Source organism: [Limnothrix rosea] IAM M-220, from assembly GCF_001904615.1.
Taxonomy (GTDB): Bacteria; Cyanobacteriota; Cyanobacteriia; order Cyanobacteriales; family MRBY01; genus MRBY01.
This window is the reverse complement of the sequence record NZ_MRBY01000003.1, coordinates 57,672-103,248: the sequence shown is the minus strand read 5'-3', so window position 1 is coordinate 103,248 and position 45,577 is coordinate 57,672. Positions and strand designations below refer to the sequence as shown.

The 45,577-nt window shown below is 45.7% G+C and carries 42 protein-coding genes (1 of these 42 running past the window's edge); 26 read left to right on the top strand and 16 right to left on the bottom strand.

What is annotated here, in order from left to right:
- Positions 1–75 precede the first annotated feature (75 nt).
- Complete coding sequence (locus tag NIES208_RS02420; RefSeq protein ID WP_075889341.1) at positions 76–2,973, bottom strand: P-loop NTPase fold protein; 2,898 nt, start codon at positions 2,971–2,973, stop codon at positions 76–78.
- Positions 2,974–3,129: 156 nt separating this feature from the next.
- Here NIES208_RS02420 and NIES208_RS02415 point away from each other — a divergent pair, with 156 nt between their 5' ends.
- Complete coding sequence (locus tag NIES208_RS02415) at positions 3,130–3,732, top strand: nitroreductase family protein (protein WP_075889339.1); 603 nt, start codon at positions 3,130–3,132, stop codon at positions 3,730–3,732.
- A gap of 102 nt (positions 3,733–3,834) precedes the next feature.
- Here the strand turns inward: NIES208_RS02415 and recR are convergent, their stop codons facing one another.
- Positions 3,835–4,425 carry a recombination mediator RecR gene (gene recR / locus NIES208_RS02410; protein ID WP_075889337.1) on the bottom strand — a complete coding sequence of 197 codons (591 nt, stop codon included), beginning with the start codon at positions 4,423–4,425 and terminating at the stop codon, positions 3,835–3,837.
- Between the two features lie 109 nt (positions 4,426–4,534).
- Positions 4,535–5,887, bottom strand: coding sequence for a hormogonium tapered terminus morphoprotein TftA (gene tftA / locus NIES208_RS02405; RefSeq protein WP_075889335.1), 1,353 nt, complete (start codon positions 5,885–5,887; stop codon positions 4,535–4,537).
- 521 nt (positions 5,888–6,408) lie between these two features.
- Here tftA and NIES208_RS02400 point away from each other — a divergent pair.
- Complete coding sequence (locus NIES208_RS02400) at positions 6,409–6,891, top strand: GNAT family N-acetyltransferase (protein WP_216349343.1); 483 nt, start codon at positions 6,409–6,411, stop codon at positions 6,889–6,891.
- Here NIES208_RS02400 and NIES208_RS02395 read toward each other — a convergent pair.
- Positions 6,848–7,618 (bottom strand): sensor histidine kinase, encoded by a 771-nt coding sequence (locus tag NIES208_RS02395; protein WP_075889333.1) that lies wholly within the window; start codon positions 7,616–7,618, stop codon positions 6,848–6,850. The genes NIES208_RS02400 and NIES208_RS02395 overlap by 44 nt on opposite strands.
- 83 nt (positions 7,619–7,701) lie before the next feature.
- Here NIES208_RS02395 and NIES208_RS02390 point away from each other — a divergent pair, with 83 nt between their 5' ends.
- A complete protein-coding gene (locus NIES208_RS02390; protein ID WP_075889331.1) occupies positions 7,702–8,595 on the top strand; it encodes a CoB--CoM heterodisulfide reductase iron-sulfur subunit B family protein in 894 nt (297 codons plus the stop codon).
- A 279-nt stretch (positions 8,596–8,874) separates the two neighbouring features.
- On the opposite strand, the gene NIES208_RS02385 is transcribed toward NIES208_RS02390, so the two are convergent.
- Positions 8,875–9,618 carry a hypothetical protein gene (locus NIES208_RS02385; protein ID WP_075889329.1) on the bottom strand — a complete coding sequence of 248 codons (744 nt, stop codon included), beginning with the start codon at positions 9,616–9,618 and terminating at the stop codon, positions 8,875–8,877.
- 445 nt (positions 9,619–10,063) lie between these two features.
- Between NIES208_RS02385 and NIES208_RS02380 the strand changes: the two genes are divergently transcribed.
- The gene (locus NIES208_RS02380) at positions 10,064–10,966 is read left to right on the top strand and encodes a phosphoribulokinase (protein ID WP_075889327.1); all 903 of its coding nucleotides are present in this window, start codon (positions 10,064–10,066) and stop codon (positions 10,964–10,966) included.
- Between the two features lie 675 nt (positions 10,967–11,641).
- Here the strand turns inward: NIES208_RS02380 and hmpF are convergent.
- Positions 11,642–13,390 (bottom strand): pilus motility taxis protein HmpF, encoded by a 1,749-nt coding sequence (hmpF, locus tag NIES208_RS02375; protein ID WP_075889325.1) that lies wholly within the window; start codon positions 13,388–13,390, stop codon positions 11,642–11,644.
- Positions 13,391–13,687: 297 nt separating this feature from the next.
- Between hmpF and NIES208_RS18815 the strand changes: the two genes are divergently transcribed.
- From NIES208_RS18815 to modA, 7 genes are all read left to right on the top strand, one after another.
- Positions 13,688–13,840 (top strand): hypothetical protein, encoded by a 153-nt coding sequence (locus NIES208_RS18815; RefSeq protein WP_171971696.1) that lies wholly within the window; start codon positions 13,688–13,690, stop codon positions 13,838–13,840.
- Positions 13,841–14,070: 230 nt separating this feature from the next.
- Positions 14,071–15,312: a response regulator gene (locus tag NIES208_RS02370; RefSeq protein WP_075889323.1), complete on the top strand. Its 1,242-nt coding sequence runs from the start codon at positions 14,071–14,073 to the stop codon at positions 15,310–15,312.
- A gap of 249 nt (positions 15,313–15,561) precedes the next feature.
- Entirely contained in the window at positions 15,562–15,927 is a 366-nt protein-coding gene (locus NIES208_RS02365) for a response regulator transcription factor (protein WP_075889321.1), read from the top strand.
- A gap of 93 nt (positions 15,928–16,020) precedes the next feature.
- Positions 16,021–16,551 carry a chemotaxis protein CheW gene (locus tag NIES208_RS02360; RefSeq protein ID WP_075889319.1) on the top strand — a complete coding sequence of 177 codons (531 nt, stop codon included), beginning with the start codon at positions 16,021–16,023 and terminating at the stop codon, positions 16,549–16,551.
- Between the two features lie 158 nt (positions 16,552–16,709).
- The gene (locus NIES208_RS02355; RefSeq protein ID WP_075889317.1) at positions 16,710–19,799 is read left to right on the top strand and encodes a methyl-accepting chemotaxis protein; all 3,090 of its coding nucleotides are present in this window, start codon (positions 16,710–16,712) and stop codon (positions 19,797–19,799) included.
- Between the two features lie 122 nt (positions 19,800–19,921).
- A complete protein-coding gene (locus NIES208_RS02350) occupies positions 19,922–20,716 on the top strand; it encodes an MlaE family lipid ABC transporter permease subunit (protein WP_075889315.1) in 795 nt (264 codons plus the stop codon).
- A complete protein-coding gene (modA, locus tag NIES208_RS02345) occupies positions 20,709–21,530 on the top strand; it encodes a molybdate ABC transporter substrate-binding protein (RefSeq protein WP_075889313.1) in 822 nt (273 codons plus the stop codon). Before NIES208_RS02350 ends, modA begins: the two co-directional genes overlap by 8 nt.
- On the opposite strand, the gene NIES208_RS02340 is transcribed toward modA, so the two are convergent.
- Both NIES208_RS02340 and NIES208_RS02335 read right to left on the bottom strand, forming a co-directional pair.
- Entirely contained in the window at positions 21,520–22,119 is a 600-nt protein-coding gene (locus tag NIES208_RS02340; protein WP_075889311.1) for an Npun_F5749 family FMN-dependent PPOX-type flavoprotein, read from the bottom strand. The two genes, modA and NIES208_RS02340, sit on opposite strands and share 11 nt — an antisense overlap.
- Before the next feature lie 24 nt (positions 22,120–22,143).
- Positions 22,144–22,464 (bottom strand): DUF2605 domain-containing protein, encoded by a 321-nt coding sequence (locus NIES208_RS02335; protein ID WP_075889309.1) that lies wholly within the window; start codon positions 22,462–22,464, stop codon positions 22,144–22,146.
- Positions 22,465–22,663: 199 nt separating this feature from the next.
- Between NIES208_RS02335 and NIES208_RS02330 the strand changes: the two genes are divergently transcribed.
- The 6 genes from NIES208_RS02330 to NIES208_RS02305 all read left to right on the top strand — a co-directional run bounded on the left by NIES208_RS02330 (position 22,664) and on the right by NIES208_RS02305 (position 28,375).
- Positions 22,664–23,329: a TIGR00266 family protein gene (locus NIES208_RS02330; RefSeq protein WP_075889307.1), complete on the top strand. Its 666-nt coding sequence runs from the start codon at positions 22,664–22,666 to the stop codon at positions 23,327–23,329.
- Between the two features lie 51 nt (positions 23,330–23,380).
- Positions 23,381–24,058 (top strand): TIGR00266 family protein, encoded by a 678-nt coding sequence (locus NIES208_RS02325; protein ID WP_075889305.1) that lies wholly within the window; start codon positions 23,381–23,383, stop codon positions 24,056–24,058.
- A 54-nt stretch (positions 24,059–24,112) separates the two neighbouring features.
- Positions 24,113–24,808, top strand: coding sequence for a TIGR00266 family protein (locus tag NIES208_RS02320; RefSeq protein ID WP_075889303.1), 696 nt, complete (start codon positions 24,113–24,115; stop codon positions 24,806–24,808).
- Between the two features lie 550 nt (positions 24,809–25,358).
- Positions 25,359–26,285: a phosphate ABC transporter substrate-binding protein gene (locus NIES208_RS02315; protein WP_075889301.1), complete on the top strand. Its 927-nt coding sequence runs from the start codon at positions 25,359–25,361 to the stop codon at positions 26,283–26,285.
- A 34-nt stretch (positions 26,286–26,319) separates the two neighbouring features.
- A complete protein-coding gene (locus NIES208_RS02310; protein ID WP_075889419.1) occupies positions 26,320–27,651 on the top strand; it encodes a sensor histidine kinase in 1,332 nt (443 codons plus the stop codon).
- 94 nt (positions 27,652–27,745) lie between these two features.
- Positions 27,746–28,375, top strand: a complete 630-nt coding sequence (locus tag NIES208_RS02305) for a Uma2 family endonuclease (RefSeq protein ID WP_075889299.1) — start codon at positions 27,746–27,748, stop codon at positions 28,373–28,375.
- Between the two features lie 110 nt (positions 28,376–28,485).
- Here the strand turns inward: NIES208_RS02305 and NIES208_RS02300 are convergent, their stop codons facing one another.
- From NIES208_RS02300 to hemL, 6 genes are all read right to left on the bottom strand, one after another.
- Positions 28,486–29,058, bottom strand: a complete 573-nt coding sequence (locus NIES208_RS02300) for a GerMN domain-containing protein (RefSeq protein ID WP_075889297.1) — start codon at positions 29,056–29,058, stop codon at positions 28,486–28,488.
- A 35-nt stretch (positions 29,059–29,093) separates the two neighbouring features.
- The gene (locus NIES208_RS02295; RefSeq protein WP_084176506.1) at positions 29,094–32,234 is read right to left on the bottom strand and encodes an efflux RND transporter permease subunit; all 3,141 of its coding nucleotides are present in this window, start codon (positions 32,232–32,234) and stop codon (positions 29,094–29,096) included.
- Positions 32,235–32,598: 364 nt separating this feature from the next.
- Positions 32,599–32,910: a tetratricopeptide repeat protein gene (locus NIES208_RS18460; protein WP_139324964.1), complete on the bottom strand. Its 312-nt coding sequence runs from the start codon at positions 32,908–32,910 to the stop codon at positions 32,599–32,601.
- A 153-nt stretch (positions 32,911–33,063) separates the two neighbouring features.
- Positions 33,064–33,177: a tetratricopeptide repeat protein gene (locus NIES208_RS02290; RefSeq protein ID WP_084176509.1), complete on the bottom strand. Its 114-nt coding sequence runs from the start codon at positions 33,175–33,177 to the stop codon at positions 33,064–33,066.
- Positions 33,174–34,349, bottom strand: a complete 1,176-nt coding sequence (locus NIES208_RS02285; RefSeq protein WP_411974248.1) for a pentapeptide repeat-containing protein — start codon at positions 34,347–34,349, stop codon at positions 33,174–33,176. The genes NIES208_RS02290 and NIES208_RS02285 overlap by 4 nt, the downstream gene beginning before the upstream one ends.
- Before the next feature lie 193 nt (positions 34,350–34,542).
- The gene (gene hemL, locus NIES208_RS02280) at positions 34,543–35,841 is read right to left on the bottom strand and encodes a glutamate-1-semialdehyde 2,1-aminomutase (RefSeq protein ID WP_075889293.1); all 1,299 of its coding nucleotides are present in this window, start codon (positions 35,839–35,841) and stop codon (positions 34,543–34,545) included.
- Positions 35,842–36,059: 218 nt separating this feature from the next.
- On the opposite strand from hemL, the gene NIES208_RS02275 reads away from it, so the two are divergent.
- The 6 genes from NIES208_RS02275 (at position 36,060) to NIES208_RS02250 (ending at position 41,788) form a co-directional block, all read left to right on the top strand.
- A complete protein-coding gene (locus NIES208_RS02275) occupies positions 36,060–36,302 on the top strand; it encodes a 2Fe-2S iron-sulfur cluster-binding protein (RefSeq protein WP_075889291.1) in 243 nt (80 codons plus the stop codon).
- 443 nt (positions 36,303–36,745) lie between these two features.
- Positions 36,746–38,224 (top strand): ammonium transporter, encoded by a 1,479-nt coding sequence (locus tag NIES208_RS02270; protein ID WP_084176505.1) that lies wholly within the window; start codon positions 36,746–36,748, stop codon positions 38,222–38,224.
- 764 nt (positions 38,225–38,988) lie between these two features.
- On the top strand, positions 38,989–39,516 hold the full coding sequence (locus NIES208_RS02265) for a phycocyanin subunit beta (protein ID WP_075889287.1): 528 nt from the start codon (positions 38,989–38,991) through the stop codon (positions 39,514–39,516).
- Between the two features lie 108 nt (positions 39,517–39,624).
- Entirely contained in the window at positions 39,625–40,113 is a 489-nt protein-coding gene (gene cpcA, locus NIES208_RS02260) for a phycocyanin subunit alpha (protein ID WP_075889285.1), read from the top strand.
- 140 nt (positions 40,114–40,253) lie between these two features.
- Positions 40,254–41,066 (top strand): HEAT repeat domain-containing protein, encoded by an 813-nt coding sequence (locus tag NIES208_RS02255; RefSeq protein WP_075889283.1) that lies wholly within the window; start codon positions 40,254–40,256, stop codon positions 41,064–41,066.
- A 47-nt stretch (positions 41,067–41,113) separates the two neighbouring features.
- Positions 41,114–41,788, top strand: a complete 675-nt coding sequence (locus tag NIES208_RS02250) for a HEAT repeat domain-containing protein (RefSeq protein ID WP_075889417.1) — start codon at positions 41,114–41,116, stop codon at positions 41,786–41,788.
- Here the strand turns inward: NIES208_RS02250 and aroH are convergent.
- Together aroH and sppA are read right to left on the bottom strand one after the other, a co-directional pair.
- Positions 41,765–42,154, bottom strand: a complete 390-nt coding sequence (gene aroH, locus NIES208_RS02245; protein WP_171971697.1) for a chorismate mutase — start codon at positions 42,152–42,154, stop codon at positions 41,765–41,767. The two genes, NIES208_RS02250 and aroH, sit on opposite strands and share 24 nt — an antisense overlap.
- A gap of 49 nt (positions 42,155–42,203) precedes the next feature.
- The gene (sppA, locus tag NIES208_RS02240; protein ID WP_075889279.1) at positions 42,204–43,022 is read right to left on the bottom strand and encodes a signal peptide peptidase SppA; all 819 of its coding nucleotides are present in this window, start codon (positions 43,020–43,022) and stop codon (positions 42,204–42,206) included.
- Between the two features lie 278 nt (positions 43,023–43,300).
- On the opposite strand from sppA, the gene NIES208_RS02235 reads away from it, so the two are divergent.
- From NIES208_RS02235 to apcB, 3 genes are all read left to right on the top strand, one after another.
- Entirely contained in the window at positions 43,301–44,317 is a 1,017-nt protein-coding gene (locus NIES208_RS02235) for a DMT family transporter (protein ID WP_075889277.1), read from the top strand.
- A 594-nt stretch (positions 44,318–44,911) separates the two neighbouring features.
- Entirely contained in the window at positions 44,912–45,118 is a 207-nt protein-coding gene (locus NIES208_RS02225; protein WP_216349342.1) for a hypothetical protein, read from the top strand.
- Positions 45,119–45,195: 77 nt separating this feature from the next.
- Positions 45,196–45,577, top strand: partial view of an allophycocyanin subunit beta gene (apcB, locus tag NIES208_RS02220; protein WP_075889273.1) — the 5' portion only. 128 nt of this gene lie beyond the right edge of the window; the window shows 382 of its 510 coding nt (coding positions 1–382); it begins with the start codon at positions 45,196–45,198; its stop codon lies beyond the right edge, outside the window.

The window sequence follows — 45,577 nt, the reverse complement described above, 5'->3', positions numbered from 1 at the left end:
GATCTCTCGCTCTCCCATTCACCGCGTCGTACTTCCGAGTATGCTTAAGCAAAACTCACGTTAAGTCAGCAATTATTAAGTCGGCATAATGGGGTTTTGGGAAAAATCATCAGGATCATAACCAATATCACCCACAAAACAGAAAGATAAGGCTAATTCGAAATCGTCTTTGCTTAGGATAAAAGGATTAGTGGGCATCATACGGCTGATGTCTGCGGTGAATTTTCGCCATTCGCGTTGGGCATGATAATCAGCTTTGGGAACTTGGGGATGCAGTTTTTCAAGCAAGTAGACATAATCGAACTGATTTGCTGGGTCATCGAGGTTTTCTTGTAGCTCAGTGTCAATTTCCTCAAAGAGATTGCGCATAAAGTCTGGATAACGCCCTGATAAAGCGAGAAAGGAGAACAAAATTTGTTTGGTTTCAGGTGATGGGTCTTGGCGTTTTTGCCAAATGATTTTGAGGATTTTATAGATATTGATCAGCCGTTTGCCTGTGCGGGGCGTGATATCGACGTACTGACAGCATTTGATGATTAGAGCAAGTTCGTCTTGTTCGATGGTGTTGATTTCGTTGATATTGGTGCCTAAATCTGAGGTTTCTGGTTCGGGTTCAATTGGTTCTAATTTTTCTGATTGTATGGTTTGCTGGGCTGGCATAAAGTCTTGCTGTTGGGCGATCGCCCCATTCCCAGCGTCACTTGTTTGTTGCATCGGGGGGGCGGGTTTCTGTGCAGAGATTGGTTGAATGGGTGCTTGCTCTAGGGCTGGCGGTAATGATTTTTGTGGAAGTGTAGCGGCTTCGGGTTCGTCGGATTTTTCCCTTAGAATATTGATTTGAGAGCCGAGATAGCGACTAATCGTGTCAGGGGAGATGGGACGCATCCGGTAGGGGATTTGGATAATCTTTTCGAGATAATCGATGCCAGAGGGTTTGCCGCGACGCTTCAGTACACCGGAATAAACTTCTTCTAATGCCCGGGCAATATAGCGATCATCCACGGCCAACACCACGACAAAAAGCTGGGTCTTTAATAATAACTGGACTGTTTCGAGTACCTCCACAACACGTTTAGGGGGGCAGCGATCTAGGTCATCGATATAGAGAATAACCCTCGGTTCACCACGGGGGAAAAGTTCTTTGATTTTTTCGCCGCGCTTTTCTTTAGGGGGCAATAATTTGTCGCTGAGTGCTTGTAAATCAACTTGGACTTGGTTAATCATGCCCAGATAGTTATTGTAGTTTTCTGGCTTGAGGCGATCGCCCAAAAATTCAGCGAGGGAATCATATTGCAACTCTGGCAATTGTTCACGTTTATGTTCGATGTCTTTTTTGAGTATGGTTAAACGGGCATTTAGTTTTTGCGCTTCTTCGTCTTTTTCAATTTCGGTACGCATCTTTTGCTGTAATTTTTTTTGGGTTTCATGGATGGTTAATTTTGCTTCCTGCGACCACTGATTAAAGCGACCGACTAAATCTCTCAAGTGAATTAGGGCTGGCGTGCCGGGCACTAATAATCCGACCGTCTCAAAAAGATTTTCCCAACCCGTTGAATCGGGTGTAGACGAAACGAGATTTGCCAACCAAGGGGCAACTTTCCAGGGCAATAAAATACATAAAACAACAAAAATCAGAAAGAGTAATAATGGTTGCCATGCTCGCTTTGCCCATCTCCATAGGCTTGGCATGGATAGGACATCGGGTTGGCGATCGCCTAAAAATAAATTTGCACTTTCACCAAAAACTTGGATTAGCTCTTTAACATTCTGTGGATCAAAATTTGGGTCTTTTGTTTGGATTTGCTCGGTGACTTTTAGCTCGATATTTTCACCGAAATATTTATGAATTTGGCTGAGGATTTCTGGGGAAGATTTGAGGACAAGGGTAAGATTATTATCCATGCCTTCAGCAATCTCAAGCTGGCGTTCCCTTAGTGCTTTTTGAGTTTGATCTAATAATTGTTCTTGATTTTCAAGGTCTTTTTGAGCTTGTTTTTGCGATCGCCGCAATGTCATAATCAGCTCGTCATTTAGCTCACTTTTTAGCTCGATTTTACGCAATCGTGCGAGGGTTTCTGGATCAAGATTTTGCTCTAAAAAAAATTGGCGATCGCCCTCATTTAGTTTTTCGAGCGCCTCCCAAATCTTGCCCCCCTGCAGCAAATCTACACCAGCTTTCTGTAACTGTCGCTCGAAGGTAATTTGCTCATTTAGCTCTGCAAAAATCTGCCCCATAAGACTAGCCCATAGGTTCGATTTCGCATAGCTCCAAGCACTAAATTTAATTTGGTAAATATGTCCCACATAGGGGGATAATTTCTTCTCTCGATCCGGATCGTTTTCCTCTAATCCTTCTCCCCAAGCCTCAACAGTCTGCCGATTCCCACAACGAATTTCGTTTACTCGCTGCTGAATCAAATGCATACCAAAGGATTTGCCGCTACCCCATGTCCCTAAAATCCCGACGGCGATCGGGGGTTCTAGTTGTCGTAAAAGTAAAACGTCCGCTATGGCTTGAAGCTCATCTTCAATACTGAGCTGATCATCCCCCTGAGCAAGATCGTTACTAATCCCTTGAGGAACATAATTGATATGAATGTTAGCCTGCTCAATAGGTCGCTGAATACATTGATGAGCCTGCTTAAGTCTTTCAAGTATTTGCTCTCGATTATGCCGGATATGTTCAATATCAGTGGGTAGTTCTAGCTGTCTAGGAGTATATTCTAAAGCATCCAGTTGATAAGAATTTTGTTGATAATATTGCTGGGCTTCTGGATATTTACTCACAATTAAATGAAAGTTTTCAAGTAAATTTCTGTTGAGTTTACTTAATAATAAAAAGTCGAGATTTTCTTGTTGCAAAACATCGATAATTGTTTCAATTTCACCCAAAATTATTTTGAAGGAGCTAACAAGTTCGGGGTGTTTGGCAAAGTCGATAGTTTCAGATTGAGTAAGGTCTGATTTTTGCATGGGGTGAAGATAAAGGCGATCGCCTCAATTATAGAAATAGTCCTAGAAAGCGATCACTTAAACATTTAGATAGACGAAGCATGGGGGTTCCGTTGCTTATGCTTAGTGGAGTAGTCGTCCATCGGGGCGATCGCCACAGTTAGGAGCAAAAATAAAATGGAAACCCTAGAAGCCGTATACCAACGCCGTTCGATTAAGCATTTCGACGCAAAGCACGAGATGCCCGCCGACATTGAGCAAAAAATACTAGATGCCACAATCCAATCACCGACCAGCTTTAATATTCAACACTGGCGACTGGTGGTGATCAAAGACCCAAAACTACGCCAACAAGTGAGAGCCGTCGGTTTTGACCAAGCCCAAATCACCGATGCATCTCTACTCATCATATTCACAGGCGACACAAAAGCTTGGGAGAAAGCCCCCGAACGTTACTGGGTTAATGCGCCAGAAGAGGTTTCAAAAACAATTACAGGGATGATCGCGCCTTTCTACGCAGGCAAGGAATGGTTACAGCGGGATGAAGCCCAACGCTCCATTGGGATGGCGATGCAAACAGCGATGCTGACAGCCAAGGGTTTAGGCTATGATTCTTGCCCGATGATTGGTTTTGAAATTGAGCAGGTCGCAGCACTCATTAATTTGCCGCCCGACTATGTCATGGGGCCCATGGTTGCCATCGGTAAGCGCATCCAAGACCCTTGGGATAAACCCGGTCAACTCTCTCTTTCTGAAATTGTGAAAGAAAATACTTTCTAGGGTTTTTGATCAATAAAAAAATTTGCGGCGATCGCCTCTTTTTCTATCCCAAGATCAAGGCGATCGCCCTGTCGCTAAAACTATGACATTTACAGCACACGACTACAGTTCACGACGACCTTCGAGGGCACGAGCCAACGTCACTTCATCAGCATATTCAAGATCACCCCCCATCGGCAAACCAAAAGCAATACGCGTCACCTTTACAAAAGGTCTAAGGAGCTGAGCAAGGTACAACGTTGTCGTTTCCCCCTCCACACTGGGATTAATCGCGAGAATCACTTCCGTAATCGCTTCATCACTCGCCCGCTGCACCAACGACTGAATCGTTAACTGCTCAGGGCCAATACCATCCATCGGCGAAATCACACCACCAAGCACATGGTATGTACCCCGATATTCTCTAGTTTTTTCGAGGGCAATCACATCCTTCGAATCCGCCACCACACAAATCGTGTCCTGTAGCCGTTTCGGATGACTACAAATATCACAGACCGATGTCGCCGAAAGATGAAAACACGTTTGGCAAACTCCCACCTGTTTTTTCGCATTGAGCAATGCCTGAGCAAAAGCCTCAATGTCCTTTTCAGGGCGCTTGAGAATATACAAAGCAAGACGCTGGGCAGTTTTGGGGCCAATGCCGGGGAGACGCTGAAATTGTTCGATCAGACGGGCAAGGGGCGGCGTATAAATGGTCTATTTCTCCATCTTGGAAATGTCCGAACCCTATCTTAAACGGCGATCGCCCCCATTTTCCAACCAGTTTTTGATTTTAGTTTGACACAGACTTCACTATGGATTTTTAAAGCAATTTTGCCGATTCATAGAGACGACGCACCATCGCCAGCAGGCGATCGCCATACTGTAAATCCGCCGACATCCGACCCGAAAGCTGCTGGATGAGTGGCGCAATACCACGGGTCACAAAACGAAAACGAGGATCAACAATTTCCTGCACCACAGGCTCTAAACTAGCATAGGCCTTCAGATGCTGAATATGGGCACGCACACCAACACGAGCACTAGGGAAAGTCGCCCCAGCCGTACCACCGCCCGCCGAACCAAGATTCGCAAAATTATTCTGGGACGCATCCACATCACCAATAAATTGCAAAAATGACGTTTCCAGACACATTTGCGCAAAAGCAATATCTGCATTAACCCCTTCAATGGCCGCCTCTTCACGGTATAACTTCGGTAACTCAGGAAATTGTTGCAAAGCCGATGGATTATTATTTTTCAGAAAGACAATCATCTGCACCTCAGACGTATTGCCCACCCCCATAATGCGATCCAGTTGCCCCGGACAAACCGCCCGAATCGAAGACAAAATTAAAGTGCGCGTCTCCTTATCCCAGCCCACCGTCACGTTAAAATTTCGCAGCTCGATCGCCTTCACATAGACAATGCCTTGGTACTGCACCAGACGCAGAGATTCCTGCACAAGAACATTCACTCCAAGACGATCCACAAGATCCACAGGCAAATAAGAGTTGCCGTTAATTAAAATCCCTTGCTCTTCATAGGACTGCTTATTAATCAAAATATTGATGGCAGGATAGGTCGTTTCGGGGATATTCGGCACCAAACCATTGAGATCCTGTAGCCATGCCGCCAAACCCTCAGCAATACCAAGGGCAAAATCCTTACGGCGGTTAATCAGTAGCCGGCGATCGCCCGGACTCGTTAAAAAGCCCACATCAAGCAGTAACGACGGAATCATCACCTCCCGACAAAAAGGCAAACGACCTAAACCCGTCTGGGTATCCGGTTTTGCCCCGCGACTTGTCAGTTCCGGCACGCGACGCAATAAAGACTTGAGTAAAAGATTAGCGTGATCTTTGCGATCACTATTATTGGCAATATAGTAAGCCGTAGCACCACTCACACTCGGATCAGTAAAGGCATCCGTTTGCAGCTCAAGGGCAATATCACCAGAACGGGCACGGGCATTAATCCAGCGAATTGTATCCGCTGCACTGAGATCATCCGGCACCGCTAAAACTTCTAGCTTCAAGCGCCGTATTTCTGGCACGAGTTGATCCCGCAAAAGAATCATTTGTTGTGCTTCTGTCGTATTACCTGCAACAGCACCGGGATCGAGAAGACCCCCTTCCATGCCACCGTGCCCTGCGGAAATAAAGATTCTGCCCATTGGATTTATACCGTATCGTGCTCAGAGATTCGTTTAAATTTAAGGTTAACCCCAATTGTTGAATCTACAGTAGTATTTTTGCGAAGTTATTACAGTTTTACTCTTTATAATCCGCGAATTCGTTGTTTTTCCTGTTTTAGGATAATTTTTTCAAGATCTTTATCTTTGCGGGCTAGCGAAAAAAAGGGGAGCTATCACTGGACAAAATCATTTAAAAGTCATTCAACAACCCAAATATTATCGTTTCTTAAAATAAAAGGACAAATTTGCGGTAAAAACACGCCGCAACTCTAAATCTAGTCGCTACAATTGTGGTCAAAAATCAAGGTTAAGTTAAAAAACTTGATACTCTAAAGGTTCTTTGGCGGTGTTTGGTGCATCAGATTTCAGGTTGATGGGAGGCGTAGAGATATATGCGATCGCCATTAGTCGGAAGCAAAGTTGCGACAGATAATCGCGAAAAATCTCGGTAACAACGTCGTTAATTTGTTATTTATTACCCAATTATCCCCCATGTGATTATGGCTAAGACTTTGGATTGCAGCAACATTCTATTTTCCGTGGAAAAAGAACGAGTTGACATACACCAGTTGCGCGAACTGTTTGATATAACGGCGTTTTGGGCGAAGTCTCGTTCCCTAGAAGATCTACGCATAGCAGTTGAGTACAGCGATCCAGTTGTTACGGTATGGGATGGCGATCGCATGATTGGTTTTACTCGCGGCACCTCGGACGGCATTTTCCGCGCCACCATTTGGGATGTGGTGATTCATCCGGATTATCAGGGTTTAGGTCTAGGCCGCAAACTCGTTGAAACCCTCATTAGTCACCCCCGCATGAATCGGGTTGAGCGCATCTATCTCATGACAACGCACCAACAAAAATTCTACGAACGTATTGGTTTCCAAGAAAATCAAACCATCACCATGGTGCTCCATAACCATGACCACCCCGTCAGTGTTATTTCTTGTTCTCTAGAGGAAGCCAGCCCGTTACCTGTATAACCCCCTCAGAGCTATAGTCTTGCTTAATTTGTCCCCCTAGGGTGGTGATCAGTTTTGTGCAGAGTTGCCATTTTAGGGCGGGCGAAAACTCAAAAGCTTCGGCGGCGGCTTGGAGTTCTTGTAGGGTTGGTTTCGCTTTAATTTCTAAGTCTTTGACGCGGGTATCTTGCCAAAAATTGTGGTCACATTGGCAGCGTAGCTGAAAGGCGAGGCGATCGCCCTCTGGTTGTTCGTAGTGAAAGATGATATCTCCCGTCGGCGTTTCATTGATTGTTGTATTGATCAAGGTCATAAAGAATTGATAAATACGTTGGCGATCGCCCACCATAGCCAGTGCAAAATTTTCTGGAACAGTCGGAAACTGAAGATTAAGATTGCGGTTTTTCGCCTTAACGCCCCAAATTGACTCTAGCTCCGCCATCATACCCATGACATCAAAAGGAGTAGACTTTGGTTTAGTTGCGCCATAGTCCAACTTCGACACATCGACGACGAGGTCAAGCAATTGCATAAACTTTTGACTGGCTGCGTAGCACTGGGCAATAAACTCCCGTTCTTCCGCTGGATCTTCACATAGATCTGTCAAAATTAGCTGCTGCAAACTCATAATGTGACTCATCGGCGATCGCAGCTCGTGAGCCGTTTGACCAAGGAAGCCGGCCTGTATTTTCCCTAACTGCAACGCCATTAGTAGAGCCGCATCGGAATGATTTATTGGTTCAGACATAACAAAACGTGACTGTTCGCTGCTTGGGATATAAGCCAACGATAAGATAAAAAAGAATTCACTTCATCCTAGGTTTGGCTTAAATGTTGAGCTACGCGTATTTTCCCGGTTGTGTCGCCCAAGGAGCTTGCCGGGAGCTTCACCTCTCTACAACAGCTCTCGCAAGTGCTCTGGATATTAAACTCATTGAATTAAAAAAAGCAGCCTGTTGCGGTTCTGGCACTTATAAAGAAGAGTCCCAACTCCTCGAAGACACCGTTAATGCCCGCAATATTGCCCTCGCCGAGTCTTTAAATTTACCGCTCCTCACCCATTGCAGCACTTGCCAAGGGGTCATTGGTCATGTGGATGAACGACTTAAGGATGCCAAGCAAAATCGACCAGAATATTTTGAACAGATTAATGGTCTTTTAGAAAAGGAAAGCTGTTCGCCCTACCAAGGGTCAACGGAAGTCAAACATATTCTCTGGGCACTGGTCGGTGATTATGGCCTAGACAAGTTACGGGAAAAGGTACAAAAGCCCCTGAAAAATTTAAAGTGTGCGTCTTTTTACGGCTGCTATTTATTGCGTGCTCAGAAGACGATTCCTTTCGATGATCCAGTCGATCCGCGATCGCTAGAAAATGTGTTTGAAGCGGTTGGCGCAACCTCTGTTGTTTATGAAGGAAGAACCCAATGTTGTGGTTGGCCTTTGTCGAGCTATGCGACAGAACAGTCTTTTCGGATGGCAGGCAAACATCTCAAGGCGGCGATCGCCGCAGGGGCAGATTGTATTGTGACTCCCTGTCCGTTATGTCACCTCAATTTAGATTCACGGCAGCCGGAAGTTGAAAAAGTGATTGGCGAAAAATTAGGCTTACCGATCATTCATCTACCCCAATTGGTCTCCCTCGCCCTCGGTGTGCCGCCAGAAAAATTGGGTCTGGGTAAACATATTGTTTCGACCAAGCCACTCTTAGAAAAATTAGGGTTTTGATTAGGCCTTTATGGATGTGTAATTTGCCGAAAAACCTTGATTCCCCTAAATCCCCCTTTGTAAGAGGGACTTGGTTTTATAGTAGTTTCGAATAAACGCTGGAGTACCTTATGTCCTTCCTTGGGGAAGGTGCTCGAAGAGCGGAAGGGGTTTCAACGAGCTATTGGGCATGTCGAGAAATTCCCCCCAAATCTCTACGGAAAAAATTTCTAGTTCTTATTCGAAATGACTACATTTGCATATCTCAAAGTAGTTCGGGATGACTATCGAGATTAATTTCTAGCGTTTTAAATTCATACGGACTGCGTCGGCAACGTAGAGCGGAAAGTGTTTGTGGGTCAAATTAAAACAAACCCATTCACATTGGCATGCTTCGCTATCCAGCCAAATAATTGCCTTATCAATGTCAGCAGGCATCAGGCGAATATCTGCACCATCGGGATAGAGATTGAGTTTATCCGCCGCGGCGATCGCCTTTTCCGCACTTGTAAAAGCCAGCACCGCCTGAGAAAATCCGCCATTCATTTCAAATTGCAACTGCACTGGGGTTTCTTCGCTATCTGACCTACAGAGAAAAAACCATTCTTCTAGGGCAAACAAATTACGATACAACTCACGAATGGTCTCTGGCGATTGTTCCGCCTCCATTCTCTTAACGATCGCATCAAAAGTATCATTAGCCGAAGTTTGGGTCACATTCGCAATGGTGGCGATCGCCTCAGCTACAGATAATTGAAATACACCGCCCTGCTGTGCCGTCCATGTCGCTAAACCCTCTGTGAAGCTAGAATCTACAGCAACATTCTCCTCCAGCAGATCAGTCACACTATTATTTAGAGCAGCTTCGGCGAAGGGTAAATGACAAATATCCATCGACTCACCGAGACCTGTGAGCATCACCTTTTCGACAATGATGTGAACAATGGCAGGCTCTATTTCTATCGCGCCAATAATTAGCGTCGAATCTTGATCCTCCGCGCGAGCCTGATAAGACCATCGCTGACCGACTTGATATTGCGGCATCTTTCCTAGGGGTGCAGTGCAGTTTCCAGTGTAAAAGCCGATGATCAAACCAGACAAATCCCTAAAATAAAATCCTGCTCACTTTTACGAAGCCTGCGGTAATTTAGCGCCTCTCCAGAGGCCAAGACCAGAAGAAATCTTTTTTGCTCACAACCAGAAAGCCAAGGGCACTTTCTCGCATTTTAGTTAGCCCGAAGACAGGCGATCGCCAAGGCAAAACAAGAACATCGCAAGAGAAATATACGATATCGCTGTTGACTGATATTATCTGTGCTACGGGATACCACTTATATCAAGTAACTATTAAATCTCGCCGCTAGATTACCACGACAATTGCGAGTCCCCTCAGGGGCGATCGCCGAGCCCTAACACAAACCAGTTCGGCAAAATAATTTGTTCAAGTTCTAGCAACCGCCCATTAAACCTAGATTTAACCTTATCCTTCATGTCTAAAAAACATCCGATTATTGCAGTCACAGGCTCTTCCGGTGCCGGAACCTCCACTGTAAAGCGTGCATTTGAACATATTTTCCGTCGCGAAAACATTAACCCCGTCATCGTTGAAGGCGACAGCTACCACAAGTTCAACCGTGCAGAAATGCGTGACATGATGGCAAAAGCCTCAGCAGGGGGCAAAAACCTCAGTCACTTCGGTCTATACTGCAACATCCTCGACAAGCTCGAAGAACTATTCAAAGAATATGGCGAGTCCGGCACAGGCAAAAAACGCTACTATCTCCACAACCCCTCCGAAGCAGACTTCCACAACAAAAGACTAGGTACAGAATGCCAATCCGGCGAATTTACACCTTGGGAAGATATCGCCACAGATAGCGACATTTTATTTTATGAAGGTCTCCACGGTGGCGTAATTGATAAAAATAAAAACGTGAACGTTGCCCAGTACGTTGACCTACTTGTCGGCGTTGTCCCCATCGTGAACCTTGAGTGGATCCAAAAAATTGCCCGTGACAACTCAGAGCGCGGCTACAGTGCCGAGGCGATCGTTGACACAATTTTGCGTCGGATGCCTGACTACGTAAACTACATTACCCCCCAGTTTTCCAACACCCACATCAACTTCCAACGAGTGGCAACCGTTGACACCTCCAACCCCTTCATCGCCCGTGATATTCCCACACCCGATGAGAGCTTCGTTGTCGTCCACACAAACAAGCGTTTTAGAGAAAGATTTGATATCGACTTCCGTTATCTACTCGACATGATTCCAAATTCTTTCATGTCCCGCCATACAACCCTTGTGGTTCCCGGCAGCAAAATGGGTTTCACAATGGAAATCATTCTTGCCCCCCTCATTCACCAGATGATCGAAGAAGCAGGCAACTAAAACCAATCGCGGCGCTAATACGCAAAATATTTTGTGCTCTAAATTGTCGTCATTTCAAATTAAGAGGAGCGCCTTCGATTCTTATTTGAAATGCCCATAAAATCCAAAATTATTTATTAAAATTCCCCTGTGGCTTTGGCTTGATTGGGGAGTTTTTTTTATTGTCATTTTGCTGAAATTGGCAATAGAGATTTTGTGATCATGGTCGTCAAGACTGGCAGGAATTTAACAGGTTAAATCTTGACAGGACAAGGATTTAAAGTCTGTCAGATGTCTTGATTTTGCTGGCGGCTTTGACCATAGCTTTTTTCAGGCAGGCTAGGGGTGGATGATCAGTAGATTGTGTTACCTCTCGCAATCCCTTTCTCCCTTCGCAGGCCTTTCCTCGGTAATGTGAGTTTTGCTTGAGCATGCTCGGAAGTACGACGCGGTGAATGGGAGGGCGAGAGATCGGGAGATGTTTCTATGCAAACAATCCTACTAGCTTTTAAAAAATGCAAATTTTCTTTGCTTCCCCGTGTCTCTCCTTCTCCGTGTCTCCTTTTTTCTAAAGAATTTTGACTACATTCTTATCCATAACTGACGTTAGGTAAGGATATAAAGCATTCTAGAATTTATTTGAAATGTCTATGAAAAACGATTCACTGACATTTTAGTAGTGAGGGTTTTGCTCACTTAGTTCATTAAAGGATCTAGGGTGGATTTTAATTCATTTGCTAGATTTTGCTGTTGCTCGGTGGTGCTAGAAAACTGGTGAGTCAGCTGTTCTAACTCCCGCAGTGGCTGGTTAATGTGGTCTAGGTTGTCTTGTAATGGTTGGAGATAGGCTTCGTATAGTTCGACTTTGACTTTTAAACGTTCGTAGTTTAATTGCTTTTGTTTGTATTCGGTTTGTAGTTGCTCGAAACGTTCTTTTTCTTGTTTTACTTCTGATTCTTGTGTTGATAAAACATCTTTTGTCTGCTGCACAGATTGGTTCATCTGCTCAAGGATTTCGGTGAGTTTTTGGCGTTTTTCTGCGTATTCTTGCTGCTCGTCTTGGATACGGGCAAGGACTGGATTGAGATTAATGTTTGTTTCTACTTCAACTTCGATCACGCCTTGGCGACGCTTTAAAACTTGTAGGTGCTGACGCATGACCGATTGGCGATCGCGGAGGGTTCGTCTTTGTCCCACAAGGGTTTCGTTGAGCATGCCCATACGTTCTTGCTCGTCTTTTAGCTCTTCTTCTAATTCTTGATAGGCCATTACATCGCTGGGATCGGTGGCTTCGATTTTTTCGCGTAGTTCTTTTACCGCATCGTGCTGGAGGGTTAGTTCTTCTTCTTGGTCATTAACGAAGTTAACCAGCTTATCTAATTCACCTTTGAGATTGTTAACGGTGCTTTCTAGTTCGCCAAGGGGCATCGACTCTAGGGTTTCGACATCTACTATCTCGGTTTCGGAATCTCCCAGACCGGCGGCTAGTCCGCTAATGGAGGTGCTTAATTCTTCATGGTTTTGGAGGGCAAGGGTCAAAAATTGGAGGTATTGTTGCTTGGATTGCAATAATTCTTGCTGGACTTGAACTTGGCGTTTTGCTGCTTCTAGTGCGCTCGTTTTTTCGTTCAAAATGCCTTCTTGTTGGTCAAGCTCTGTGGCGATCGCCTGTACATCACTTTCTAGTTTTTGGTACTGACTGCGGTCTTCTTCGAGTCTGTCCCACCCTGTTTTAAGCTGTTGTTGTTGCTGTTCTGAAGCTTCTAGGACATTCGCCAAACGCTCCTGAAAATTATCGGTGGGGGCGATCGCCCCTTGAATTTGTTCAAAAATTGCCTTGAGACGTTCCGTTTGTTCCGGTGCAAGGCTACCGCCACCATTGCTAGAGCCGTTACTCTCGTTTTGCAGCTCTTCTAAACGGGCTTGTTCCCCCCGCAAATGTTCCCAAGCACCTTCTAGTTCAGCTTGTTTACGGTCAAATTCGGCTTTAAGTGCATCGGACTCGGCCTTGAGTTTTTCGACTTCATCTCGCTGAGCGGCTAGGCGCTCTAGTTCTTCTTCTGCTCCTTCTAGCTCTTCTAAACGATTTTCCATTTCTGCCTGACGGCGGTTGAGCTCTTCCGCTTGATAGGTCAGGGATTGTTTCCACTGTTCAATTTCTTCTTCCTGAGCCTTTGTTTTCTCCAACAGCCTTGAGAAGTTCTGGAGAATACTTAAAATTCGGTTACCCGCAGGTTCGGGAGTGCCTTGAATTTGACGGTTGCCACCAAGGTTTACAACGACCAGCGCACCATCGCCAAACTGGCTCAAATCATCGGCGGCGATCGCCTCATCAGCAGGTACGGCACTCCAACTTTTGTCATTTCGTTCACAGGCGAGCAGTTTTACCTCCGTTTTAACGCCCATGAAACCTTTTGTCTTTTTGACTTCTGCAAGATATAGCACGCTGCTAAATTCCCCTTGAAAGCTCTAGTGCTTGAATGCGGTGTGAATGTAAAGATCTCGAAAGAACTAACACTCTATCGAAGTAGAGTATGACAAAATTCGCAATTTTCCGTGAAAAATCAAAGATTTTCGTCTAGTAGCAGTCAGCTCAAAACAAGTCTAGCGACATTGCCACGATTCTAATGGATCATTATAGCTATTGATAATCGTAAGATTCAGAGTTTAATTTTTCGTGATTTTCACGGCCATATACTGTCATACCTCGATCTCGAACCATAGATCCAAAGTTTCACTATTGTGGCTGAATATACAGTCGTTTTTTCTGTCTCAGTTGTTACAGATCCGGAGTCTGATCACCCGGCGATCGCCCCACTATCGAGCACCGATTTTTCCTTCAAGTCGTTGCAGCAGGCACAAAACCGCAAACCTGAATTATTGAGAAATTCATAACCGTAACTGATTGAGAATATCAGTTGTGTATACAATATTGGCAATTAGACATATCCATTAAAATACGGCCAGTAAATTCTTTCGGTGCGTTCGGGTAGAAGCTGCGTTCACTCTCAAATTCATGGCCAAAAGTTAACGGAAGATAGCAGACGTGACTATAAAAAATCGAACCTACCCATTAGCGATCAAGACACATCAGTTAGCGACTAAATTAAGTTGCGAGAATTAGCATGCACGGGACTCTCAACGAAATCGATATTCGCAGCATTTTCCAGCTCGTCGAGTTAGGGCAGCGTACGGGTCAACTAGTAATTGATGCACCCACCGCTTCCTTTGCTTACAACACAAGTTGGCAAGACCCAGCACTTTTTTCCCACCATCAGGCCAAGTCATCTTCAGAGCCTAATTTGGCTTGGTATGTCTTTTTTGTGAATGGTCAGATCGTTTACGCCACCAATAATCGCAGTTCAAATCTCCATCGTTTAAAAGGCTATTTAAGGCACTATCGTCTCGATACAAAACTAGATGAACTGAAAACCCCTCAGGCGATCGCCTCCATGAATATCATCGAGTATGCCTATCTCTGGCTACTCCTAGAACAAAACGTAATCACCACCGAACAAGGGCGTCACATCCTCCAGTGCATGATCCAAGAAACACTATTTGATTTACTAAGCCTCCACCAAGGCTCCTTTAACTTCCGCCTCAGTACACCCCTATCACCCCAACTAGCCAGCTATTCCATTACAACCATCCTCCTCGAAACCACCAAGAAAGTTCAAAAATGGAAACAACTACTACCACTGATCAAATCCCCCCATCAATGCCCCGTCATTACATACGAGCACAAACTCGCCGCCGAACTGCCTCCCAATGCCTACCAAAGACTCATTCACTGGAGCAAAGGAGAGACATCCCTCCGTCAACTCGCCCGCTACCTCAACCGTGACCTTGTTACCCTCTCCAAAGCACTGCACCCCTACGTGGAAAAAGGCTGGATCCAGATGATGAATCCCGAAGAACATTCATCTCCAACAACAGCAAAACCCTCATGGGAAAAAAACCAGACCCTCACAGCACCGAAAATCCTTTGCATCGATGACGATCTCACCATCGGCAAAACCGTCGAAGAAATGTTGCGTCCCTACGGTTATGAAGTGGAATTAGTGCAGGAGCCTTTAAGCACCTTTGAGCGCGCCTTCAATTACGATCCCGATTTAATCCTTTGCGATATTGCCATGCCCACATTAGATGGCAATCAAATCTGTAATATGCTTCGAGCCTCTAACCGTTTTCGCCTCACACCCATTATCATGTTGACCGGCAAAGAAGGTTTTATTGATCGTGTCAAAGCTAATATGGTGGGGTCTTCTGACTATCTCACCAAGCCCTTCGGCTCCCAGGAACTTCTCGCCTTGATTGAAAAATACATTCCGTGGCAAATCCCAGCGGACTCACCTGCAGCTCCATAAAAAAACAACCGGATCGCACATTAATATTGAGGTAAAGAGAGTATCATGGCATAGTGTGAACAAGCGAGCTTTTTTTCGCTGTTTCGTGGCCTTGCCTTTACTCTGTAACAGGGTTATAGCTAAATAAAAGGTTATTTTTTTGAAAAAAATGCCTTTGAAATTAGGAGACGATCTTGTTCATCCATTCACCAACCTGTTTGGTTTTACAGAAGCTACTAATGTCGGCAATTTGTTTCTAGGGAATCCGTAATGAGTAAAATTTTGGTCGTTGAAGACAGCATCTCTCAGAGAGAAATGATTTCAGAGTTGCTTAAGGGCAGTGGTCTGAAAGTCGAAGTAGCAGGGGATGGTGTTGAGGCGCTAGAAAATTTAAAGCATTTCCAGCCAGATTTGATCGTCCTAGATATTGTCATGCCCCGTATGAATGGCTATGAACTCTGTCGCAAGATTAAGTCTAGTCCGACCACTAAAGATGTTCCTGTGGTGATGTGTTCTTCGAAGGGGGAAGAGTTTGATCGCTACTGGGGCATGAAACAGGGTGCTGATGCTTACATTGCTAAGCCTTTCCAGCCTGCGGAATTAATCGGTACGATAAAACAGCTACTCCGGGGTTAGTCGTTGACCTAGAAAAAGATCGACCCCGGCGAAAAAATAGCGGCGATCGCCCGACAAGATCCCCAAAAAACTTTGTAAATATCCAAAAGAGTCATGGTTGGGAACACAGAATTTAGCCAAAATCCATCACCATTTGGCTCAGAAGTACAACAATTAGAAAGCCCCGAAGGAGAACTACATTTACGCTTTATCCTTCCTTCCGGTATGGCCTTTGCCCTTCCCGCTGACGGTATTAGAGAGGTGATGCAACAATCACCAGAACAGATTACGCCCATTCCGAATGTATCCCCCTTACTTCTGGGTACGATAAATCTACGGGGACAGATTATTTGGGTTGCAGATCTTGGTCAATTTCTCGGAGATCCTACACCACTGAGAATTAATCGTCCGGAAATTCCGGTCATTGCTGTCGAGGATCAGGACACATTATTAGGCCTAGCTGTCGGCGATATGCGCGGTATGCGTTGGTTGCCGCCAGAAAACCTCCAACTCCAGCTCAACGGTATTCCAGACAGTATGGCTCCTTTTATCCGAGGCGGCTGGCTACCGGACGAAGACGAAGATGTTATTTGGCATCTTTTAGACCATGTGGCTGTCTTACGCTCAGCACGGTGGGCGACCTAGCTACTATTTTCGTTTAGATGTATTGAGAGATGCATTACTTACCGAATAAACGAAAGTAAATTAGATTGAGACAGGAACGCAATTTGTCCAGAATTACAGCCCACAATTCAGTACGATTACCTTAGAGCTCGTGGAGCCGAAGTCGAGGAGAGAAACGAATGCCACTCAGCACTGATTACATGAAAGAATACAGCGAGGCGCAAAATGCTTATTTCCAAAACGATTTGGGCAAAGCAGAAAGCATCACAAATCAGCTGCTGAACGCACATCCCGACGACCCTAATCTCTTGCTTTTAAGTGGGCATATTTATCTTGGTTTACAGGATTTTGAAACGGCATCGCAGCAATACAATCAAGTTTTAGAGGTGACTCAGCAAGAGGATTTTCACGAATACGCTCGACAGGGCCTAGAGCAGGCCAATGCGTCTATGGGTGGTGGTGAGTACACAGAAGACCATGCTGCTGAGCATTTAGATTTTGATGAGCCTGACGATGATTATGGCACTCTCACCCAAGATGAAAGTGGTTTGTATGGTGATCATATCGACTTTGGAGAACCGGCATCGGAAGGAACCTTGAGCGGGCAACTTGTCGAGGAAGAGGATTTTTCTAATCCCTTTGCTTCCGATGAATCCTTAAGTTCCGGTGCGTCCAGCTTTGCCGACAGTGGTGAGGATAACAACTTCAGTTCGCCTTTTAGTGATGCATTTGAGTCGGATGATGAGGATTTCAACGACGGTTTTGAGGAAGATTTTCCTTTTGTAGATGCGTCTTCTAGTCTTGGGGATATGGAAATCTCTAGCTTTGATGACCAGCTGAGTAATCTAATCTCAGAGTCTGGAAACCAGACAGAACAGACGTTTGTTTTGCCTTCTAGTGGTGGCGATCGCCAAAACCTAGATATTTTTTCCAGCGACGAATTTGCCCAAGCAGCAGCACCCGCAGATGATTTCGGCGAAGACCTTAGCGAATCATCAGACTTCGTTGACTTTAATCCAGACGCTCTCAGCGACTTTAGCGATGGCGACGCAGGAGACCCAGACCTAGACGAATTCCAAGGGCTAATGGAAGAAGACAATCAAGATTCTCCCCGAACCCTAGGGACCCTTGCCGTTGACTCACCACCAGAAGACTTCGAAGCAGATAATGATTTTGACGATTTTGACTTCGACAATAATTTTGACGAACCTCCAGCAAACCCAGGGAATTTCCAAGAAACACTACTGATGGGAACTGACAATGGCATGGACCTTTCCGGTAGTGCTGTTTCAGAAGACCAATCCTTTGCACCAGACGAATTTGTCCAGCCAGACAATTACGCCCCAGACTCCTACATTGACGATGGCTTCGCAGACAATATGAGTTCGAGCGATCTTAATTTTCAAGAGTTAGAGCTCGATGACACCGATAACGAACCCTTCTACGACGAAGAAATGAGTCTTGGAGGACTAGGAGAAGAACTACTAAACGACCGCGATCTCGCACCAGAAGACGACGAAAACGAAGAAGGTTTCCTAGAAGAGTTTCACGTTTTCAATGACGAAGATCTTGATCATTTACCGAACCTTGATATGGATGTCGATGATGTCGATGCTGACATGCCAGACACCAATCTCTTTGACTCTAGCCTAGGCAATGTCGACAGCATTTCCTTCGCCGACTCAGGGGAACTAACCATCGACGAAGACGATAGTGTTTTTTCAACATTTGGCGGCGATCAATCATCGGAAGAAGTCGTCACCAGTTTTGCCCAAACAACAGACAAACCAGCAATTGAAACAACGTCCGATGTTGAACAAGGTTACTTCGCGTGGTTTGAAAATGCAGGTCTCCAGCAAAAACAATGGTTTACCGCCGCAGGCGCGGGCGTTGCCTCTTGTCTAGCATCTGCATTTGTCACTTACTGTGTCCTGAGCGCTACTCCAGAAGATAAACGAACAAGTGACTTCGTTAACTCCATTGCCATCTTCGGCACCTTGACCACCCTCGTTACAGGTTCAGCCAGCTTTGGAGCAACATTACTTCTCAGCCAAATTACAACAAAGCAAATTAAGCGCAGCACCGACAACCTACAGACACAATTTGATGCTGTGTCTAACGGCAACCTAAATGTAAAAGCCACTGTTTTTTCGGAAGATGAATTTGGGGAACTAGCGACAGGCTTTAACCAAATGGCGCGGGTTATTTTGACAACCACGAGCGAAGCCCAACGCCGTGCAGAAGAAACTGAACAATCGAAAGAAGACTTGCAGCGCCAGGTAATTCGACTCCTAGATGATGTAGAAGGCGCAGCTCGTGGTGATTTAACAGTGCAAGCAGAAGTTACTGCGGATGTACTAGGTGCAGTTGCTGATGCCTTTAACTTAACCATTCAAAACCTGCGGGAAATTGTCCAACAGGTAAAACAAGCGGCACGACAGGTAAACCAAAACTCCGCCGATAGTGAGTCATTTGCACGGGGTTTATCTAGTGACGCATTGCGACAGGCAGAGGAGCTGGCCGTCACTTTAAACTCGGTACAGATGATGACGGACTCGATTCAGCGTGTGGCAGAAAATGCCCGTGAGGCAGAGGAAGTTGCCCGTACCGCATCGGCAACAGCTCTCAAAGGTGGTGAGTCGGTAGAACATACGGTTGCTGGTATTTTACAGATTCGAGAAACGGTGGCAGAAACGGCTCGAAAGGTAAAACGCTTAGCAGAATCTTCCCAAGAAATTTCCAAGATTGTGGCAGTGATTTCCCAGATTGCATCTCGTACAAATTTACTTGCACTGAACGCTTCCATTGAGGCGGCGCGCGCGGGTGAGTCCGGCAAGGGTTTTGCGATCGTTGCGGATGAAGTCCGACAGTTGGCAGACCGTTCGGCGAAAGCATTAAAGGAAATCGAGCAAATCGTATTACAGATTCAGTCTGAGACAAGTCTGGTAATGACGGCGATGGAAGAAGGTACGCAGCAGGTTATTGATGGTACGAAACGGGCAGAACAAGCCAAGCAATCTCTGGAAGATATTATTCAGGTATCTAACCGTATTGACGCACTGGTACGTTCTATCACTGCGGATACTGTCGAGCAGCGGGAAAATTCCAGAGCGGTGGCGCAGGTTATGCAATCGGTAGAATTAACTGCCCAGGAAACGTCTCAAGAATCTCAACGGGTTGCGGGTTCGCTCCAAAATCTTGTGGGCATTGCACGGGATCTGTTGTCTTCTGTGGAAAGATTCCGTGTTGAATCTGGTGACGATAAGTAATTAATCTACTCGGCTGGGCAAGTCCGACTCCCACAGAAGTCAGCTAGTGATTCGATAATCTTGGCGTTTTTCTTAGGAGGGAGTTGGTATGATTTGTTCAGTCATTATTCTCGCGTCCCAATATGCTCGGCAAAACAAAGACAGACAGTGCTTTAGGAAAATGGTTGCAGCGGTTAACTGCGGCTATTTTTTTGGGAGGACAAGTCATTGTTCACCTTTTTCGGGGGCGTTTTAATCGTCGTATTACTGTTGAGCAGATGTCGGCTGTGGGTCCGGATTCTTTACTCATTGCTTTGGTAACGGCTGGCTTTGTGGGTATGGTTTTCACGATTCAGGTCGCCCGTGAATTTATTTATTTTGGTGCGGGTACTGCGGTTGGTGGTGTGCTGGGGTTGTCTTTGACAAGGGAATTGGCTCCTGTTTTGACAGCAGTTGTTTTGGCTGGTCGTGTGGGGTCGGCGTTTGCGGCGGAAATTGGGACGATGCGAGTGACTGAGCAGATTGATGCGCTACATATTCTGAAAACTGATCCCATTGACTATTTGGTTGTGCCTCGCTTCTTGGCTTGCTGTTTAATGCTACCAATCTTGACGATTTTGTCGCTTTTGACTGGTATGGCTGGTGGCTTAATTATTGCGGTGAGTTTATATCAGATTCCGCAGTCGGTTTTTATCAATTCTATTCAATCTTTTTTGCAATACTGGGATATTATTAGTGCCTTAATTAAGTCTGTTGTTTTTGGTGGCTTGATTTCTGTGATTGGTTGTAGCTGGGGGTTGACTACTTCTGGTGGTGCGAAGGGGGTTGGACAGTCTACAACGACAGCGGTTGTAACTTCTTTGTTGGCAATTTTTATTGTGAATTTTTTCCTATCGTGGGTGATGTTCCAAGGTTTAGGTAGTGCATTAGTTGGTTAGGTTTAGTTCTTTTAAGTATTTTGTTTTAATTATTCTATTTTTATTTTTTGCGCTCTGTATTTATGGCTGTAATTTTAATCGGTTTCGCCTTCATGATCAGCGGGTAGTTGTGGTGGCGATCGCCTCGTCTTTGGGCGATGTTATGGCTGAGATAAAAACAGAATTTTTGGCAAAATACCCAGAGGTTAATCTTGTTTTTAATGTTGCAAGTTCTGGAGTTTTAGCTCAGCAAATTCGGCAAAATGCTCCCGTTGATATTTTTGCTAGTGCGGATTTGAGTTTAATACAAAGGCTCATTGATGAGAAGAAAATCAGTTCAAAGGATAATAAGATTTTTGCTCATAATCGACTGGTTTTAGCAGCCTCGACTCAGTCTGAAATCAAGCTTAGCAGTTTAGATAGTCTAGTCAAGACAGATATTCAAAAAATTGCGCTAGGTAATCCAAACTCAGTCCCAGCAGGAAGATACGCAAAAAATGCCTTGGGGCGATCGCCATCGATGCCAAACTTATACGAGAGTTTACAAAAACAGCAAAAATTAGTTTTTGGAGAAAATGTACGGCAGGTTTTAGCTTACTTAGAAAATCAAGTTGCCGATGTTGGATTTATTTATCAAACAGATTTACGACCAACATCAAAAGCGCGTTCACTGCTCATACTAGATCCTAAATTAACCGGAGAGATTAGTTATGGGATAGCCCCAATTCAGCAAGGGCTAAAAAAAGTAGGGACTCAAAACTTTATTGATTTTGTCCTTAGTCCCCAAGGCCAACAAATTATCAAAGAATATGGGTTTCTAGCCCTTAGGGATTAACCGCGACTTTCTCCCATGTGTGGGATGGCAAAAATTTATAAATAAAGCGATTTTGAGGCTCACCGCGTAGCTCCAAATGATCCACTTTATGAGGTTGAAACACTAATAGAACAAAACTATCTAACGGAACTTTGGCATCAAGTTCCCCATGATTAAAATCCTCTGGATTATCACTTCGAGGCCCTGCCGGTAATGGCCAAGCAAATTGTGCCCTAGCATTTGCTGAAATAGCTTCCCATGTTCGTTGCCGCTCCTGAAAAAAATCAGACTCAGGATCATCAGCTGTAACCGTTTCCACAGTGCCCGACAACCGAAACTGTTCACGAGTTTTAATGAAATACCACACGATTTCAGCTTGGTTACGAATAGCTAAATCCCCAACCTTACGACTACGGCGGTCTGTAATCATCTTCAAAGCATTCGTTTGGTTAACAAACCCGCGAAAAACAACCGTACGATTTGTCGGCAATCCATCGGGAGTCACCGTCGCAATTTGAAAAAAACGGTGGTGAGGTTGACTACGATTACGATACAAAGCACGGGAAAGGGGCGATCGCCACAGTGCCAGCTCAAAGGAATTTGTGCTCATATTTTCAAATAAATATCCAAGAACTTATGAGGCCTTCGATTCACGATTTTTCTTAGCAATACCCCAACATTCTTGCACCAGTTGATGCCACGGCATGAGAACTTTCATCTCAATCCCTGCACTGCCACCAGTCGCATTAAACAAAGATTTTGCAACACTCACTTCAGCCTGAGCCTGTTTAATTCTTGCCATAAAAGCCTCCTGCTCCTGAACAGTCATGAAAGAAACCTGCTCCTTCTCCAACGCAGAAAGAGATCGCTCAAACCAATAGGAAAAATCATCCAGCAAAGGCGCGAGAATTGTTTTAAGCATTTCCTGATCATTAGGCAAATCATTAGGAAACATATAACCTCTTTTTGTAAATCTTTCTTTACGTATTTTAACGTTGCTGCAAGATTCGGGTTTCCGCATAGTCACCATGCAAAATATTAAACAACATTAATATTCAGCTCAAGGGCATCGTTAGCACTGCTAAAACTGTGGAGTAACAAGCCCCTAGGCGATTTAAATTTAAATACAAACTTTTCACTTACGGTAACAAAACGTGAAATATGAAATTCGGTACAAGCCTGCCTTCGCTTGTCTTTTCGTAACCCTAGAACCCGGTGAGCAAGTCACCGCTGAAGCAGGTGCAATGGTCAGTATGGATGGCGGCATCACAATGAAAACAGAATTCTCAGGGGGATTCCTGCCAGCACTCATGCGGCACTTTTTTGGGGGGGAGTCACTATTTGTCAACGTCTACCGTAATACAAGCAACAAACGTCAAACCGTAATTTTGACCCAGTCCATGATTGGAGATATTCACCGCATTGACCTATCCCAAGGTCCCATTTGTTTTCAGCCCGGCGCTTATATCGCCCATACTCCCGGCGCGAACATGGGGGTTAAATGGGCAGGTTTTGCCAGTTGGTTTGCCGGAGAAGGTCTATTTAAGCTGGAATTTACAGGGAAAGGGCGAGTATTCTATGGCTGTTACGGCGGCATTATGGAAAAACAAATTGCAGGTGAATACATTGTAGACAATAGTCATTTAGTGGCCTATACACCCGGTATCACCATGAATATTCGGATGTCTGGCGGTCTGTTTGGTTCCCTTACCTCTGGAGAAGGTTTGGTCAACAAGCTAAAGGGACGCGGCAAAGTGTATCTCCAATCCCGTAGTGTCGATGGTTTAGTCGGTTTCCTCCGTCCAAAATGCCGAGTTTAGCAACGACTTACTTCGTCTCTAGCCATTTCCGTTTAAAGCGTTTAGATATTTATGGATATACAACTTTTACATCAGCCTGATAATGCGATCGCCCACGTAAAGCTAGAGGCCGGAGAAGAAATCGTTGCCCAAGCAGGAGCCATGGTGGCCATGAGCGGCAGCATCAACTCCAGTACGACCCTACGGAAGGGAAAAGGCGGCGGCATTATGGGCGGCCTTAAACGCATGCTAGCTGGCGAATCTTTATTCCTTAGCGTCTTTAGATCTCCCGTCCCCAATAGCGAAATTTGGTTTGCCCCGAAGTTAATGGGCGACTTGCTGCTATATCAAATGCAGGGTGATGAATTTGTTGTACAAGCTTCCTCCTACTTGGCCTCTGGTTCCAATGTGGATATTGACCTCGGCTGGCAGGGTTTCAAATCTTTGTTCTCCGGCGAATCCATCTTTTGGCTCAGCGTTTCCGGTCAGGGGCCATTGCTGGTGACCTCCTTTGGTGCCATTTACGAAATTGATGTTGATGGTGAATATATTGTCGATACCGGCCATATTGTCGCCTTTGAGAAGACCCTTAGTTTTAAAGTAGGCAAGGCAAACCCCTCATGGATGGGGGCATTTCTCGGAGGTGAAGGTTTAGTTTGTCGATTTAAGGGGAAAGGGAAGCTGTATTGCCAAACCCATAACCCCGGTTCCTTCGGCTTGAAAGTCGGTTCACGACTCCCTCCCCGCTAGGACAAAAAACTTTGTCATGCCCAGTTATTCCGACAACCTTAAGCTTTTCCCACCATGTCTAACTTTGAGTTTCGCGTTGAAAATAATCCTTCCTATGCCTCATTAATTGTTAAATTACCGCCCAATCAGACTCTCCTAGTAGAAGCTGGGGCAATGGCAGCGATGGATGCCAATATCGAGATGAAGTCCAAAATGCGCGGCGGACTAATGAAGGGGATTGGTCGCATGTTTAGTGGCGAATCTTTATTTATTAGCGAATTTACAGCCCAAAATACGCCGGGAGAAATTTACCTTTCACCGGGTGTGCCGGGGGATGTCACCCACTATCATCTCGATGGCTCGAAGGGTTTGATGGTGCAGTCTTCTGGCTTTGTGGCTTCTAGTCCTTCAGTGGATTTAGATACTAAATTTCAGGGGCTAAAGGGCTTTTTCTCTGGGGAATCGATTTTCTTTTTGCGGGCATCGGGACAGGGAGATTTTTGGTTTAGTTCCTATGGTGCGATCCTCGAAATTCCGGTGGAAGGGGATTATGTCGTTGATACGGGCTACATTGTGGCCTTTGAAGATACCCTCAACTACAACGTGGAGATGATTGGCGGTTTATCGTTCCGGAGTTTGCGTACTGGCATTCTTGGTGGAGAGGGTTTAGTTTGCCGCTTTAGTGGTTCTGGTCGGTTATGGGTTCAATCTCGTAATTTATTCCCGCTGATGAATTTCCTTTATTCTTTCCGTCCGGTCAAGAGTGATTAGGTGGATTCCCTGTTCTGTTCTTGGAGATAGGGGATTTGGCGAAAATAAAAAAGATGTGGTTTCCACCACCAAAGCTCTAGGTTTAGTCTCAGAAAATCTAGGAGTGATTTGTTATGCCTGCGCCCCAGAAGTTGTCCCGCAATGTATCGTAAAAACTTTGCCCATCGGCCGCAGCTCAGAATGGCTATGCACTCGCTGTGTAACCTGAATTCGGGTGGAGTAGTGTTTGTAATGGTGGCAGGGCGGACAGCAGAAAAGGTGATGGGGAGATCTCTTCAGGCCATGAGTTTATGGCAAGAATTTCGTGAAAATAATGGCTATCTTCTCTGCATCTCCGAGTCTCCGCATCTTTTTGTGTGGCCAAGGTCAGCAAGCTTAGTACAAAATCGCTGTATGTCATCGTGAAATAAAATGGTGCGGTAAAAGAACAAGCTGCCATGGTATACGCTAATCTTCTACTATCCCAACGGGGTTAAGTTCTCATCAAAAAACACACACTTTCTACTCAGCCGTTAGGATTTTATTTTTAATAATATTTTTTTCAAAAACTATGGCAAAGAAAAACGATACTATCCCTTTAATTTTGGCACTTTTCTTCACCCTCGGTATTCTCGGTGTCGGCGCATGGTTTTTTCTGAAACAATCTGATGTACCACCTATTACTGTCGGTGGGGGAAATTCAACGCCTACTCAAAATACGCCTCCATCAAATTCTGGTGCTTCTAATCCCTTTAGTCCTCCTGCTACGGTGGCTCAGGGCACAACTGTTCGGGTATCTGGCTCCACCAGTATGGTGACGATTAATGAGGCGTTAAAAAATCGTTTTGAGTTGCAATATCCCGGCACTGCGGTCAGTACAACGGCTAGTGGTTCTAGTGAGGGTATCCGAGATGTGTTGGCTGGGACTGCGGATATAGCAGCAACGTCTCGTCCTCTTAAACCAGAGGAGTCTTCTCAAGGTCTGAAAGCTATTCCTGTCGCGACTGATGCGATCGCCCTTGTGGTTTCTAAGGAAAATCCTTTTAGTACGGGCTTAACAACGGCTCAGGCTCAGGGGATTTTTACCGGGTCTATTACGGATTGGTCGGCGATCGGCAACAATGCTAGCGGTATGATTCGTGTGATTAATCGCCCAGAAGTGAGCGGCACTCACCAAACCTTTAAGGAACTGGTTCTAAATAATGCAGCGTTTGGTAATGGCGATAATTTCACGATGATGGAACAGGATGCTACTACACCGATTTTGCGAGCCCTTGGCAGAGATGGTATTAGTTATGCGACCTATGCTCAAATTGCGAACCAACAAACGGTTCGTACTGTGCCCATTGATGGTGTGACCCCGGAATCGGATCTTTATCCCTATCTCAGACCGCTTTATTATGTTTACCAAGAGCCTGCTAGTCCGGCTGTGGAAGCGTTTTTAGGCTTTGCTGGGTCGCCGGTTGGTCTGGAAACCGTTGAAGGGGCGCAAGAATAATTGGCACAATGGTTCTGATTCTGATAAAAAACTGATGTTTCAGGCTACCCGCAATCGTCTTGCTCTTTGGTATACCGCCATCACGGCGATTTTACTCCTGCTCTTTGCGACAGGGGTTTATTTCTATGTGCGCTACACTCTCATCGAACGCATTGATGACACCCTAACCCACGTGGTGGAAGTTGTGGAGCGATCGCTGATCATTGAGCCGGATGCAGAGATGGGCTACTCCATTAATATCGATGCGAGTTTTCGACCCCAAGCTCCTAGTGTGGAGGATGATCGTATTGATTTGGAGCTCTTTAGCCCGACGGGAGAATTGCTGTGGTCTACCTTTTCGGAACCGCTAGATTTACCTGTCATGTACAATCCTCGCGGTGAAACGGTACATCTTAATGAAGACTATCTACTGCGGCAAATTACCGACCGTTTGGAGCTAGACCATCGTTATGTGCTGGGGTATCTGCGGGTTAGTCATCCGTGGTTTGAGGTGACTCGTCCCATTCGTAAATTGTTAATTGATCTGAGTCTGGGTATTTCGATCATGATTACTTGTGGGGCGGCGATCGGTTGGCTACTGTCGGGTATTGCTATTGAGCCAGTGAAGGAGTCCTATCAACAGCTGCGACAGTTTACGGCGGATGCTTCCCATGAGCTGCGCAATCCCATTGCGATGATTCAGACGAATGTCCAGATGGCGATCGCCTACCCAGATCCCGATGCGCGCCAGCAAAATCTGAAGGTGATTGAGCGGTTAACCCAAAGGCTAGGGCGGTTGGTTAATGATTTGTTATTTTTGGCGCGGGCGGATAGTGGTGTCTTGCAGGTGAAATTTGAGCCGTTACCCCTTGATGCTCTGTTGGTGGAAGTTATTGAAGAGCAGCGAGCTGTGAGTCGCCAACAAAATATTCAGCTAAATCTCGATATTCGTGGCAATTCGGCAGAGGCGGAACCTTTTACTATTCTGGGCGATTGGGATCAGATGGCACGGCTTTTTACGAATCTCATCGGTAATGCGATCGCCTACGCGTTTCCCGAAACTGACCAGAAAAAAGACAAAATTATTATGGTCACAATCGACACGCCACCGAAAACGCCACGACAACACCAAGAGCAAATTATGGTGACGGTAGAGGATAATGGTGTGGGCATTTCAGCCGACATTTTGCCGAATATTTTTGATCGCTTTTATCGCCCCGATCCTGCCCGCAGTAATCCCGGTGGTACTAGTACGGGTTCGGGTCTAGGTCTTGCCATCGCAAAGGCGATCGCCCAAAGTCACCAAGGGCAAATTTCCGTAAAAAGTGACCATCGGGGCACAAAATTTCAGGTAATAGTGCCATTACACAAAATTTCAGAAACATAATTGGAGTCATGCATTTTTAGGGTTGCCTTAGTTTCAAAATGCAGATCCATATAATTGAGATAGAACTACCCCGCTAACTTATTGGGCGATCGCCATGCTCCTAGAACTACAGCGAATTCACGTGCCGCCGGGACAACATATCCTCCTCGAAAATGTCAGTTGGCAAGAATTTGAACGTATTCTCGAAGATTTAGGAGAACGCCGTAGCAGTCGTATCGCCTATAACAAAAGCACCTTAGAAATCATGACCCCTTTACCAGAAGATGAGCATAGTAAAGAAATTATTGGCGATCTTGTAAAGGTGTTGTTGGAAGAACTCGATATTGAATTTTGCTCTTTGGGGTCTACAACTTTTAAGAAAGATTCACTGCAAGGGCTAGAGCCGGACCAATGTTTTTATATCGCCAATGAAGCAAAAATCCGTGGGAAAGGTCGAATTGATTTAGCGACCGATCCCCCTCCAGATCTCGCCCTTGAAATTGACATCACCTCCCGCACTCACCCAGCAATTTATGCGGCTCTCGGTGTCCCAGAACTCTGGCGTTTTGAAAAAGGTGAGCTACAAATTAATGTGCTGATCAATGGCGCATACCAAGAAGTTGGGACTAGCCCGACATTCCCTCAACTTCCTTTACTTGAATTAATCCCCAAATTTCTAGCTGAGAGTAAAATCGCAGGACGTAATACTGTTATTAGAAAATTTCGCAAATTGGTCAGGAAATAATGGAGGCGATCGCCCAAAGTCACCAAGGCCAAATTTCAGTCAAGAATGACAGTTCCGGTACGAATTTTACAATTCGTTTGCCCCTCTATCAAAATTCTAAAAAATAGAAACTACAATTCAAACTCTTGCTCAAAAATTGCGCGGGTCATCGGCTGTTCAATCACTAAACCCTCACCACCTAAAACTTCCAAAGGCTCTCCTTCCACCTGCAGCCAAACAGCAGCTTCCGGTTCAATACTTGTCGCTGTATAAATAACTTGCCCTAGACGACCAATCATTGAGGCACTACCACCACCAAAGGTAAAGTCCTCCGAGAGATTAATCACAATGCCGTCAGCCTGAATTTTGTGGCTAATCACCTTGGTATTTTCCGGCAATGCCGAGGAGCGATCGCCGCCTGCTGGAGTAGTTTCCGTTAGCTCAATCATTAATTGCTCCAGATTTTCATCCGCATTCGCCTTCGTGGTCGCCATGGGCACTGCCACCAGCTCAAAACGATCGCCCTTGTCCTCTAGCCAATAAACGCTCGGTTCAACCGATTCGGAAATGACTGTCGAAGTTTCGGGCGGTGGTTCAGTACTGATATTCGGGTTTGGGATCGTTTCCTCATCGCAACCGACAAGCACCATGGCGGCGATCGCCACTGCCCACAGCATTCCAAATCTTTTGTCAGAAAAAGCCATATTCACCCCTTGTCAATCTAAATAAGTTTCTAAAATTAGACTTCACCTTCCAGTTTCTTTTTCCCAAAAATCGCTTCACTAGCATAGGTGACCAAAATGTACAAAATTGGCACAACAAACAAACTCAAAAACGTTGCCAAAAACATCCCCCCAAACACCGTAGTACCAAGAGATTGACGACTAGCAGAACCAGCTCCCGTTGCCACAGCAAGGGGAAAAATCCCCGACAAAGTAGAAATCGCCGTCATCAAAATAGGCCGTAAACGCTCCCGCGATGCCTCAATAGCCGCCTTCGTAATCGACAAACCCTCCTCCCGCAATTGGTTAGCAAACTCCACAATCAAAATGGCATTTTTACTCGCCAAACCAATGAGCATCACCAAACCCACCTGACAGTACACGTCATTGGGAAAACCCCGCAACATTAACGCCGTCAGCGCCCCACAAATCGCAAGGGGAACCGACAACAAAATAATGATCGGATCAAGGAAATTTTCGTACTGCGCCGCCAAAACAAGGAACACAAAAATGAGACCCAAACCAAAAATGATCGGTGCTTGTCCCCCCGACTGGATTTCCTCAAGGGCTGTCCCCGTCCACTCATACCCAAAGTTGCGCGGTAAAACCTGAGCAGCAATCCGTTCCATCGTTGCCAAAGCTTGACCAGAACTGACCCCCGGCGCTGCGCCCCCATTAATTTCAATGGATCGCAGCAAATTATAGTGATTAATCGACTGAGCGCCAGACGTGGGCGTGATACTCATCAACTGACCGAGGGAAACCATTTGCCCTGCGTCAGAACGGGTATAAACCTGCCGGATATCATCGGGATTATCGCGGAACTGACCGTCCATCTGTACATAGACCCGATAGCTGCGTTGCCCTAACTGAAAATCATTGACATAGCTCGAACCAAAGGCCGTTTGTAATGTACCGAAGGCTTGGTCAATGCTGACATTTTTAGATTTCGCCATATTGCGGTCTAGCTCAAGATCAAATTTTGGGTTATTTGCCGCATAGGTACTAAAAACAGCCTGCAAAGCAGGGTCTTGGTTTGCCGCCCCTAAAAGCGGAAACATTGCACCGACAAGCTGCTCAATTTCTGCCCGTCCACTGCGATCTTGGAGCTGGAACTGGAAACCACCAAAGTTACTTAGTCCTCTAATGGGCGGAGGATTTACGGGGAAAACGCGGGCTTCTGTAATTTGCGAAAAAGAGGGAAACAGCTTACCGATAATGGCCTGGGCGGACTGGTCGGGTCGGGTGCGTTCTGACCAATCTTTTAGGGGTGAAAAGATCACGGCTGAGTTGGAAGTACTACCGCCACCAAAGCTAAAACCACCGATGGCAAAGGTGCCGTCAATTTCGGGGACAGCTAATAATTCGGCCTCAACTTTTTTCATCACTTCATTGGTAAATTGCATCGACACTCCTTGGGGTGCTTGCAAAATGGTGATGATATAGCCTTGGTCTTCCTCTGGCACGAAGGCGTTGGGAACGGTTTGATAGAGCCAAAAGGTAACGGCCAACAATAGGGTAAATAAACCAATCACCACATATTTCAATCGGGTGAGGGTAATGAGTAATTTCTGGTAGCGGCGACGTACCCAGTCCTGTACGGCATTAATACGCCCGAAAATCACACCGATAAAGTTGTCGGGTGGGGGGGAATTTTTCAGGAGGACTCCGGCTAATGCGGGGGTGAGGGTGAGGGCAATAAAGGTGGAAATGGCAATGGAGAAGGCGATCGTTAGGGCAAATTGGCGATAGAGCGCACCTGTCGTACCGGGGAAAAAGGCGACGGGAATAAACACCGCCATGAGTACCAAGGAGGTGGCGATCACTGCACTGGATAATTCCCGCATTGCTTGGACAGCGGCAAGTTTAGGGGTCATGCCTTTTTCTTTAATCAGGCGCGAAATATCTTCGACTACCACGATTGCATCGTCTACGACTAGGCCTGTTGCTAGGGTCAAACCGAACAGGGTCAAGCTATTAATGGAAAAGTCAAAGAGTTTGATAAAGATAAAAGTACCGATCAGGGCAATGGGAATGGTGATCGTCGGGACGAGGGTGGTGCGCCAGTCTTGCAGGAAAATAAAGATAACGAAAATAACAAGGGCGATCGCCGTCAGTAGTGTGGTCACCACTTCGCGCATGGAGGCTTCAACGTAGGAGGTGGGGTTAAAGGCAATGCGATATTCCAACCCCGGCGGGAATGTCTCGGCGAGGACATCCATCTCATCGATCACAAGGTTTGCCACATCAAGGGCATTACTCCCCGGACGCTGGAAAATACCGAGGGCAACGGCTTCACTACCGCGATAACGGGCGATCGTTGTATAGCGTTCTGCTCCTAGTTCTACGCGACCCACATCCCGCAGTTTGATCAGTTGTCCTTGGGTATCAACCTTAACGACGATATCTTCAAATTCTTCGATGGAGCTGAGTCTACCGCCTTGGATTTCTAGGTCAAACTGAAATTGCTGTCCGGCTGGGGCGGGTTCTTGGCCAATTTTGCCTGCACCGACGAGGAGGTTTTGCTCACGTATGGACGCGACAATATCTTGGGGAATCAATTGCCTAGCGGCTAAACGGTTGGGATCTAGCCACACTCGCATGGCATATTTGCGTTCACCGAAAATCTGGACACCGCCTACTCCTTGGAGTTTTCGGAGGGAATCAACAAGGTAGGTATCGGCGTAGTTACTAATGAAGGTATCGCTGTATTCGTCGTTTTCGGCGTAGAGTCCAATACCCAAAACAATATTGTTACTGCTTTTCTCCACCCGAACGCCATTGCGTTGTACTTCTGCGGGTAGTAGGGAGGTCACGGAAGCGATACGGTTCTGGATATCAACGGCGGCTAAATCTTTGTCTCGGCTGGCATCGAAAGTCGCGACAATGGCACTCAAACCATCGTTACTACTCGTGGAGGAAATATACTTCAGACCTTCTAGACCATTGAGTTCTTCTTCGAGAATATTCGTGACGGTCTGCTCGACAACTTCGGCACTGGCTCCGGTATATCGGGCGGAGATATTGATTTGGGTCGGGCTGATTTCTGGAAATTGATCAACGGGCAAGCTTGGGATGGTAATGAGTCCCACCAGCAGGATAATCACCCCACAGACAAATGCAAAGATTGGTTTCTTGATAAACAGGTTAGAAAACATTGGGGCAGCAGTAGGGCGATCGCAATTGTCCCATCGTAAGAGTTTTTTCGGCGATCGGGGTGCTCTCAGGGTGCAATTTTGTCACTGGTTTTGCTCTTTTATTCGGAATTCGGCTACAAATTCTTGGTGTTGCCTCGGTTTATGTTTTTTATGGCTGAATATTCTGTCTTGTCTTGGGACAGGTATCAGTGAACAGGTATCAGTGAACAGGTATCAGATATCGGCCAAAGTCCTTCCTGAGGGAAGGTGGTCGAAGACCGGAAGGGGTTGCAGAAAGTGCCGAAACCGACTATAGATCCACCCCTAGCCTCTCTCAAGAAGGGAATAAATGATGAACTTAGCGGCGACGGAACAGACGGAATAATTAGCGATAACTGTGCCGTAATAGCAGAAAAGGTAATTTGAAAATTTTTATGATAATTGGGTGAGATTTAAGTTCTTTAGTTTTCCGAATAAGTTTGGGAACAGAAATCTCCCGCTGAGAATTGGTTGTCTTGTCCGGTAAAACATTAATCCAACTAAGTAAGTTTTGAGTTGTCGGATGTTCTTTGACCAGAGCAGGTAAATAGACTTCTAAAACCTTATGTAGATATAGCTCTGCTGACTGATGTTGGCCTTGCTGAAAATACAATGCGCCTAAATTAACGTCAGTTATGGATAAGAATTTAGCTGACATTCTTTAGAGAAAGGGAGACAAGCAAAGGGAGAGACACGGATAACCAACGAAAATCTGCGTTTTTCGAAAGCTAGGATTGTTTGAATAAAACATCTCCCTATCTCCCGCTCTCTTATTCGCCGCGTCATATTGCCGAGCACCCTTAAGCAAAACTCAGGTTAAATTAAAGTCGGAACTTCCAGTATCAGGATGGTCGGCTCCCAGTTGCTGTTCTCGGATAGAGAGCGATCGCCGATAGAGGGGTTCTGCTTCGCTGTACTTCCCTATCGACCGAGACGATTGGGAATACCGTCACAGCCACCGGGAATAGTGCTACGGGATTTTTCGCCACACCAAGAGCAGCAATAGTAACGTTGTTCTTCGCTCATGCGTTTGACATTAGTAAAATCAGCATTTTCAATGACAGTTCCAGTGTGTTTACCCGTTCGATAGTCAGGGCGTTGACCCTTTACCCTCGGAGTCGCTCGATCAAAGGAACCATAAAACAATATTGTGCCTCTCAAATCAGCACCACGCAGATTCGCATCCACAAGAATTGTCCGCGCCAAGTTTGCCCTTGCCAAATCGCAACCCTGTAAATTTGCCCGCACCATATTGGCTTCACTCAGATCAGTCCAACGTAAATCCATGCACTGCAAATCCGTCCCGGCGAGCATCACACCCAGATCAATCACCCGCACACCATCTAGACGATCTTCTTGATAGCCACCTGTACCATCAAAAATAGGGCGACCTAGGCGGCCATCCCGTTGTAATGGCGTGAGTAAACGCGACTGCGACAAAAATTTTAAAATTTTCGCTTTTCCGCCCGCATCAACGCTGCTAAGAATAGCCGCTGTTCGACCTTCTGCAATGGAGCGCTCCTGGGGCCAATCTTCCAATAATCCTTCTTCGTTTAACGCTAATTCCGAAATGCCTTGAAAATATGTATCGATGGTTTGCTGTTGGGTGATTCTATTTTGTTGAATCGTTAAATCCCGGGAAATGACGTACTGCTCCCATGCAACATAAACCGCTAGAACGGCGATCATAATTTGCCCTAACGCACCGACCCAATCTGCCCACGAGCCAAATTCGTCCCATTTAATCTGGTTTAGCCAATAACCGACAAGGGCATACACGCCGAGAAATTTAAATAGGCCGGCGATCGCCACACTGAAAGCAAAAAAGCCAATTAAAATCTTACGCTCTTGGTCATTTAAAAACGTCGCCAGCCATTCCTTAATAGATGGCACAAGAATTTTGAACGACAGGAACAACGTCACAAGCGTTCCAGATAACCCCAGCCAGGCCCAATTACTCAACAATCCCAACAACATAACCCCTACTGCCGTAAGAATTAACCAAGGATTACTAGCCTCAATCTGTCGCAAATAAAACTGACGTTCCATCAAATCCTTTCGTGGCGGCGGAATAGGAGTCGGAGAGGTGGCAGGCATGATATCTCCACACTGTTCAGTTTCCGGCAACTGGCTATTGGGCATCTCAGAAAATGAATTCGACTTCGTCTGGCTCATAGACCGTTAAATTATGGCTATTTCAGCAATTGTAACTAATTCTTAAACTATCCAAATAAAAGAAAACCCCGCTCTCGATGGAACAGGGCTTTGGCCTTTTCGTTAAACAAAAATTCTAAATACTGTTGAGGACAACTTTTGCTGCCGCCAAGGTCTTGTCAATATCTTCGTCTGTATGAGCCAAAGACGTAAAACCAGCCTCAAATTGAGACGGCGCAAGGTAAACGCCCTGCTCCAACATGCCACGATGGTAACGACTGAATTTCTCTAGATCAGAATTTTTAGCATCGTTGTAGTTGTGGACAGATTGACCCGTGAAAAACATCCCAAACATGCCGCTAATACTACCACCAGAAACTTCATGGCCTGCCTCACGGGCAATACTGAGTAATCCGCTAATTAGCTTGCTAGTCACAGTGTCTAAATGTTCGTAGGTGCCAGGACGCTGAAGTAGTTCGAGGGTTTTAATGCCCGCAGTCATAGCTAGAGGATTGCCGGACAGTGTCCCGGCTTGGTACATGGGGCCCGCAGGGGCAACCATCGACATAATATCTTTACGACCACCGTAAGCACCGACGGGTAAACCACCACCGATCACTTTCCCTAAAGTGGTCAAATCAGGTGTAACGCCAAATTTTTCTTGGGCACCACCGTAGGAAATGCGGAAGCCTGTCATCACTTCGTCAAAAACTAACAATGCACCATGTTCTTTGGTGATTTCCCGTAGCCCTTCAAGGAAACCCGCATCGGGGGTCACAAAGCCGGAGTTGCCCACGACAGGCTCTAAAATGACACCGGCGATCGCCTCAGGATTTTCAGCAAAAAGCTTTTTAACAGCATCCAGATCATTATAAGGAGCCGTCAAAGTCGAAGCCGTTGTCGACTTAGGCACACCGGGAGAATCAGGCAAACCTAAAGTCGCCACACCAGAACCAGCCTGCACCAAGAACATATCCGCATGACCGTGATAGCAGCCTTCGAATTTAATAATCTTTTCGCGACCCGTAAAGGCACGCATCAAGCGCAAAACCGACATACAAGCCTCTGTGCCAGAATTGACAAAGCGCACCATTTCAATGCTGGGCACAGCATTAATGACCATCTCAGCCAGAATGTTTTCCTTCAGACAAGGCGCACCAAAACTGGTTCCCTTTTCTAACGTTTCCCGCAGAACAGCATTGACTTCATCATTGGCATGACCACAAATAGCAGGCCCCCAAGTACCGACATAATCAATGTACTCATTACCATCAACGTCCCAAACATGGGAACCCTTGACCCGGTCAAAAACAATAGGCTGTCCCCCGACTGACTTAAAAGCTCGCACAGGGGAACTCACACCACCGGGCATCAGTTTTTGAGCCGCACCAAAAATCTCGTCTGATTTGGCTGTATTTAAAGCTGTAGTAACCAAATTATTTCTCCTTTAAGCAAGTTCTATAAAATTTAGCTTTTGTAATTTAGGTTATTTAACTGAATATCCAATATCCCGAATTCTGGGAGGAAATTTGTAACAGTCTATTATTCTACGGAATAAGAGCGATTTGGGTATTTGTTTGGTGATTAATTCACAATGTCTTACAAGTATTGTTTCGTAAAAATCACGATTAATCCCTGAGGAGGGAAAACAGAATGTCAAAAATTGCCGTGAAATTTATGCCCAATGACGTGGTGATTGATGCAGAGCCGGGCGAACCAATGTTAGAAGTCGCTCGTCGTGCTGGAGTTTCAATTCCAACAGGGTGCTTGATGGGGTCTTGCCATGCCTGTGAAGTGGAGCTAGACGACGGTTCCTGTCTTTGTGCCTGCATTTCTGGCATCCCCGGCGATCGCCCCGAAATCACCATCAATTTATTCAGCGATCCCGTGTGGTAAAAGCGGAGGCAAACCCAACCTAAAGCCAATTTAAACCACCATAAATTGCAACAAAACACGTAGGTACACAGAACCAATTGTAAAATCAGATACGGAATTAACCGAAAAATCGTTCTAGAAACCAGTAGGCCTTAGGATAACCAAAATTAATTCTTAACATTGATGAAGAATTAAAGGTCACAAATACTGATAGTCCCTAAAAATAGCCAGATATCTAGCTTAAAACAGCAAAAATCAGGGTATAAGGACGAAAGCTCATCATTTAATTATTGATCAGAGCACTTCACAACATCAGTATTCTGTGAAGCAAAAGCTACATTCACTTCGGTAAAAGGTTATCTCTGCTACCGATGAGAATTTTTGCCTATGTTATTCAAAGGCATGAATGCCTAAAACATCTCAAACTAATGCCTAAGTCAACTTTCCAAAAACGGAGTATGACTATGGAACAAAGTCACTTCAGCCCAGCACACGATGATAGTGTTGTTCTGGACTTTGCCCGTAACATCTCCCGTAACTTCTCTCCCATCTGGCTGGCTTGTATTCCCGCTGCAGCGATCATCACTGTAGTTTGGAGTACAGCTGCCATGGCACAAGACTCAGCCGTTGATGCGGCTGGTCAAGTCCAGATTATTCTTGACACTATTTTTCTACTCATCGCATCCATCCTCGTTATCTTCATGAACGCAGGCTTCGGCATGCTTGAGGCTGGTTTCTGTCGCCAGAAAAACGCCGTTAATATTCTTTCGAAGAACTTAATTGTCTTTGCCGTTGCAACGATTGCTTATTGGGCAGTCGGTTATGCCTTTATGTACGGTGAAGGAAATACCTTCATTGGCCTAAAAGGATTCTTCTTCTCTGGCAGTAGTGTTCCCTACAGCGGTGAAGAGTGGTACACCATGGACGGTGAAACCCAAATTCTTAACTTCGTCCCTGAAAGTGTTTCCTTCCTTTTCCAAGTTGCTTTCGCGGCCACCGCAGCAACCATCGTTTCTGGTGCGGTAGCTGAAAGGATTAAGTTCGATGCATTCCTAATCTTTAGCTTCCTGCTTGTTGCGATTTCTTACCCCATTACCGGCCACTGGCAGTGGGATGGTGAGTGGCTATATGCCTTTGGTTTCCACGATTTTGCGGGTTCTACCATTGTTCACTCCGTTGGTGGTTGGGCAGCTTTAGTGGGTGCAGCAATTCTTGGCCCCCGTGCTGGCAAGTACCGTGATGGCAAGACCAATGCGATTCCCGGCCACAACATGAGCATTGCAACTCTTGGTTGTTTGATTCTCTGGATTGGCTGGTTCGGTTTTAACCCCGGCTCTCAGTTAGCTGCTGACCAAGCTGTTCCTTACATTGCTGTAACGACTAACCTCGCTGCTGCTGCTGGTGGTTGCACTGCAACGCTCACTTCTTGGCTGAAGGATGGCAAGCCCGACCTTTCTATGATTATCAACGGTATCCTCGCTGGTCTTGTTGGTATTACTGCTGGTTGTGACAGTGTTAGTATCTTCTCTGCTGTGATCATCGGGGCGATCGCCGGTGTCATCGTTGTATTCTCCGTTGCCTTCTTCGATGCAATCAAAATCGACGACCCCGTTGGTGCAACCTCCGTTCACCTCGTCTGCGGTATGTGGGGAACATTTGCCGTGGGTCTTTTCAAAATGGATACAGGCCTGCTTACCAGTGGGAACCCACAACAGCTCATCGCCCAGATTGTCGGAATTCTTTCCATTGGCGGCTTTACCGTTGCCTTTAGTTTCATCGCTTGGTACGCGATCGCCGCAGTTCTAGGCGGTATCCGTGTCCATCAAGACGAAGAACTCCGCGGTCTTGATATCAGTGAGCATGGCATGGAAGCTTACAGCGGTTTCGTCAAAGAATCCGATGTTATCTTCAGCTCTTCCGCTAGCTCCGATTCCGAAGGCTAAATCAACATTTTCGACTAAAAAAATCAGTAGCCACAAAGAAATTTGTGTTTACCCACCATCAGACCCCCTTGATTCCGAGGGGGTTTTTGTTATGTCTCTATTTATAAAAGCAAAAAGGTCGCCATACCTTCACTGCAAATCAATCTATTTATGTGTGTTATTGCAACAGCTTGTAGCTTTTTGTAAACCCAACGTAAGGGTATGCAGTACTAAAATTTCTGCCTTTTTTGAACCCCACAGAATTAATCCCATAAAAAATTTCTAGAGGTCACAAAAAATTCCAAGACACCGAGTACCAAGAATTTTCCTTACATAGCACCCAAGCAGAGAATCTTAAGACGAAACTTTTTAATGTGAAATGAAAACAAAATAGGTCTCAAGATATTGCGAAGTGTAACGCCTTATTTTTACAAGATGTAATGATCAAAATGTGAAGCACGTTGTATAACTTGTACCTAAGATAAAAAAGAGCAACCGCAAAGACCTTTGTACATTAGGACTTTGATCGTTCCTTTCCCCTTTTCGTGCTCCGAAGCTTTTCGGCTCAGGCATTGTAAAGTTTCTTAAAGGCACGGGGAAAAAACCAACGAAAATAGCTCACACTCTTAAATGGTTTGGAGAAAAAATTTGCGTTCCCAAAACAACTTGTTTCCTTAGTGAATCGAGCGTTTGCGGCGTCAATCCTCTAAACCAAGCTTAAAAAAAAACTAAGCGAAAACATACTCAATAAATCCCACTCATAAATATAAGTAGGAGATAAAAACATGTTTGACATCTTTACTCGGGTTGTTTCTCAGGCTGATGCCCGAGGTGAGTTCATCTCTACTGATAAGCTCGATGCCCTCAGCAAAATCATTGCAGATGGCAACAAGCGCGCTGATGCTGTGAACCTCATTACTGGTTCTGCTTCCAAGATTGTTACCGAAGCTGCTCGCCAACTTTTTGCTGACCAACCTCAGCTAATTGCTCCTGGTGGCAACGCTTACACTAGCCGTCGTATGGCTGCTTGTTTACGTGACATGGAGATCATCCTCCGTTATGTAACCTACGCAATCTTCACTGGTGATGCATCTGTGCTCAACGACCGTTGTCTCAATGGTCTTCGTGAGACTTACCTTGCTCTTGGTACTCCCGGTTCGTCTGTTGCTGTCGGCGTCAGAATGATGGGTAAAGCTGCTAGCAACCTCATTGCTAATAGCACGACTACTAACGGCGTAACTGTCGGTGATTGTAGCGACCTCATGCAAGAAATCAACCTTTACTTCGAAGCTGCTGCTGCTGCTGTTGAGTAAGATGTTTAGGTCTTTGTGACCAAAGCTTTTACCGCAGTCTTACAGCAAGACTTGTAAGGCAATTTTTTAAAGAAAGTTATTGATAATCCACAGGGAGATAATTTGACAATGAAAACCCCTCTTACCGAAGCAGTATCTGTTGCAGATTCTCAAGGTCGTTTCTTGAGCAGCACTGAGCTCCAAGCGATGTTTGGTCGCCTTCGTCAAGGTGCATCTGGCATTGAAGCTGCCAAGACTCTCACTGCTAAGTCTGATTCTTTGATCAGCGGTGCAGCTAATGCTGTTTACAGCAAGTTCCCTTACACTACTCAAACTCCTGGTGCAAACTTCGCTGCTGATCAGCGTGGTAAGGACAAGTGTTCTCGTGACATCGGCTACTATCTCCGCATGATCACTTACTGCCTCGTTGCTGGTGGTACTGGTCCTATGGATGAGTATCTCGTTGCTGGTCTTGATGAAATCAACCGCACTTTTGAGCTTTCTCCTAGCTGGTATGTTGAAGCTCTTACTTACATCAAAGCAAACCACGGTCTCAGTGGTGATGCGGCGACTGAAGCGAACAACTACATTGACTATGCGATTAACGCTCTCATCTAGTCTCTAGTGGTTGCATTGACCTAGATGGACAATCGACTGTTGGCTTTTTTGTCGGTAGTTGATCGTCTGTCTGGGTCTTGTTGTGTCTGGCAATATTTGTTGTCAGTTTTTGTTTTTTCTGAAGGTATTGGTTCGAGGGCATGGTTGATAATGACTGGAAGATGGCTGAGGCTTGGACGTTAGAGGAGGCGATCGCCAATATCCAGCAAACGGAAGATTTAGGGAAAAGATATTATGCGGCTTGGTGGTTTGGTCGTTTTCGAGTAAAAGATGACCGAGCCTTGGCGGCTTTATTGGATGCTTTAAAAGATGAGGCGGATCGTTCTCCTGATGGTGGGTATCCCCTACGGCGCAATGCAGCGAAGGCTTTGGGGAAATTAGATAATCCTGCAGTTGTTGAGCCTTTGATTTGCTGTCTTGAGAGTGAAGATTATTATGTGCGGGAATCGGCAGCCCAGTCTTTAGAGCTGCTCAAAGATAAACGAGCGATCGCTCCTCTGCGCGAGATGCTGGCAGGGGGTGTTGAGGCGGCAGTGTTAAAGGAAGGAAAGCCCCATTTTGTGCAACCCTATGAGGCAATTTTGGAGGCATTAGGGGCCATTGGTGCGGTCGAAGCTATTGCTGAAATCAAGGAATTTTTAGGCCATGGTACGGAGAAAATTCGTTACGCAGCGCTACGGGCAATGTATCAGCTCACGGGTGAGGCGATGTATGCGGAGCAGTTAATTGGGGCTTTAGGTGGTGATACTTTACAGCTGCGACGGTCTGCGTTGATGGATTTGGGAGCTATTGGTTATGTGCCTGCTGCTCCGGCGATCGCCGAGACCCTAGCGGAAAATAGTCTGAAATTAATTTCCCTGAAGGGAGTAATGGAATCCCATCTACATCACACCCAAGGTTTATTAGATACCGAGGGCGATCGCCTTCTAAAGTTAATGGATAGTTTGCTTTAGCTGTTGCCCACTTGATTGATTTTACTAAATTTATTTTTATTGAATTTATGACTGTTGCAGAACTCATTCGTGCCGTTGATCAGGCCGATTCTTCCCAAGGATTAATTGATGCCGTCGAGGATTTAGCGGCCGTTGCGGATCAAACTGCGATGGCAACCTTGGTGGATGTGCTGCGGTTTAATAATCCGGGGGCGGCCGTTGCGGCGGTAGATGGCCTCATTCAAATTGGGAAGCCCGTTATTCCCTATCTTTTGGATAACCTCGACGGCTATAACTACGGAGCAAGAGCCTGGATGATCCGGGTATTTGCGGGGATTGGTGATCCGCGGGCCCTTGATTTGCTGATTGAAGCGGCCAATACCGACTTTTCTTTGAGTGTACGGCGGGCTGCGACAAAGGGATTGGGCAGTATTTTATGGCAAGATATAGCCGATCAAAATGAACGTCTGCAATGGCAACAGAAGGTGCTGGACTGTTTATTATTGGCCCTAGAGGATGGCGAATGGGTGGTGCGTTATGGGGCGATCGCCGGCTTAGCAGGTTTGACGCGGTCACTGCCCGAAGCATGGCAAAAGAGAGCCTGTGATCAGCTTAAAGAATTTATGACAACAGAAGCAGAAATTGTAGTGCGAGCGAGATGCTTGCAAGCTTTAAAACAAATTACTGTAGACAACAATATATCGATTGCCCTTGATGACCTAGTGATTTGCAACTTGGGCTAACGTCCAATCGGGGCGGAGATTTTTTGCGTGGCGCAGGTAGGAATGGTTGATTTCTGTCTGGGGCTTTGGTGTGTTGATATGGATCAAAACACGGATACATTTTTCGAGACTAGACGACACAGCCATCTGCTGAACATCTAATAAAGGGACATTGTCCCAATTTTCCCGTTGCCGGGCGATCGCCGCCGGAAAGACCGCATCTAAATCCGCCGTAGCCGTAAAGACAACACTAATAATTTCTTCAGGATCGAGCTCATTACGCTGGTCGATATCATCGAGTAATTCCCTCACAGCCTCAGCGATCGCCTCCTTAGTATTTGCCGATGCCGTTGTTGCGCCGCGAATTGCCCGTACCTTCCAGTCCACGTTGTTCTCCTCCACCAGAAATAATGAGTCCATTAAAAATCAACTAACCCTAGGGTCGAAATAACCACAGAGGCTGTCCTGCCGTTGACAGTTCAAATTCTACCCAATTCAGGGTATTCCCAAAGGCCGATCGCCCTTGACCGCGATTTAAAACCCGATTGATAAAAGATTTTGGCTCTTCAATGGTGTTGCATTCCGCCTTCTCAGGATCAAGACCAGCCAGCTCTGCCGCCCAAACCCTAGCATCCTCTTCCGTACCCAAACGGTCAACAGTACCGAGCTCCTTGGCCTGTTCACCACTAAAAATACGCCCATCAGCAAAGGTTTTCACCGTTGCCACATCGAGACCACGAGCATCGGCAATAGTTTGGACAAACTGCCCATAGCTAATATCAATCAGATCTTGGAGAATCCCTTCTTCTGCTTGGGTTAATTCCCGGTCAAAGGACAAAATATCTTTATAGGGACCCGATTTAATGACCTTAAAAGAAACACCAACCTTATCCAAGAGTCGCTCAAGATTATTGCCCCGGAGGATGACACCAATACTGCCCGTAATCGTGCCCGGATTGGAAACAATATGTTGAGCACCCATGCTGATATAAACCCCCCCAGAAGCGGAGATATTACCAAAGCTCGCCACAATTTTGACTTTCTTTTGTAGCCTTTTTAAGGCTTCGTAAATCTCTTGGGAATCTCCAACAGTGCCACCGGGAGAATCGATACGCAGCAGCAGGGCTGGAAACTTCTTCTCCTCAACTTCTTTTAGGGCTTTTAAAACAGTTTTGCGAGTCTCCGAGGCGATCGCCCCAGTGATTTCAATGCGAGCAATTTGTTTCCGATATTTTGGAGGAAAGGGCCACACCATAGATCTTTTGAAAAGAAAATAAAAAAACTTGAGTTGCAGCCAATCGTTGACAGCAGTTCTCTATCTTATCGGATGCTGGCTATTCAGAGAGCGATCGCCCCCTTGATACACCACAATCTTTTACCAAAGGCAAGATCAAAATCATGTAGAAAAAATAGACAAAAAGCAAAACGCAAGAAACCATTCATCCAGTAGAAATGTATCTCGCTGCGCTGCATTCACCGAAAAATTCTCGTATCCTTAACATTACGCAATTTTTTATCCATCCCTAGAACCCTATGACCGCCAATTTATCGAAGGACACATTTATCAAATTTCCTTTGGTGTTAATCGCGCCCTTTTTCCTATGGGGCACAGCAATGGTCGCCATGAAAGGAGTTTTAGAAGTTACTTCCCCTCTATTTCTCGCATCAATACGTTTAGTGCCAGCCGGCATTTTAGTACTATTATTTGCCCGAATGATGGGTCGCGAGCAAAAAATTTCAGCAGAAGGCTGGATTTGGATCTGTGGATTTGCCCTCATTGATGGCCTCATGTTTCAGGGATTTCTAGCAGAAGGTCTCGTCAAAACTGGCGCAGGCTTAGGATCCGTGATGATTGATTCACAGCCCCTTGCCGTCGCCCTACTTTCGAGCTGGCTATTTGGAGAACGCATCGGTCTGTGGGGGTGGCTCGGTTTGACCATCGGCATTCTCGGCATTAGCTTAATTGGCATTCCCGACGACTGGATTTTTGCCATAGCCCATGGTGATTTTTCCTTTTTACAGGTTGAAAACCTTGAAGTTAGTGGCGAAGTTTTAATGTTGGGCGCTTCACTATCAATGGCGGTGGGGACGATTTTAATTCGCTATGTCAGTCGTTATGTTGATCCAGTAGTGGCCACAGGTTGGCACATGATTATTGGTGGTCTGCCCCTCTTAATTGCCTCTGGTTTTCTAGAAACACAACAGTGGCAAAATATTGATCTTTCTGGCTGGCTGGCTCTGAGTTACGCCACAATTTTTGGGAGCGCGATCGCCTACAGTTTATTCTTTTTACTAGCATCAAAAGGCAATCTAACAAGCCTGAGCGCCCTCACCTTTCTTACCCCCATTTTCGCCTTGATTTTCGGTCATCTGTTACTCTCCGAAGAACTGAGTAATCTCCAGTGGTTTGGCGTGGCATTGACCCTTGTGAGCATCTATTTAATTAATCAACGGGAACGTATCGCAAAGCAGTGGCGATCCCTCACCCCCGATACAGTTATAGAGTCTTCAGTTTCAGCGGTAGACAAAGAACATAGCCAAGTTAAGTGATCTGAGCTTAGGTCGAGGACAGCCTGTAATAGAGACGGAGAGATGGCAGAACTTAAAAGAAAAAGTGATTTTGTCAGCCCACAAATTTTAGTGAGACCATAGTGAAAAAAACTCTAACTATCCCTGTGTCCCTTGGTCTCCCAATCCTTTGATCCCCTAGCTCCACCTTCCCTTAGAATTATCGCCGTGTCCCCCCATCTCGATGCCCCCATCTCCATGCCCCATCCTAGATTCGCCCACTGCGCAAAACTGAAATCAAGTCGGAAAAATTGTACTTTTCAAAGTTGCTGAATGGATTGCCAATTATGGACAATTTAGGCGCTAAACGACATGAGTGAGATTTTGTGTCGCAATTTTGAGATAAAGAGAGTCTTGATTATTATTTTTTTTAAAGAAATATGTCGAACAAGGTCAAAAACTGGGAGTATGGAATTTGTAAAAAATTACGATAATGGCGATGCTAGGGCATCTCTATCAGAAGAACTTCGCAGCACTCCGACCATAGGTGAAAGCTTGGTTAGTGGTGTAGCGAAGCGTGGACAAAGTGAGTAGTTTACACAATATTTGTTATTATGTAGACATGCTTGGTATGACATGGGAATTTCAGCTAGAGCCAACTGCGGGTCAGTTAAGCCTTGTGATGTGGCGGCTGCTCAAGTCATGAGTACCCGTGGGCAACGGGAAATAGAAAATGCCTGTGGAGTCGAGGTAGCGGGGACATCGATAACGGTGTCTAGCCAACTGGCAGTGACACAGGAAATCTTTGGGGCGACCCAAGGAATCTCTCTGCATACCCTTTAGGGTGGCTGGGAGAGGATGTCAAGGGATGATCTGTCCTAAACGAGCTTAATAAAAACTGCTGTTCGGAGAAAATTTTAATGCAGGACGCTGTTACAAGTCTGATCAGAAATTACGATACAACCGGGCGTTACTTCGACCGTAATGCCATTGACTACCTCAAAAGCTATTTTGATACTGGTGCTGACCGAGTGAAAACAGCGTTAGTGGTGAATAGCAACTCTGCGGATATCGTCAAGTTTGCGGCAAACCAACTTTTTGAGGCTGTCCCAGAACTACTGCTGGCTGGTGGTAATGCCTATACCACTCGTCGCTATTCTGCTTGCTTGCGGGATATGGACTACTATCTGCGCTATGGCACCTACGCGATTATTGCTGGGAACTCTGATGTTCTAAATGAGCGGGTACTTCAGGGTCTTAGAGAGACTTATAATTCCCTCAGTGTGCCGATTGGACCTACTG

What these genes read in the sequence shown, in the direction of transcription:
- NIES208_RS02420 (WP_075889341.1), bottom strand. Translation starts at nt 2,973, where the DNA reads ATGCAAAAATCAGACCTTACTCAATCTGAAACTATCGACTTTGCCAAA.
- NIES208_RS02415 (WP_075889339.1), top strand. Translation starts at nt 3,130, where the DNA reads ATGGAAACCCTAGAAGCCGTATACCAACGCCGTTCGATTAAGCATTTC.
- tftA (WP_075889335.1), bottom strand. Translation starts at nt 5,887, where the DNA reads ATGGGCAGAATCTTTATTTCCGCAGGGCACGGTGGCATGGAAGGGGGT.
- NIES208_RS02400 (WP_216349343.1), top strand. Translation starts at nt 6,409, where the DNA reads ATGGCTAAGACTTTGGATTGCAGCAACATTCTATTTTCCGTGGAAAAA.
- NIES208_RS02395 (WP_075889333.1), bottom strand. Translation starts at nt 7,618, where the DNA reads ATGTCTGAACCAATAAATCATTCCGATGCGGCTCTACTAATGGCGTTG.
- NIES208_RS02390 (WP_075889331.1), top strand. Translation starts at nt 7,702, where the DNA reads ATGTTGAGCTACGCGTATTTTCCCGGTTGTGTCGCCCAAGGAGCTTGC.
- NIES208_RS02385 (WP_075889329.1), bottom strand. Translation starts at nt 9,618, where the DNA reads ATGCCGCAATATCAAGTCGGTCAGCGATGGTCTTATCAGGCTCGCGCG.
- NIES208_RS02380 (WP_075889327.1), top strand. Translation starts at nt 10,064, where the DNA reads ATGTCTAAAAAACATCCGATTATTGCAGTCACAGGCTCTTCCGGTGCC.
- NIES208_RS02370 (WP_075889323.1), top strand. Translation starts at nt 14,071, where the DNA reads ATGCACGGGACTCTCAACGAAATCGATATTCGCAGCATTTTCCAGCTC.
- NIES208_RS02365 (WP_075889321.1), top strand. Translation starts at nt 15,562, where the DNA reads ATGAGTAAAATTTTGGTCGTTGAAGACAGCATCTCTCAGAGAGAAATG.
- NIES208_RS02360 (WP_075889319.1), top strand. Translation starts at nt 16,021, where the DNA reads ATGGTTGGGAACACAGAATTTAGCCAAAATCCATCACCATTTGGCTCA.
- NIES208_RS02355 (WP_075889317.1), top strand. Translation starts at nt 16,710, where the DNA reads ATGCCACTCAGCACTGATTACATGAAAGAATACAGCGAGGCGCAAAAT.
- NIES208_RS02350 (WP_075889315.1), top strand. Translation starts at nt 19,922, where the DNA reads ATGCTCGGCAAAACAAAGACAGACAGTGCTTTAGGAAAATGGTTGCAG.
- NIES208_RS02340 (WP_075889311.1), bottom strand. Translation starts at nt 22,119, where the DNA reads ATGAGCACAAATTCCTTTGAGCTGGCACTGTGGCGATCGCCCCTTTCC.
- NIES208_RS02335 (WP_075889309.1), bottom strand. Translation starts at nt 22,464, where the DNA reads ATGTTTCCTAATGATTTGCCTAATGATCAGGAAATGCTTAAAACAATT.
- NIES208_RS02325 (WP_075889305.1), top strand. Translation starts at nt 23,381, where the DNA reads ATGGATATACAACTTTTACATCAGCCTGATAATGCGATCGCCCACGTA.
- NIES208_RS02320 (WP_075889303.1), top strand. Translation starts at nt 24,113, where the DNA reads ATGTCTAACTTTGAGTTTCGCGTTGAAAATAATCCTTCCTATGCCTCA.
- NIES208_RS02315 (WP_075889301.1), top strand. Translation starts at nt 25,359, where the DNA reads ATGGCAAAGAAAAACGATACTATCCCTTTAATTTTGGCACTTTTCTTC.
- NIES208_RS02310 (WP_075889419.1), top strand. Translation starts at nt 26,320, where the DNA reads ATGTTTCAGGCTACCCGCAATCGTCTTGCTCTTTGGTATACCGCCATC.
- NIES208_RS02305 (WP_075889299.1), top strand. Translation starts at nt 27,746, where the DNA reads ATGCTCCTAGAACTACAGCGAATTCACGTGCCGCCGGGACAACATATC.
- NIES208_RS02300 (WP_075889297.1), bottom strand. Translation starts at nt 29,058, where the DNA reads ATGGCTTTTTCTGACAAAAGATTTGGAATGCTGTGGGCAGTGGCGATC.
- NIES208_RS02295 (WP_084176506.1), bottom strand. Translation starts at nt 32,234, where the DNA reads ATGTTTTCTAACCTGTTTATCAAGAAACCAATCTTTGCATTTGTCTGT.
- NIES208_RS18460 (WP_139324964.1), bottom strand. Translation starts at nt 32,910, where the DNA reads ATGTCAGCTAAATTCTTATCCATAACTGACGTTAATTTAGGCGCATTG.
- NIES208_RS02285 (WP_411974248.1), bottom strand. Translation starts at nt 34,349, where the DNA reads ATGCCTGCCACCTCTCCGACTCCTATTCCGCCGCCACGAAAGGATTTG.
- NIES208_RS02275 (WP_075889291.1), top strand. Translation starts at nt 36,060, where the DNA reads ATGTCAAAAATTGCCGTGAAATTTATGCCCAATGACGTGGTGATTGAT.
- NIES208_RS02270 (WP_084176505.1), top strand. Translation starts at nt 36,746, where the DNA reads ATGGAACAAAGTCACTTCAGCCCAGCACACGATGATAGTGTTGTTCTG.
- NIES208_RS02265 (WP_075889287.1), top strand. Translation starts at nt 38,989, where the DNA reads ATGTTTGACATCTTTACTCGGGTTGTTTCTCAGGCTGATGCCCGAGGT.
- cpcA (WP_075889285.1), top strand. Translation starts at nt 39,625, where the DNA reads ATGAAAACCCCTCTTACCGAAGCAGTATCTGTTGCAGATTCTCAAGGT.
- NIES208_RS02255 (WP_075889283.1), top strand. Translation starts at nt 40,254, where the DNA reads ATGGTTGATAATGACTGGAAGATGGCTGAGGCTTGGACGTTAGAGGAG.
- NIES208_RS02250 (WP_075889417.1), top strand. Translation starts at nt 41,114, where the DNA reads ATGACTGTTGCAGAACTCATTCGTGCCGTTGATCAGGCCGATTCTTCC.
- sppA (WP_075889279.1), bottom strand. Translation starts at nt 43,022, where the DNA reads ATGGTGTGGCCCTTTCCTCCAAAATATCGGAAACAAATTGCTCGCATT.
- NIES208_RS02235 (WP_075889277.1), top strand. Translation starts at nt 43,301, where the DNA reads ATGACCGCCAATTTATCGAAGGACACATTTATCAAATTTCCTTTGGTG.
- NIES208_RS02225 (WP_216349342.1), top strand. Translation starts at nt 44,912, where the DNA reads ATGGGAATTTCAGCTAGAGCCAACTGCGGGTCAGTTAAGCCTTGTGAT.